Below are 55,100 nucleotides of genomic sequence, written 5' to 3' on the forward strand. Positions count from 1 at the left end.
GGCCAATTCGGTACTGTGACAACGACATGAGCGTCGATGGCCAGTCTCTGTTCCGGGAGCCGCCAGAAGTGTAGATGATGAATATCTTGCACCCCTTCTACGGAAATTATTTGTTGCACAACATCTGCCGCATCCAGGTTTGATGGCGCTCCAAGCAGCGACGATCTAAGCGCCTCCCCAATACCGCGGAGGGCGAACCAAAGAAGCGCGCCGGACAATAAAACTGCAATAATCGTGTCAGTTCGCCCGGAACCAAGCAACAAAATAGCTACGCCGCCAGCGAGAACTGGTAGCAAGAACGCTAAACGGTCTGACCATAGGGGCGGTGATGTGCCGATTTTACGTCGGCGCCACGATGTTGGTGCCGGTTTCGAGAACACCAGTAACTCAATCCCTATCAAGACAGAGACGAGCACCACTATGATCCAGCCTTGCGCCAGATGAGGGGAATTTAGGCGCATAACGCCGTGGTAAATGACCGAAGCGGATAGCAGTGCCACAGCAACACAACCCGCCAACTCTGTCGCAATTTCCAATCGCCCATATCCCAGGACAACGCGGTCCTCTTCCTGACGTTGTGTCAGTCTAGTGGCCACTGAACTCAACAACAACTCGACCACGTCCGAAGCGTAGAGCAATGCGATGGCAATAAGGGCAAGGCTTCCAGAAAAAAGGCTGCCGACTGACAACGCCAAGGCAATCGGCAAGTACAACCACTTGTTCCGTCGCGCTTGCCTCTGACAACTGGCGACGCCCGCCAACACTTCGATTTGCTTATCGCTCTTCATGTACCGGCCAAACCTTGTCTGGCCGGGCTCTCTGCTCAACCAGAATACTGCCGCTGATCTCCGTGCGTCGATGCACTTTTTGCAACGCAGCAGACGCTCTTCTTCCCTTGTCACTCTCTCTCAAGGACACGATCAGAAGATCTTTGAAACAGGCGAGATTGCCATCGCAAGTCTGGCTCCTCCACAGCTCAACATAAAGTCTACAACCTCTAGCAACTAGAAGTTCAAGCAAATTCGCTCCGATTAGGATCAATCACAGCCGATACCCAAAGTATGCAACATCTGTCACCGTTGGATCAGTTGCGGCATATCTGCGGTCCCAAGGGCCATCTCAGGCAGCCAAGTGATAAGCTGAGGAAACGAGATCAGCGCCGCGATCAATGCGATCTCAATGGCAACAAGCGGTACCGCACCGCGATAGATATCGGAAAGATTGATGCCCTTCGGTGCCGCCATCTTGGCAAAGAATAGAGCATAGCCGAAAGGCGGCGTCAGAAAGGATGTCTGCAAGGCCAGTGCAATCAGGCCAGCAATCCAGATTTGCGCAAAGTAGGCAGAGCCGACGTGATCTGCGAAATCGAGCTCTGAAATAATCGGCATCAGTACGGGTACAAAGACCAGCAGCACCTCGATCCAGTCAAAAACAAACCCAAGTATGATGATCACGCCAAGGAGGATCGCCAACAGTTCCCATTGGGTGAGATCGAATGCGGATATCCACTCGAAGATGACGTCCGGTCCACCGACCAGGTGGAAACTGAGCGAAAACACCGATGCGCCCAATACGATGAAGAAGACCATCGACGTCATCGTGCTTGTCTGCACCGTGACAGAGTTCAACGATGAGAAAGACAAGCGCTTTCGCGCCAGCGCGACCAATAGCGCGCCAAAAACCCCTACTCCAGCCGCCTCTGTTAGTGTCGCAAAGCCCAGAATGATGCTGAGCGGAATGGATGCGATAACCGCGACAGACGCGAGTACAAACAAGAGGTCTGACACAAGATTGGTCTTGGGTGCGTCCAGCGGGATTTCGACGGTTTTCCGCAAGGTGAAGGCAAAGTAGATCGCGAAGGCCATGACCATCAGAAGAACAGGCACGATGAGGGCCACATACATCAATCCGATGCGCAGGTAGAACACGTTCGAGATGAAGAACAGCATCACGGCAGGCGGGAACACGACACCCAGTGCTCCAGAAGCTGCGACAGCGCCTCCTGCGGTTCGCGGTGCGTAGCCCGACGCCATCATCGGGGCATAGGCCACCAACGCCACAGTGATGACCGATGCGCCGATCACCCCGGCGGCGGGCGCAAGAACAAGGCCGATCAGCAAAGTCGCAATGGCGTAGCGACCCGGAACGCCCGTCAGAAGACGGCCCAGCAAGCGAAACATGGTTTCGGCAACCCCGCTGGCATTGAGGATCAGGCCAAGAAAAATCAACATTGGAACGCTGGTGAATTGGACTGATTCATTGGTCAATACACCACGGGCCCGCAGGTAGATCAGCCCCAGATGCTGGAAATCAGTGATCCCCACCCAAACCGCAGCCACAAACCCCAAAAAGCCTGTCCCCGCGAGCACCAGAGCCACCGGAAAGCCGCTGAAGACCCCGATGGCCATCACGACAAGCATGGCAACCGTGAAGACCTCATTCACCATTGTGCAGGCCGCTTGCTTGTTCCGGTGCACCTTGCGCACGTCTCCCTGTCAGAAAGGCGATGTTGCGAAGGGCTACGATCATCCCGGCAAGAGCCAGCAAGATGGGGCCGATGACTCCGGCAATGCGTTGTGCCCACAACTGGGTTTCCGCGTATTTCGTGGTGCGCATCAAACCGTCCCATCCGTAGTAGGTCAGGATGGCGGCGAGCGGCAGAAGGACAAAAAGGCCGCCAATCAGTTCGATCCACGCAATGCGGCGGGCGGACCAATGTCTGCGAAGAACATCAACGCGCACGTGACCGTCGCGCAGATAGGTATACCCAAAGGTCAAGAAAATCAGGATGAACAGCAGTGACGTGGACAGGTCGGGCAAATAGCTCGACACGCCAAGTTGTAGCTTGCGATCCAGCATCTGAAGCGCGCCATAAGCAGCAATCGAAACAACTGTCAGCCACGCAGTCACGACGCCGATGCCGCGAATGCCACGGTCAATCCAATCCAAAAATCTCAAGCCGAATTCCCTCCCAAAGTTCTTTGCCTGTTAGCTGTTATCCCCCCGTGACATCTCCCTTGCGATTGTCTTTTTCCCGATTTTCCGGCCTGACTTTCGAGGCGCGAAAGCCGTCCCAGGACAGCAGTGCCGCCCCGCAGAAAATCGCCACGTCAGCGAGGTTGAAGGACGGCCAGTGGTATGTTCCGAAATGAAAATCCAGAAAGTCAGGGACCGCCTGATAACGCAGCCGGTCGATGACATTGCCGAGCGCACCGCCGATGATCAGACCGAGAGCAGCAGCCGTCAGCCTGTCCGGTGCGCGCCATAACCAGATCAGCAGCCCTGCCATGATCGCGGTAGCAAGCACGACGAGACCCCACCAAGGCACGATCCCGCCGAGCATGCCGAAGCTGACCCCATCGTTCAGGACACGAACGAGATTGAGAAAGGGCAGAACCTCGACCCCATGTTCAAGCGCCGGGGTGTTCAGGGCAAGCGCCTTGGTGCCCTGATCGAGACCGAATGCTGCAATCGCACAGAGCCCACCCAGAACGCGGTTGTTCATGCCGCCGCCTTCAAGTCGGAGCGTGCATCGCGGATGATCGACCAGGAAGAATGCAGGAATAACCCGGCGATGCCGAAGGCGACAATGAGGTCGGGCCACGCGCTACCCAGCCAAACCACCAGACCGGCCGCGACAACGACTGCCGCATTGCCAATGGCGTCGTTGCGCGAGAACAGCCAGACGGCACGCATGTTCGCGTCCCCCTTCCGGTACTGCAGCAACGGCAGCACGGAGATGACATTGATCACAAGAGCAATCAGGCCCAGAAGCCCCATCAGCATGGCGTCTGGGGTTGTCGGCTCGAATGCCCGCATGATGGTTGTCCCAAAGACGCCAAGGCCAAGCAGGCCGAGGAAGATGCCCTGGATCAGGGCCGACCGCGCTCGCCAAGCGAGGCTCCAGCCGATGGCCAACAGGCCGAGGAAGGTGATTGCGCCGTCGCCGATGAAATCGAGCGCATCGGCCTTCACAGCCTGTGACCCGGCGATGAACCCGCCAATCATTTCCAGAACGCCGTAACCGACATTCAGAATCACGACGATCCAGAGCGCGCGTCGGTAGGCCGGGTCCTGATGGGCCGCACCTTGCTGAATATCCTCGTCGCTCTCGATACGGTCAAACCCATAACCTGTTGTCTCAACGGCTTTTTCGATCTCCGGCAAGTGCGCTTCAGGGGCATTCAGAGTCATGATATGGGTCGCCGCTGATACTTTCACTGCGTCGGGCGCGACACCTGCAGATTGCGCCGCCCGCTCGATCTGGGCGGCATCCTTGGCGCAATCCATGCCGGAAACGCGGTAACGGAAGGATGGGATATCTGCTATCGCGCTTTCTGCGTTGGCCATGATCGCAGTCCTCCTGCTAAAGTGGGAAAAGAGATAATATATCAGTGAGTAATGATATGGATCAAATTGTCGCCTGCTGCAATAGTGGGACAACCGCTATTGAGCGAAGAGCGAAGCTGTTTCGCGGTTTTGCGGACCCAAGCCGCCTCGCGATTCTCGACGCCTTATGCGATGCGCCGTTGGCCGTTCATGAGATTGTGACTTGTACGAAGTTATCGCAACCAAATGTCTCCAACCATCTCCGGTGTCTTCTGGATTGTGGGCTTGTCGCCAGCGACCGAGACGGACGTTTCATCCGCTACCGTATCAGCAGCCCGCGCATCAAAGCTCTCTTGAATGACGTGGACACCCTTCTCGATGCGGTCGCGGAGGGTATAGAGGCCTGTGACAATTATCGCGGAACATAAGCGGTCGTTTCTGCTGCCATGCCCTGCTGATGCGAGATCAATTGCCTAATCTGGACAAAAACCCCGGCAACACTTTCGAGATCTTGGCAGGTTTTTGCCCTTGGCGATTGTGGTTACGACAAGGTCAGTGGTGTGGGGTCGAACGGTCTTTCGCTGTGGTTGGACCAATGGCCGTTTTGGTTGGTCAGCGCACCATTGACCGAGGGACAATAGTCGACACCTAGCGATCAATCAAATCGATAAGTCGCAAGCCGCCCCTCCCACAGGTTCTAGCCAGTCACATTGTTAGTGTCCGTGCGCCAGCGCGCCCTTGGCCATAGTGGTTCCAATTTGTTTTCCACCACGCGGCCCGGCGTCGTCCTCCCGCGCTTGCAGTAGCCTCAGAGCATTTGCAACGACAAGCAAGGATACGCCGACATCGGCCGCGATCGCGCCCCACATCGAGGCCATGCCGAAGGCGGTCGCGACCACAAAGACGGCTTTGGTCGCAAGGGACAGCCCGATGTTCTGTTTGATGATCGACATGGTTCGACGGGAATGGCCAATCAGCCATGGCACCTTGCCGATATCGTCGGTCATGAGCGCAATGTCAGCCGTTTCAATTGCGGCGTCCGATCCCACGGCCCCCATAGCGATCCCGTAATGCGCGCGCGCCATTGCCGGGGCGTCGTTCACGCCATCCCCGATCATTGCCACGGTGTCGTGGATTGCCACCAGCTCCTCGACCGCTGCGACCTTGTCTTCAGGCAGAAGTTCGGCACGCACCTCGTCTATGCCGACTTCAGCGGCCACCGCCCGTGCCGTAGCTGCGTTGTCGCCGGTGAGCATCACAATCTTCTTGACCCCCTGCGCATGTAGACGGGCAACGATCCCCTTGGCATCGGGCCGGATCCGGTCACGCAGTTCTAGCACTCCATTGACCCCAGTAGCATCGCCGATGGCCACCAATGTACTTCCGGACCCCTCGATCGCGTCGCGCAACTCTGCTGGAATCGCCGTACCAAGACCCTTTTCCTCCGCAAATCGATCCGAGCCCAACCAGATGGATTGACCGTCCAAATGGCCCTCAAGACCGCGCCCAGGCACCGTCCGCGTGTTTTCGGCGGCGACGATTTGCATTCCGTCCTGCTCCGCCCGGCTCAGGATCGCCCGTGCGAGCGGGTGTGATGACCGCGCTTCGAGCGCGGCCGCGCGCATTAGGAGATCGCGTTCGGAAGTCTCGCCAATTGGATAAACCGCAGCGACTTCCGGTTCTCCCATCGTAATCGTGCCGGTCTTGTCCATGGCCAATGCTGTGGTGCGACCGGGCGCTTCGACATATGCCCCGCCCTTGATCAGCACACCATTGCGCGCCGAGGCGGCAAGCGAGGCGACGATTGAGACTGGAGTCGAGATCACCAAGGCACAAGGACAGGCAATAACCAGAAGAACCAGTGCGTTGTAGAACCAGAAACCCCAATCGCCGCCCGCGAAAAGCGGGGGCACCAAGGCAATGACAATGGCGAGCACCATCACAACCGGTGTGTAGATTCGGGCAAACTTTGTCACCCACTGTTCGACCTCGGCACGGCGGGAATGTGCATCGCCCACCATGCGGATAATCTTGGACAATACCGTGTCGGAGGCGGCTTTCGTTGCCCGCACAGTCAAAGTGCCCTCGCCATTGATGCTGCCAGCATAAACATCGTCGCCTGTCTCCTTTGGCACCAATGCACTCTCGCCCGTGATTGGCGCCTGGTCGACGGCCCCTGCTCCATCAACAACTTCTCCATCCAGCGGAATTCGGTCGCCACCGCGCACGACGAACCGCGCGCCAACAGCTACGGCCGCAGCCGGAACATCGGCTTCAGAGCCATCATCATAGAGCACCCGGGCTGTTGGGGGTGCGAGATCGAGAAGTGCTGACACAGCGTTGCGCGCGCGCCCTACGCTCCAGCTTTCAAGATAGAGTGAGAGTGAAAAGAAGAACGCCACTGTTGCGGCCTCAAAAAACTCGCCAAGCCCGATAGCACCGGCCACGGCGACCACCATCAACAGGTTCATATCCGGAGAAAGCCGACGCGCCGACGACCACGCTTTGGGTGATACAAGCCAAACGCCAAACAGTATTGCAATTGCGAACAGCGCCGCTTCTGCCATGGGCATCGGCGCTTCACCATGGCCCGAGAACAATCCGATGGCACCACCGAACCCAGTCTCAATGATGTGGTAGATGAACCCCGCCGCCCAGAAGCCGCCACTGAGCATCGTGAACCATTTTTGTTTTTTCAGATGTGCGGCCTGATCCGCACTGGCATCTTCGGCATCCCAGGGTTTGGCCGTCATCCCGGTTGTCGCAACCAATTCAAGGATCCTGTCCGAAGACGAATTTGGTCCGCCATCCAGAACCGTCATGCGCGCATTGATAACGTCAAACGCAAGATACTCTTGGCCACCAACTTCGGGACCCACGACTCGGTTCAGGATCGAAACCTCTTCGGCGCAATCCAATCCGCTGACATGAAAACTGCGGCCATCCAAGGCTGCCACCTGCGTTGGCTTAATGGCCTCTCCTCCGCAGCAGCTTCCGCTGTCACCCTTTGTTGCATGTGAATGATTTTGAGCGGTTGGAATCCCGTCATGTGGCATGAATTGTCCTCAGATTCGCTATGGTGAAAAGTACATACGCCCTACAGCAACTAGAGGTTCAAGCGAAAAGTTCCCACTGTAAGACAGTCGCAACGTTCACGGTGCGAAGGGTGAAGATTTGGGTCGAAACTATTGAGTTTCAGCCACTTTTCTCAGGAGATTCGCCTATGAACCTGCCTTTGCATTGCACCACATGCCGCCAAATGCGAGAAAGATGCATCTAAGAATTCAAAGCAGTAGGACAGTCAGTTTATGTACAGGCGGAGCGCAATTCTTCTCTTTTTCGGTTTGGCGCTTGGGGCCTGCTCAGAGTCTTTGTCGAATTCACAAGGCTCGGGGTCCCTTCCGCCCCTCCCGGAACAGGTCGCAGCTCTAGCGGCTCCGAACCAGGATCTGGCAACCGCGCGTTTGCGCCCGGAAGACAACTGTTATTGGTACATGCATTCCGGGCCGGTCGAGGACACGCTCTTGCCGCTCAGAACAACTCGCGGCAATCCGATCTGCGTCAAGCCGGCCGCGTAGCCTTGGCGGCTGAACGGGCCTTACCGCTAAGCTGAGAACTAGCTGCGCGCTGTGACGCTGTCTTCAGCGGAGTACAAAAATGCGGTCGCGCCAATTGCGACCCTGGGATAAAGCTCGTTGATATGCGCCATGACCATTCGGACACATCCCGAGCTCGCACGTCCACCAATTGACCTCGCTTGCGGCGTACCGTGAATACGCAGATACGTGTCGCGCTGGCCGACAAAGAGATAGAGTGCGCGTGACCCAAGTGCATTCCTTGGACCTGGTTCCTGGCCGTTTTCGAACTCCGCGTATTCGGGATTTCGCTCAATCATCGATTTGGTTGGTGTCCAGTGCGGCCACTCGACTTTACGGCGGATCGTGTATGTCCCTGGCTCATAGAGGTTGCCACGGGCAATCGCGACGCCGTAACGCATCGCCGTTCCACCCTCTTCGATGTGGTAGAGGTATCGCGCCACTGCATCGACATGAATGTCACCGGGCGTCAAACCAGCCCTTGCTTCGACCCGTCGCGGCAGGAAACGCGGCTGAACGCCCCAAGGATTGGAAGTCTCAAGATCGAAACTCGCGGGCGTCACTTGCGCATCCCAAGCCGCCTTTTGCGATGCAGTCGGCCAAGAATTGGCAAAGACAGGATTTGAAATGGACGCTGAAAATAGGGCTGCTCCAGTTGCGATAAAATGCCGTCGTGTCAACATACTGAACTCGTCTCCATCTTAGTATTCAAGAGGCATCCACAAAGCCCCCTATAGTTCGTAATTCTTACAACCTACACCTCCTAGAGGTTCAAGGCAAAAACGTCAGCACACGAGCATGTGTATGGAACCTGGCTTGCTGTGCCGAAATGTACGACCTCGCCGCAACAACGGCGCGCGCCTGCCATGTGCTAGCTGCCTTCAAACAAAGAAATTGCCAATACAGTATTATTTTGCCAATAATGCGGTATTGTTGAGCTATTTTCAACGTGCCAACTCAGGAGGCTAAATGATGAAGAACCTCAGAAACTCTGCCTTGGTCGTGGCCGCGCTGACAGCCGCCACATTTACCTCTGCCCCGCAACGTGCCGCAGCTCAAACCTACCAAATCGACTGCGCAATCCTTCTCTGTCTTTCCGGGGGGTGGCCCGCATCCGTGCCATGCGCCAGGGCGAGAGCAGAATTCATCCGTCGTATCACACCCTGGCCCGTAGAGCCGCCGCTGCAAATCTGGCGTTGCCCCATGGGTGCCGCATATACGGTAGACCCGGACACGCTGACCAGTGAGCGGATTTACGAAATCCTTTTTGAGCTCGATCAGTCTGCACCGCTGCAATCCTTCTCTGTGGATGAGGCAGGCAATCCGGTCACCGGCTCAGATGGTCGGCTGGCCGGAGCCCCTGCCCCGACATTTCAAGCGCCGCCACTCGCGGACGCGATGGTGCCGCAACACGCTGTCGTTCGTATGACCGGCGGCAACGCGGCGCCATTGCCCGAGGGCTTCACAATGCAGCTTGTGCAAGATCGTGCTGACATTGACATCAGTGGGTCCGAGTTCAACTTCGTTCGTTCGATCCGTGTTTTCGATGCAACCTACGTGCGGCAACATGAATCCGGTCGCGATGGTGATTGTAACCGCACGCAGAACATCCGGCTTGGCACCTATGGCACCCAAGGTGACTTTCGTTGGACAAGAAGCTCAGTTGCCGCCCTACCCGCAGCCCATGTGGGCACAGCGGGGTTCGGCAGCACCTGCCCAAGCATTTTTCACCGGTCGGTATTCGTTGAGTGGCGCGACTATGAAGGCAACTACGGCTTCGAGCAGGTGAACTACTAGATATGGTGATGCGCGTCCGCGACAAAACCGTATTTACGGCAGGCACCTATAAATAGTATGCCTGTGGGACAAAACAAGAATCGAAAGGGGGCGGCAAGCGAGCAGCTGAAAAAGCAAACCCCCGCAAGGCGGCAACCATGCGGGGGGTTTGATAAGACCTAGGGACGGCAATCCCGAAGAGGCTCTATAACTTAAGCCCGGTTTTATCACCCAAGACAGCGATCAGACAAGTAAAAAACGCATCCGTGCGACCAGTCCCATTGCATCTTGGCCTAACTCTTGACGAAACCACAAGAATTAGCCCCAGACGCAAGACCTAGACAAACCTCTCACGCAGAGGCCGAGGTGTTGTATGCTGAGCAAAGATCGAAACAGAATCGAAGGAGATTCGAGACATCCAGAAAGCGAAACCCCCGCAAGGCGGTGACCTTAACGGGGGGGTTCAAGAACCAGGAAGCGCCAACTTCCCAGACAATCCAATATCTAATTGCGGTTCTAGCACCTCCCAATCAGCTCGATCAAGAAAAAACGCATTTGTGCGAACAGGTGAAGTGCATCTTGGATTGGCCCACCGAAACCACGTTGGACCAACCCTGGGTGCAAACCCAAACAACCCGGCAGCATCTTTCTGCCGATACTTCGAAGGAGAAACTGAACCCTAGAAAAGCAAAACCCCGCAAGGCGGTGAACCTTCCGGGGAGCTATGAAATCAGAGCGCCAACTCTGAGATCGCCTAGAACACGATCACCATAGCGCCCCCTGATTCATGCAGGCAAGAAAAAACGCATTTGTGCGAACAATGAAGTTTTGCCTGTCGCCGCCTTGTCCATCGAGCAGAGACAAGGAGTGACAACAATGAGGACACAACCTCACCCCGCCCTTCCACAGGGCTATTCCCGGCGTGATGTTATCGCGCTGGTCGCTGACGTGGGCCGTGACATCGGCCTCAGCACACGTTTGACTGACATCTTGACGCGTATGATCGGCAGCACTGATCAGGACGCTTGGGTCGATCCGGAGAAGGAGCCCATTTTCTATGGGCGCCAGGAGACCTTCGCACAGCGCCTAAGGATCTCGACACGCCAATTGCGATCACATGAAAAGAGCCTGCAAAAGCATGGGCTCATTCAGCGCCGCACGCTTGCCAATGGCAGTCGCTACGGCAGCGCCGGCTTAGGACTGGTTCTGACGCCTCTTATCGAGAGGTTCACAGAGTTTCTGGACATTCGAGAAGCCAGAAAGGCGCAGTTTGAACGCATGAAGCAGCTCAAGGCCCTGCGCAGCGTGCGTCTGGCAACCTTCCGCGATGAACTTGCGCGTCTCTCGGAAGACGATCAATCATCAGCCGACGTCCAAGCTATGATCCAAGAACGAACCACCTGGCCGCGCACAGATACGCTCCTCTCTTTGGGCGAAGCGCAATTGTCGCAGCACCTCGATGATGCCACTAGCCTGTGCACAACATTGGTGGAATGGATAGAAAACCATAGTGATTCCTCCTGTGAACCGGAAGAAACCTTCCGGTCCTATATACAAGAAGACATTCACCAGATTCATTCTGAAGAATGTAACGCAAGCGACAATAAGCGGAGCGCGGGCTTGCCCGCGCACTCTGATTCAATTATGTCGGAGCCTGACGGCCCCGACGATTGCAGAGAAAAACAGCTTCAGGCGGAAACCGAAGCACTTCAAGGGCTATTTTCAGGCTTCTATGGACTGTCGCATGCGATCTCCTTGGCAAGCGAAGAGTTCCAAATGGAGATGGAAGCACGCAGTGGCGAACGACCGGAATATGCTTTGGTCGAGGCCGCGGCGGCGCGGGTGCCGCATCTTGGGATCAACATCACCGCCTGGGCGGCGGCTTGCGATCGGATGGGGCGCACCAAAGCGGCGATCTGCATTCTGTTGCTCGATGCCAACCGGGATCATGCCGTCAATCCTGTCCGCAATCCTGGGGGCGCGCTGCGCGGTATGATCAAAGCGCACAATCGTGGCAAGCTCAACATTATCGGGAGCTTGATCGGGCTGCATCGGAGACGTGGCCTGTGACCTGTTTTGGCAAGCAAACACGATGTTTTCCGCGATTATTGGGTCTCTGTCGTCGAGCTCGTACCCAAATACCTGGGCTGATGGGCACCACATCGACCAGAGAAGCCCCGAAGACCACGGTCTTTTGGGTCCGCGGCTTTCGAACGGTCAAACACCGTGGCACTGTCGGGTTTCCAATGATCAGGAAGGTTCTGTTTTGAGTTGGGCTTTATTCATCGACGAGTCCGGACAAGATCAGCGCCAGTCTCCCTACGAAGTTCTCGCGGGCATCGCGATAGAAGATCGCGCACTCTGGCGATTGATCCGCGAGTTGTCTGACGCACAGGAGGAGATTTTTGGCCTTCGGCTCTTTGAAGCCTATGGCAGCGAGGCGAAAGCGCAAAAGCTACTCAAGAAAAAGGTCTTCACGCATGCCGCGCAGATGCCGCCTTTCCCACCAGATCAACGCAGAACGCTTGCCTGCGAGATTTTGCAGGACGGCACCGCGGTCAGCCGTGACCGGCTGACCGCGCTGGCCCAGGCGAAACTCGCCTATGTTGAACGCGCGTTGGATCTTTCGCAGAAAGCTGGCGCCAGAGCCTTTGCTTCAATTGTGCCGCAAGCGGCGCCCCGGCCCGCTGGCGGGATGTTGCGCAAGGATTACGCCTATCTCTTTGAACGGTTTTTCTACTTTCTGAACGGCTTCGATGAGGATCCGATGGGATACGTCGTTTTTGACGAGCTGGACAAAAGCGCGAGCCATATTCTTCTCAATCAGGTTGCCGAATACTTCTTGAAGACGAAGAAAGGTCAGACTCGATCGCGGCTTATCATTCCCGAGCCGTTTTTTGTTCACAGCGACCTTACGACAATGGTTCAGGTTGCCGACCTCATCGCCTATATTTTGAGTTGGGGGGTGCGGTTGAAGGGCATGAATGCGCCCCACCGTGCTGAGTTGGATGCCTTGTCCCGGAAAGTCATGCGGTTGCGATTCACGCAGCATACGCCCGGCGGGTACACAAATTATGGGTTCAAGATCATCAACGATCTCAGAGCCGCAGCCCACAAATAGAAAAAGGCAATGCCGTCGCCAGCAAAGCCTCCGATGTCTATGTAGCATCTGTGAGGTGTTTTGTCCAGATCGTCAGGTGAGAAAACCGATTTGGAGCGTGAGGTTTCGATCTTTGTTGTTACGATTTATTATCCCTTTTCAGGGTGCTAGGGGGCGCCGCCTGCGGCGATCAGCTCTAGTCGGCCGGGCCGACCGGAGCCCAAAGTCTCCGCCCATTCGGGTGACGATCTTCGCCCGGGCGGCCTGTCGGCCGCCGAAAGATCCTTCTCTAACAGCATTTCTTGGATGCTAGTCATCGTCATTTTTCTTGTGAAATCAGCGCATTTGGGCGACAAGTGACATCAGATCTGCATCATCAAAACATGACCAATGCAGACAGTTTAAAAGCAAAAGAGCCGGAAATGGCCCCATAGATTCGAGCACTGATGGACCCCGTGGCAACCGCTTTCTACGCGCAACACTTCAAGATCGCGTTTCTAGAGAAGAAAGGCACCGAGTTCCAGGATTGGGTCGCTCGTCTTGGAAGTCACGCGCTCGGAGCCGACTTCGAGATCGTACGGCCTTATGGCAAACAGGGCGACTGGAAATGCGACGGCCGACAGCTCAGCACCGGTGTCATTTTTCAATGTTATGGCCCCGAAACGCCGACGGACAAAAAGACCATCGCGAAGATCGATGCGGATTTCGTCGGCGCCTTGGCCAAATGGCCCGACTTCATCAAAAGATGGGTCTTTGTCCACAACATCCCGGGCGGCCAACCGCCAGCGGTCATCGCGCATCTCGATACGTTGCGCAAAGCGCATCCAGACGTTTCGTTCGATATCTGGGCTGAATCCAAGCTGTTTGGCTGGCATAACATGCTCGAAGATGCGCATGCGCTCCTTATGTATGGGGCCGTTCCCACGCAGCAGATAGCCAGCGGGCTTGAGTTGCAAGACCTGCAGCCGGTCATAGATGTGCTTGAACGACGCGAGCCCGACCCAAACGATCCTGTTCCCGCCCCGCCTTCAGCAAAAAAGCTCGAAAAGAACGCGCTCTCCACCGAGGCGGATGAACTCCTGCGCCTTGGCCGACGCAAAGTCCGGTTGGTTGAGACCTATTTCAAGAAAGCTGGCCCCGTAGAGCTTGGAGAGAAAATCGCAGAAGCCTTTCGCGATCATTACGTTAAACTACGTGCCATGGAACTGGAGCCCGATCAGATATTCTCCTATCTGCAGAAATTCGCAGGCGTCACCGGTGCACCCAAACGGCAAGTCGCAGCGATGGCTGTCATGGCCTATTTCTTTGACCGTTGTGACATCTTCGAAGACCCCGACGCAGAGGCTCCGAGCACATGATTTTGCCAACCAAACATGTCAAAGCAGAACGCGCGTTGATCGGTGTTGGGGGTGAGGTTTTGGGGCTTTTGACCGAGCCGATGACAGTCTCACGGCTTTGGGATGCGCTACGCGAGCGAAGATCAGCCGTCTCAGCGAAAGCGCCGGTCGATTACACCTGGTTCGTACTGGCATTGGATTTCCTGTTCATGATCGGGGCGATAGAGGCCAAACGCGGTATCATCGAGCGAGCAGCACCATGATCACCCGTTTGAGCAGCAGCTTAGAGAGCTTCAAGACGTTGGAGTTTTCGCATGGTCTCAATGTGCTCTTGGCCGACAAGAGCGAAGGCGCGACCGATCTGCAAACCCGCAACGGAGCCGGGAAGTCCAGCTTCATCGAGACTATTCACTTTCTCACTGGTGGCAACGCTGGCAAAGACAGCATCTTCCGTTCAAAGGCCCTGCTCGATGCCAGTTTCGAACTCCAAATTGACATCGCTGATGACGAGGTCACCGTTGAACGCTCGGGTGCCACACCCAGCAAGATTTTCCTGAACGGTCCCGTCGAGAACTGGCCGATCCCGCCAAAGTTCAAGAAGGACCGCGGTGATTTCGAGATTTCCAACACCAACTGGTGCCACACACTAGGTGCAAAGTGGTTTGGGCTGGAAGCCCCACCCGATTCAGATACGAAATACCAGCCAACGTTCCGCTCACTGTTTGCTTACTTCGCGAGGCGCCAGGCCAGCGACGCTTTTCAAAACCCAATGCAGCAAGCGGGTATGCAGCAAATCTGGGATCAACAAGTCGCCATCTCTTATCTGATTGGCTTGGATTGGCATGTCTCTCAGGAGTTTCAGGGCCTGCGAGAAAAAGAAAAGTTGGTGAAGTCGCTTGGCAAAGCGGCACGTTCCGGCGACCTGGGCCCCCATTTTGGTCGCGCGGCAGACTTGCGCACCAAGGTCGTCGTCGCCTCGAACCGTGTCGAACAGATACGTGAACAGATCGACGCATTCGAAGTTATCCCAGAGTACCGGGCCTTGGAGGCCGAGGCGAGTGACATTACCCGGTCGATCAACACCTTGAGCGAGGAGAATTTTGTCGACCTCCAGCTCATTAAGGAGTTGCAAGCTTCCCTCGCAGAAGAGGAAGCTCCGGGGACTGATGACATTGAGAAGCTATACGCTGAAGCCGGCGTTGTTTTGCCCGAGCGGCTGACGCGCCGCCTTGATGAAGTCCAGGCATTTCACAAAGCGATCATTGAAAACCGAGCGTCCCATCTCAGCGCTGAGCTGTCATCAGCCGAGGCCCGCATCGAGGCGCGCGAGACCGAGAAACTGGGTTTTGATGAGCGGCGGCGGCAAATCATGAGCGTGTTGCAATCTGGTGGCGCGCTTGAACAGTACACGGCCCTGCGCGAAGAACTTGGCCGTGCCGAAGCCGACGTTGAAACGCTTCGGCAGCGGCTTCAAACAGCAGAAATGCTGGAAAGCACAAAGACTGAGCTGGACGCAGATCGAAACCGCCTGTCGCAAGCCTTGCGAGACGACATCAAAGAACGCGCCAGCTTTCTCGATGATGCAATCCTGACCTTCGAAGAGCTGTCCCAATCACTCTATGAGCAAGCCGGAAGCCTGACGATCGATGCCAGCACGTCCGGGCCACGGTTCGAAGTAAAGATTGACAACCAACGCAGCAAAGGCATCACCAATATGCAGATCTTCTGCTTTGATCTGATGCTGATCGAACTTTGCACAAAGCGGCGCATTTCACCCGGTTTCCTGATCCACGACAGTCACCTATTCGATGGTGTTGACGAACGACAGGTTGCCAAAGCACTACAGCTTGGTGCCGATAAAGCTGAGAGCCTTGGCTTTCAATACATCGTCACCATGAATTCGGATGCCATTCCATCGGAAGGTTTCAGGCGGGGTTTCAACATCTACGATTACGTCTTGCCGACACGCATTACGGACGCCGTAGATGATGGAGGCCTTTTCGGACTTCGCTTCTGATCCATCAGTTTCCGACGAGCACAATCCCAGACCACAAATCTCGACGAAGTGCCGACCTAAAGGCACAGGAGATTTTCTGTCGCTTTGACTTAGAAGCGAAACCCTCTTGGATTTCGGCCAATCCCTAGCCCGAACCATGACACACCGTCGCGGTGCTGCAAGCGCTGCGCGCTTCTCCATGTTGTTACGACCCTCCGGGTGCTGCCCCTCTCCTTGGTGCGTCACTTGGGCTGCGTCATTACCCGTAACCAAAAGGAGATCACGATGACAAAATTGTTGAAGAAAATCCGCACTGTCCTTCGGAATATGGCGCACAAAGCCAAGGTGAAACTAAGCGTTGCCCTATCCGTTCCGGGTTTCTTGAAGGTCGAGGTTGAGTTTGAAAAAACGCTAATCCCACCCGATAAGCCCGATGCGGCCTAACCTGCCGGGCCCGCGCATCTGCGCGGGCCTTCTCGACGTCACTCTAACTAGTTTGTCGCAGTCGAGCTGGATGAGCGCAAAGCATTGCAGGCATACATGCCGATCTCGCCACCCTCTGCGCCGTAAGCGATCATCGTGCCTACAAGCATCTCCTGACCTTCAGGAATGTCCATTGCTCGGATTTCGGCATGTTCATCGACCTCTTGGAACGACGTCAAAGCAGCAGCATGGCACTCCGCTTCGTTGTCAAAACTGAGGTTCGTTTCCAACTCCGATCCGGTCTCGAAATTGAACACAACAATGATCAGTAAAACCTTCATATGCGGCCTCTTTCTATGAGAAAACCGGAGCCACAGGGCCCCGGCTTTCAAGTGAAACTTGCGTTTTCACCTTGCAGGATCATCGGCTTCCCAGCCTGTTTCCTACCTTACAATAATATGGTATTGTATCACTAACAAGTGTTTTGTCTGCTTATCATCTTGCCTGAAATATCCTCGGGGGAGGTGCGACGCGCCGGGGGCAGACAGCCCCCTCTGCGCACGGTGTTTAGAGCTGCAGAACGGTCCGTACCAGCTCGCAAATTAGCGGCCGCGTGCGAACCGGGGCGTCCAACTGTCAATGAGTGCCTCTTCTTCGGCCTGATCCTCGTCATCGGGATCTTCTGCAAGCTCCTCGCTGGACAGCACCGTCAAAGTGAACCCGTAACTGCCTAGACCAATCACTTCTTCATCTAAACGTAAGCGCCTGGTGCAGGAAAACCAATCTGCAAGTGTTGTCTGTCCGCAGACAGTGCGAGCAGCCGAGACGTTATCAGAGTTCCGATTGAAATCGCGAGTGTAGCTCGCTGGCAAAGGCCCGCCTTTGCGCAGGAATGTGAGCTTGTCTAGCTTTTTGAAACTTTCAGATAGAAAGGCATACGCGACTTCGTCGCCAGAGCTGACAATGACAGCCATTGGGTAGTCGCAGCATTCGGCTGCCCTGATTGCAGAGGCTGTTAGCGAGCACTCGGCACGGTCGCCCAGAGTTTCGATCGCATCTAGGCCGACGCGGCTTGTACCGATGACTTCCGAGACCAGCTTTGACGGCATCAAGAGGCCAGAAGCGAAGTGGTCGGCTTCCAATTCAATTGAGTTTGATCCCTGTGAGAACCCGGCTTTTGAGATGTGAATTGGTGCCGACTTGAGGATTTCCTCAGGGTGCCCTTCCAGAAAATAGTGCCCAAGCTCGTGAGATACTGTAAATCTGCGAAACCCTTCGCTGACGATATTGGTCGCATAGAAGATGCCGACATAGTCGTCATGAAAGATGATTCCACCGCTAACACCAGGGCGATCGGCTGGTTTGGGCTCGACCATAATGTCCTCAGACGCAGCGATCTCAAAAGGGTCGACAGGAAACGTGTGATACCCCATCTCCTTTGCCTTGAGCTCACCTTGCCGCCGGGCCATGTTCAAGCGAAACTTGCTCACTTTCCGGCCTTCTTCTGGTTCATCAGATCGATCATCATCTGAATGTGCTCCCTGTCTCCGTCGGTCAGGTTTTCCTCACCCCGAAAGGCTGTCGTTGCGCCACTCATCTCAATTGTTCGGCCGAGCAGATAGTCCGAGGTCACATTCAACGCTTTCGCAAGGGACCGTATGTTGGCAAAGGATGGCTTTCTTCTATCCTTCTCGAAATGACCTATGGCTGATGGTTGCAGCTTGGCTTTCGCAGCAAGCTCAGTCTGGTTCATACTTCTGTTCTCTCTGGCCCGGCGTAGTCTTTCGCCGAATCCTCCCGTTTCGTCCGTTGAGTTTGACATGACGCCCTTGGTTGTGTTACTATGACGAAATCGTAGGATTGCCGCCGCTTGCTCGCGGCTTTTTCTTTCACCTAAAGTCCTACGAAAACGTCAATAACTGTAAGACAGATCGTAGAATCCGTCAAGCCTGAGGGGGCAGAAGAATATGAATGTAAGAACAAACTTTGAAGACTACGCGCGCAGCCTGGACATCGATCCAATTGAAGCTGCGCTCATGGATGTTGCGCGGGCAATCCAGATTACACAATCCATGCATAGTGAAGCGGAGGCGCATTATCGTGGGCTGGCCAGCCATGTTGACCGCCCCGGTAGCCCATTTGAAGATCTTGTCGCCGAGATCTATGCATCAGGAAGCTTTGCGATCCATGCGCCAACCCGTTCGCGCATTAAGCGTGACCAGCACGACGTCGATGCGGTCATCGAGCTGAGCATTCCGCCGGGAAGTGATCCCCAATGGGTTCTTCAAACCCTCTACAAGGCGATCAAGGGTGATCCGGGCAGCAAATACCACGGCTATCTGATTGAAAAAAACAGTCGCTGTGTGACCGTCACTTACCCTGATGGCGTCACGGTTGATCTCATGCCTGTTGTCCGGTTGCTTGGGACACCGGAACGGGTCGCAAGCCTCTTTCACTATAAGCCGGAAACCGGCGATCAGTATCATAAAGAGATAAACCCCAAGGGCTTTGCTGACCACTTCAATGAAAACGTCGAAACCAACGCGGTATTCCAGGATCGATTTGATGCGCGGCGCTTCCTGGTGGACGGTGAAACATACGAAACGATGGCAAAACGCATGGCGTCTGAGGCCTCAAGCCGCACAGCAATCAAGGCAGATACCCAGCCGATGCCAGTGCATGTGCCCCTTGACCAAAAATCGCCGCGGGTTGTTGCTCTTCAACTGATCAAACGCTTCCGCGACAAGCGTTTCCGTAAACATGACGATCACAGTGGGAAGCGGAAGCCTCCATCGATCATCATGGCGGCAATCGCCTTGGAAGCAGGCCCGGTCCAAGACAATCTTGTCGATGAAGTCGTGGCTTTGGCCACATGCATGCGCCGCCGCATCCAGAATGCTGAGCGTAGCCTGAGACTGCTCGACATTCGCAATCCAGCGCATACACCGGATGTGTTCACGGATCGCTGGCCCGAGCAGCGCAGCGATCAACAATTATGGGCACGCGACCTTCAGACGCTCATTGACCGCTTGCAAAACCTTCAACACGTGGGCTTTGACCCCGCAGTGATCTTATCGACCTTCGATGATCTGTTCGGTGAAAAAGCGGGTGAGGCCGCATTGCGGGCGTACCACGACGCTCGAACCGCGCAGCTCGAATACGGCGCACTCGGAATGAAGCCGAGTGGAGAGTTCAAACCCGCAACACCGGCCCTAAGTGCCGGTGTTGCTGCAGCCAGTGGTCTTATCACTCCGGCGCGCGCCAACACGAACATGGGGGGCACCGTTCCCGATGATAACTGTTGGTAACCAGGTAGCAGATATGAAATCGGTGTTTCCGGCTTGGTCGTGTGATCAGCCAGACAAACGACGCGCAGTGTGGCACGGCTTGCTCAAGCCACACAAAATCGCCTACCGGATGCGCGTGGAATACACTGAGCCCCTGCTGCCAGAGGGACGGTCCCCTCTGTTCCTGCAACCTCTCGTCGAAGTCTTGGACCCGCCACTCAAGCCGCGATTTGGAAATTCAGAGGGCTCGCTGCCTCATGTCTATATCGCGCATCCCAGAACGGATAGGGCCGGGCCCTTCCTTTGTCTGTTCGATGACGACGCCAACGAATGGACACCGGATGATCGCTTGAGTGACACCACGATTCCATGGGCGTCGAACTGGCTAAGCTGCTATGAGAGCTGGCAGTTGACCGGCAAGTGGTTCGGCACGGGCAAGCACATAAGATCAGAAACAGACAGCCGCGACCCCGATGCGGCGGCATTGGAACGCTACCATGGAACAACCTCAATCGCGGCGCTCACACGGTACGATTTTTCGTCGCCGTGAACAGCTTGAATGGAACGCAGAAACCTTTCGCATCCTGTCTATTGATGGAGGCGGAATAAAAGGCATCTTGCCTGCCGCCGTTCTGTCGGAATGCGAACGGCGTTTCTTGAATGGCGGATCGGCAGCCTCCTACTTTGATATGGTGGCAGGTACGTCCACCGGTGGCATAGTTGCCCTCGGATTGAGTACCGGCATGCGCGCCGCCGAAGTCTTGGACATCTATCTTTCCCACGGAGCGACGATCTTTCCTAAAGGCTGGACCCCGCCCTTCGCCATCGGTCGCGCCGCAAAAACGTTTTATGGGTTTGCCAGAGACCTGTCCGTATACCGTTATGATCGGGAGCCCCTGGAGCGTGCACTGAGGGATTGTTTTGGAAACCGGACCTTGGGCGACGTCGACCTCCGGCTGAACATTCCAACATTTGACGGGTTCAACGAGGTGAACGTTCTAAAGACGCCGCACCACCCCGACTTTCGGCTCGACTGGCGAGAGGAGCTCGTTACGGTCGCGCTTGCGACGTCAGCCGCTCCGACATTCTTTTTAACCTATCGAAATGGCACACGACACTTTGCCGATGGTGGTGTCTGGGCGAACAATCCAGCCATGCTGGCACTCGTTGATGCGCTGTCTTGTTTTGATCTCGATCGGCATTCCGTCGACATGCTCTCCCTTGGGTGTGGCGAACAGGACCTTCGCATGTCAGATGGTCAAATCAAGTGGGGCGGGATGTTCCATTGGAGAACCATCATCGAAACAGCCATGCATCTTCAAAGCCAAAATGCACTTGGCCAAGCAGGTCTACTTATTGGAAGAGATAGACTGCTGCGTGTGACGACGGCGCCGTCACTCGTCCCGATTGCCATGGACGATTTCGAACGCGCACGTAATGAGCTTCCTGGTCAAGCTCAGCGGCTCGTTGAGGAGAATGCCGAGCGGCTGGAGGCCTTCTTTGATACGGAAAGGCCAAAGGTGACCTTCTATCATGGTCAACGGTCACCTAAATCTGCTTGAACGGACCCAGTTAGGAAGAACGAATGAGCCGTCTTCTGGGGGCCCCGTGGCGTCTTGCGACGTTGATGGGTCGGCACCATTCGAAACGCCCTTTGTTCAAATGCCTTTCATCTTGCCTGAAATGTCCTCGGGGGAGCGCCCTTCGGGCGCGGGGGCGGACAGCCCCAGACGGGCTGTTTTGACAGATTTCGGCGTGTGCCTTTGTCGAGCGACCAAAAAATCAGGGGTTACGATGATTTGTTATACTCGTGATACGTTTTGCGGATTGGATAGTTGAAAACCAAATTTTTGGAGGAAATTTATGCGATTAATGTCTTACAATATCGAGTGGTTCGATGAGTGCTTTGAGGATGACAACTCTTTGAAGACCACGTCTGAGGCGACAACGAAATTGGATGCTGTCGCCGGGGTCATCACTGCGACTGATCCGGATCTCATCGGCATCACAGAAGGCCCCAACACAACGACGACAACTGGTGCACGGGACACAGTTGCTGCGCTGAAGAACTTTGCCGCCGCCAAAGGGCTCCGACAAGCAGATGCGATGATCGGATTCCCATCTGCGGGTCGTCAGGAAATCGCCGCTATGTTCGATCCGAATGTTTGTTCGTTGCAGCATGACCCTGGAGGCCGAGCAGGGCACAAGACAAACCCACCGTTCAATGAGGCATTCCAAGCTGACAGTGATGCAGATGGGATTAAGGAGCTCTACAAGCACTATCGTCCGCCGTTAGAAGCCAAAGTGTCCCGCGCTGATGGTGGCGCGGATTTCTGGATCCTTGTTGCCCACGCCAAATCCAAGGGCATTTTCAGTGCAATGGACCGCGTTCACTTTGAACGTACCTCGGACCGCAACAGGCGAAAGTTGTTCGCCGAGTGCTCATCGATCCGTTTGCGCGTCGAGGAGTGGTTGGAAGAAGACCGCCCATTGGTTGTCATGGGCGATATCAACGATGGCCCAGGGTTTGACTACTATGAAAGCCGATTTGGCCGCAGTGCCGTCGAACTCATCCTCGGGGATGTTTTCGATGTTGATGCAATGCTTCGGTACCCGATTGGACGACCAAAGTTTGGCAGGTATGGATGGGAGCCATCGACGGCGCGCTTCACGGACAGCTTTACCAACGACCAAGTCAATGCTCTCATCGACCACATCATGACCTCGACGAAGATCGAGCCTGCAGGTACCGAAGGGGCGCTCGTCTGGAATCCTTTTCAGCTGGACGACGCAAAACCTCACAAACAGGCACTTTTGGACGCGTCTGACCATTTTCCAGTGACATACGAAATCGCCTAGAGCGTCATGTTTTGAAGCGGCGGTTGGCCGAAGGGCCGCGCGCGCAACGTATAGAGGGAAGGGCCGCCAATTGGCGGCCCTTCTGGCTTCATTCTGTCACGTCGCCTTTGGCTGACGGCTGGAAGGCGACCAGCTCGGTGACACCAACGGGAAAATCGAGCTTGAGCGTCAGGAAGGTTTCGCCTGTGTCTCGCTTGGTGTTTTCGAACACCGCGCCAACCCGGCGATAGGTGGTCTTCTCGGTGCCATTGTCGTCGTATTTCACAGGGACGGTCAGAGTGTAATGTGTCATTTGGGTTTCTCCTTGTTTCGATGAAGGTGGCCCAACGGATCGAACGAGGGTGCGGCGCAGGCCGAAAATCGGAGGCTCCCCCGGAAACCGTTTTTCTGCTTGCCGGGGCTTTGCCACGGGAACGCCAAACCCGCGATCCGTCACCTCTCATCTTTCCAGAAACAAGGCAGGAGTAACCCAGATGCGGTTGCACGGCCGTCCCGGCCTCATACGCGATTGGCAGCGATAGAAGACAACGGAGATCCCGCTTAATGCGCGGGATCGAGACCACAGCAGACGCCGGCCCTTCCGCTTCGCTCTAGGCCCGTCGACATTTTCCCAATTGGTGTGTCCGCCTGCCATCCCCTGGCGCCGGCGTAAACAGGCAAGCGCCGCGGTGCCCGCGTCGGCTCCGCAGGGGCCGTGTCCTCGTTTCACTGCGGGCCGCACCACCCCCTGCTCCGCCCAGTTGACGCCAACTCCATGGGCCGCAGATCGGGCTGCGCCCTCACCTGCTCTGTCCAGCCGAATGGGAGGCCCATTCGGTCTGAAAAGATCAGCCGAGGCTTCGCCACTGGCGGAAAGAGGTCACAAGACCCGACCGCATCACCACAAGGAGGCCGGTAATGGTCATGACTGATGAAGATCGGACGCGGGAGTGCGCCCGCATTGCTGAACAAAATGATGCCTTTCGCAATAAACAGGCGGGCGGTGGACAAGGGAAATGGGTCTGGACCCAAGCCGTTGACGCCGAAGGGATGGACTTTGTTCTGACCTGCATTGCCGCAGTCGCGGCATATGAGGATTTCACCGAAGAAAACGACCCGTTCGGAACCCATGAGATGGGGTTCATGGACGTGTTGGGCAAAAAGGTTTGGTGGAAAATCGACCTTTACGACCGTGCCTATGAAGGTGGGTCAGAAAACCCCACCTCGCTCGCAGAAACGCGCCGCGTTCTGACGATCCTTTTCCCAAGCGACTACTGAGATTGGCCACCCCGAAAGGGGTGGGCCATAGGCGCTGCCTGCGTCGGGAAGGAGGTGAATACATGACCAGAGCAGTTATCGAGCAGCGCAAGCGGGAAGCTATCGCGCTTGTGAGAAAGGGAGGTCTCTCCGCCAAAATCGGCCTCGCCTTTCTGAAACAACACGCCGCCTAAGCGGCCTCGCCTCACCCCGTCAGGGGTGGGGCATCCTTACCAAAACTCACCCTAAAACACAAGGAATGTCCTATGACAAAGCAAACCAAGATCATTGCAACAGAGGCCCGCTTTCCACTGGAAAAGCTGTCTCTTTCGCCGATGAACCCACGCCAAGATGTGCCCGAAACGGACGTGATTGAACTGGCAGAAAGCATCTGGGCCGCTGGCCTGATCCAATCCATCGCCGGATTGGCAGGCAAGAAGGATACAGCACAAATTGTGGCAGGCGGACGGCGTTTGCGCGCGCTTCAATACTTGGCCGGGCAACACCCAGACATGGCTAAGACACGACCTGAACTGGCCAACCCGATGGTGATGCTTGCCCCTGATGCTGACACAGCCGAGGCGTGGGCCAACATGGAGAACGTGGCCCGCCGCGATCTGCACCCCGCCGAAGAAATCCGGGCCTACGGAAAAATGGAAGCCAAAGGCGGCACTGTCGGGGCCATCGCCCGAGCCTTTGCGGTCAACGAAAAGCATGTCTACCGCCGTCTTGCATTGGCGCACCTGCCGGATGCGGTTCTGGATGCGCTGCATGCAAATGAAATCAGCCTGTCCAATGCAGCCGCCTTCACGGTCAGCAATGACGAGAAAATGACCCTTGAGGTTTTGGAGACGGTGCGTGGCGAAGGCTATAGCGATCATCAGATCAAGCAGATGATCAAACCTGACAGCGTACGCGGGTCCGACCGGCGGGTGATCTATGTAACCGAGGCTGGTTATGACGAAGCCGGAGGCCGCAAGACCGCTGATCTGTTCAAGGAACAGACCTTCTTTGACGATGTGGCGTTGCTGGACGAACTCTTTGACGCGAAGCTGTCCGAGGCTGTCGAGACATTGCGGGCCGAAGGCTGGAAATGGGTCGAGGTGCATCATGAAAGCTACCTGTCACCCTACACGCACGGGCTGGAAAAGTTCGGGTCGGTCTATGCCGAAGGCGGCGATCTGTCCGAAGAAGAAGGCGAACGTTATGATGCGTTGGCCGAACTCGCCGAAGCGGAAGTCTTGGACGAGAAGGGCGAGGCTGAATTGGCCGCTTTGCAGGCGATCCTTGACGGGACATATTCAGATGGTCAACGCGCCCACGCGGGTCTTTATGTCTACGTCGATGGGCAGGGCAATCAATGCGTCAGCGGCGCGCTAGTCAAACCGGAGGATAAGAAGGCCGCGATTGAGGCGGGTGTCCTGCGCAAGTCGATGCACAGCAGCAGCGGCAGCGATGGTCCGAAATCGCCAATTTCGCAAAAGCTGCGCGATGATCTGGGCCGTGTGAGCCGTGGTGCACGCCAACATGCTGCCTTGCGCGATCCAGACCTTATAATCGACCTTTTGGCCTATCAGTTGAGCCACAACCTGTTTTGGAATGACGTGTTCGGGATCACGACCACCGAAGTGCCAAACTGGCCGTCCACCGAGGCCGAGGGCTATGTGTTGGACGCGCGGCTGACTGAGAACCCACCCCGCAACATGATGGATGCCAAAGACCTTGCCGCATCCTTCCGTGCGTTTCGCAAGAAAGGCGCAGAGCATGTGCGGGGCGAGTTGGTCCGGTTCCTTGCGGCGCAATTCAAAGGTGGTGACGAGACGCTGGACGCGTTGGTGTCCAAGATCACGAAACCCGACACCCGCGAAGTCTGGACGCCCACGGCTGCGAACTTCTTTGGCCGCGTGGGCGGTCCCTACATGGTCGCGGTCTGGCGCGATCTTCTGGAACTGGCCGAGGATCATCCCACGGTCACCACCTTTGCCAAGCTGAAAAAGGTCGAGAAGGCCGCGAAGCTGGAAGCCTTGTTCACGCAATCTGATTTGCGCAGCGCCCTAGGTGTCACCGAGGCGCAGGCCGCGCGGATCGACGCATGGTTGCCCGAAGGCATGGAGTGAGAGCGGCGGCAGGGCGTTCGCGCCCTGCCCCTTTCCTGACAGGAGGAAGCCCAATGGCGTTCAAGAACAATACCAATACCGGCAGAGTTGCGAAAATGGTCGAGACCTTTGCCCTGATTCAGAAATCGGCCAAGTCCAATCGAGCGGACGCAGACACCTTGGGGGTGATGATGCGCCCGCTGATTGCAGCGCTGACAAATGCGGGGGTGATGGGTGCCTCTGTCGATGCCCCAATGGGGCAGGACGCGCCCACACTCACCCTTACAGCAGGCCAGCGGGCCGCTCGGCACCTTGCCGACCGCGCGTCCCTGCGCGACCTCACCGCCGCCCTGTTGGGACGGCTTGAGGCACACGAGGCCCGCCTTGCCGAAGGCCGCACGGGTTCAGATGACGGGAGCCGATGACATGCGGTTCAAGAAGACGCCCACATTCGAGTTTACCGATACACCGCGTAAACGGGCGGCACTCCGGCGCAAACAGCGGCGGGAGCGCGATGCCCTGCCGCTCTTCGCCGAGCAGATTGCGGCGGCGCAGCCGAGCGAGGACGAGGAAATGTCACGTCGTTCCGACTTGTCCCACGCACAGGAAATCCGGTGGCGATCAGATCGCGCCGCAAAGTGGCGCAAAGCCCGCCGAATGATTGACAGTCTGCCCGCCGAGGACAGCCTTGCGATCCGGCGTATATGGGACTGCGCCCCATACCCCGCCGACCCAAGCCGCCTCTTGAGCGTGTTGCACAGCTACAGCCTTGGCAAGATCGACCTGAGACGCCCGCCTTTTCCGCTTTCCAAGACGGATGCAGGCGGGGCGCGGATTGCCAACCTGTTTGCCACACCTGACCTGTTTGTCACGGTCCTGAAGGCCCGCGACATTGCTGAAGACCCTGACAGTTACCCGCTGGCCGAACGACATGCGGCCTATCACCACCTGCAAGCCGCTGCATCGAAGAACAAGGACCGCAAACGGGCCATGGCTGACCGCGTGTTGGCGTCCGACCTGTTCTTGCGTCTTGGTGAATTGGAGGACTCTCATGCCTGACTGTACATCCCGTAGTCATCCAGTCCCAAACGCTCGCCGCCAGGACCAAGCCGGTGCGCGGGAGGGAAATCGAAAGATCGAGGCAAAAGCAGTGGCTCGCATTCTCGATGCCAAAACACGCGCCGTCGTTGGACATCTTTTTGAATGGAACACAGGGCAAATCGAGCCAAAGTGGACGGACGATATTGAGCGTGAGGACGTGATTTACGACTATGCCTGACTTTATCGCTCATGCACCCACAGACTGACAGTTTCGTATCCTTGTGGTGAGGATCAACTTGGCCCCGCCTGCATCCATGCAGCGGGGTCTTTTTTTTGCGGCCTTGTTGAAAACCGGCCTTGTATCCTTCAACGGAACCGCCCGAAAATGACGCGTTTTCAGAAATCGAACAAGGGAAGCACTATGATGACTAATGCCTTACATCACCGCATTTACCTTTGGGGCTATGCGGGTAATGCACTGCCTAAGTGGGTGAGACGGGCATTGGCGGGAAACGGCCTGCATCGCGCATGGTTTCTAGGATACAGCGGTTTTTTCGAGCAAGATGGGATCAGATATGGATTGGCGAGACCTTATGAAATGAAATTTGCGCCCAAGTAACGAGGAGAACGACCATGGCCCAACTATCCAATATCAAGAGATACAACGACTGGGTTGAGAAAGTCCGCGACACTGGTGGTGTTCATAACGATGTTGCGAGCGTCGTAGAGGCCCATACATCTGCGTCGGACGTTGTTTGGCAGGCTTTTGAAGACACGAGTTTGGGCGAAAGAACGTCCTTCGCGCGTGAAGGCGTGAAATACATCGCGGCTTACATGGTCCACTGCGCAGAAACAGAAGACAAAGACCTTTGGGACCTCGCGATACCGAATTCAAACCGTCAGGTTTTGTTTGAACAAGCGGCAAAGAGTGAAGATCGGCAATTGGTAAAAGACATCTTGGCAGGCGCAGCCGAAATAGCCCCTTCGCTGATGACGTCTTATCTGAACTGTACGGGTTGCTTCCTTCAAGTGAACCCGAACGGTTCAGGAAAACAGGTTGGGACCGTCAGAGGTTAGACGCCATCGAGAACGTCTAACACCATGACTGGCGCTGTCCGCCGCTATAACGCCGAGCCAGCCCTTCGCCCACCATGACGTCGGCCACGTCCTGGCCATCCAGCATTAGCTGCGCCAGATCGCGTCCGTATTGGTCGCGGCGCGGCAGATAGGCCAGTCGTGCCGATGATGCCCGGGCCAGCAATTCGCGAAGCCGTTCTGTCGCCGCATCGCCCCGCGCACGTTCTGCGTTGCATTGCGCACGGTAGGTTTCCGGTGTGTCGAAGCCAACCAGGCGGATGGTTTCACCAGCGAGGCGCACCGTGTCTCCGTCTACCACCGTCATGCGGTTTGGATCGACGCTTTGCACCGTGGACGTTTGTACCCGCGCCGTCGCTTGTTTGAGCGTGTCAGGATCATAAAGCCACAGCCCAAGAAGGACGAGCAGAAAGGCCGGAAGCACCGTGTCGCGTGGTATTCGCCATCGCCGTCCTTTCCATGGTCGGGAGCGGCTTGGTCTCTTTCTAGGCCGTCTCAGCATAGCAGGATCACGAACCTCCAAATGGGTCTTCGCTGGCAAGAGTTTGGGCGCGTCCAGTATGGCCGTTTATGACCATAATTCCAAGGCAAGTACCCCGTCAGGTCTGCCGTGCCGATCCTTTGAAGCGAGGCGGAATCGACGGGATTGGGTGCTGATCCGTTTGGGCGCTTATCCTTGGCTTTGCGGGTGCGTGAAGAGAATATCCACAAGAGGAAGCCGCTCAGGCGATCACCGAAAATTGCGATATGTCGTCAGAGTGATTTGGTCGATCACCACCGGTCATCCCCTTTGTTTCTCTATTGATGGGGATGAAGGCAACGCCTGAAGAATGTTCCTTCAGCTCGTGTTCGAAGATCTTTGCCTGCGGCTACGATCACGACACCCTGTTGAGCTTCAGCAAGCAGAAAAACCGCCTTCGGCTCGGCTTTCACCCTGCGGGCGAACCTTCCGTTTTTCCACCTGCATCCTTCATTCGATCCCTTCTTGTTTATCCCCATCGAAACAAAGGAGAAGACCAATGGCAATCGACGGAAAAATCACCCGCACTGACGACGACGCAATCACCGGCTGGATCGCGTCGCTGACCTTCGACGTGGATATCACGCTCACGAAGAACCCCCACAAGACCAAAGAAACGCACCCGGACTTCGAAATCACCACCCGCACCCCGCGCAACCGTATCATCCGTATCGGATCGGCTTGGGAGCAGACCAGCCAAGCGGGCAACGACTACCTCTCCCTCTCGGTCATGGTGAACGGCCAGCAGGTCCGCGTGAACGCTCTGCGCACCGAAGAAGACCCTGAAGGTGAATACCGCCTGGTCCCACTGGCTGCCTGAGCCAGCCAAGGGGCGGCCCAGGCCGCCCCCAACACCCAGAGATCGAGCAGAGGGCAAAAAGACCCGAATGCCACTCACGGCAAACTCCGTCGCCTCCCTCCCGGGCGGCGGCTTTTTCGGGCGACAAACACGCCAAATCTGCGAGGATAGCGGCATGAAAGACAAACCCGATCCACGGCACAACCTGCCCAAGAGACGCCTGACAGAGACGCGGCGCATCGAGACGCCAGACGGCCACACGATCCATTTATCCGTGGGCTACGATCCCAACGAGGACGGACGGCCCCGCGAGGTTTTCTACTCCGCTGGTTTCAAATCGGGATCAGCCCTTGAGTTCCAGATTCAAGACGCCTGCGTCCTCATCTCGATTTTGCTTCAGCACGGGCACCGGCCAGACGAGATTGCGAAATCCTTGGCCCGCACCGAGCGGCCAGACGGTGCTATCGCTTATGCGAGTATCACCGGCCTTATCGCCGACGAGCTGGTCAAAGCGCAGCACTCATCTGCCTGACATCAAAGGCCAGCTTCATCGCGCTTCTCCCCGACGCCCTGCAGGACGATCCGCATTTCATCAGAAGGATAGGGCCTCAACAACGCCGCGGCCTCGTCCAGCGATCCCGTCAACCAAGTCTCATAGTCATCTGGTCTGAGGATCACCGGCATTCGGCCTTTCGCATGTATGGGCCTGATAAGATCATTTGCTTCTGTCGTGACCATCGTATGAACACGTCGCGGATGCTCCGGTTCAAGTAGATCTTCTCTTTCAACCCGCCAAAGCCCGGCTATCGCGAAGGGTGCGCGATCGTCACCCTCACCCGCGAGAGCAAACCAATAGTCCGTCGCCGGTTTTTGTCCCTTTGTCTCGTTAAAACTCGACACCGGGACCAAACACCGCCGATCTGCAAAGCTGCCTTTCCAGAGACCTGACTTCATCAGCTTGTCATCGCGCGCATTGTTCCATGCCGCCGGTTTGATGGGCTTGCCCGTGACTTTTGACACCTTCGGCGTCCGAAAACCCCACGACATTTCCACTAGCTCTCGCTTGCCCTCATCATCGAGCGCGACCACCGGGGCGGTCCCTTTCGGATGAATGCCCGGACGCGGCTGCGCATTGCCCAAATGGTCGCGTGTCGCATCCACTTTGAACAGCTGGCGCATGGCTTCGCTGGCCGTCGTATTCGAGTAGAGATTGCACATCTTTCCGCATCAAACCTTGATTTACAGCGTAACCTTATCGCGATTCAGCTTGTCTTTCATCTTGCCAGAAATTTCCTCGGGGGAGGCGCATTGCGCCGAGGGCAGACAGCCCCTTTTTCCTTTCGCTCACAACTCTTGCCTTGCGAGAACATAGAAAGAACATCTATGGCTTGGCACATGGGCCGCATTTTCGATCATCCCTACCGCGTCGTGCGGTATGACCAGCATGGCGATATGATCGACGAGCTGGCGCAGCGCATCCATTTCGATCTTGCGCGCGCGTGTCAGCGTAAAGCAGCAAAAATCTGTCCGGACGATGAGGTTGCGGTGCAGCATGGAATCCGCGTGATGGTGAAAATGAAGGGCACCGAGCAGCTTTGGGGCCCCTGCCCCGTCTTTCAGACGTGTCACCGCGCTGTTCAGGCTTCAGCCGGCAGACCGGCTTACGCCCGGAACACCGTGCCCTGCTTTCCCTGTGAACTCTGGCGCCAGGGCGTGTCTCTCTGAGCCACATCCTTCCGCGTTCACATGGTCACGCATACCACGGCGATCCGCCCTTGCGGGTTTCAATCGCATGGGGCATCGGATCTTTGATCCTCGTCGTGTTGCGCGTTTAACCGCTCATGTGCTCGACCGCACTCATTGCCAGTCGCGCGTGTAGGGCGCTATTTGGTTCGGCTCGGATCGTAATTCCGAACATCAAACAATGCTGTCGCTGGCGCAGGAGGTAAAATATGAAGAAGTTTGAGAATGCAGCCCGTAGCCTATTAGAAGGAAAACCAATCCTTCTTTATGACTTTGATGATCGAGAAGCCGAAACCGATCTTATTTATCTTGCCGAGAAAATTGACGCAAAGGCGGTAGCGGATTTGCGTCTCAATGCTGGAGCGCCATTAACTGTCTACATCAGTTGGCAGATGGGTCAGACTTTGGGTTTGGACACATATTTGGACTTTGTTTCCAAGTATGCAGACCCCAACTCGATCTACAGGGCGTTGTCGGAGCCAACACCCGGTTTTGACCCTCGTTTTTCCATCACCTTGGATTTCAGGGAAAACAAGACCGGCTGTTCTCATGTTGAGACTGCGCGTACAGTTCGCGAGCTTTGTGATTTGTTAAAGGAAGGCGAGGCCAAGGACTTTGCGCGACTGTTTCGTGCGCCCGGGCATATTCCTCTAATCGTCGGCACAAAAGGTCTTCTCAAAGAGAGAAACGGGCACACCGAACTCATTCTGGCCCTCGCATTAAATCAGGGTTTGTTCCCGATGGTCGTCGCCTCCGAGATGATCGACGCGGAAACCGGCCATTCGACAACGTATGGCAACGCGCGAAAATACGGCGAGCAACGTGGTCTTGATTTCATAGGCGGGAACGAACTCATGGAGGCTTACGGATGAGCGAGACAACCGCGACGAAAATGCCCGATGTGACCGCCGCAGAGCCAATTCCAGCGTCTGCCATGTCCGAAGTGAACCGGATTTTGGGCAATGGCGACCTGTACCGCTACACAACGGCAGAGTCGCCCGTTACCCTACTAGAAAGAGACTTCGCCGAGAAAATTGGCAGTCGCTATGCTTTGGCCGTCTCATCTTGTTCAGCAGCGTTGTTTCTCTCGCTAATGGCTTTGGACTTGCAGCCCGGTGCGAAGGTTCTGATCCCTGCTTTTACTTTCGTTGCAGTGCCTTCAGCAGTGGTCCACGCAGATTGTGTTCCCGTCTTGTGCGAATGCGGGTCGAACTATCGAATTGATTTGGACGACTTTCGGCACAAACTGCCGGGGGTTGATGCCGTTCTGATAAGCCACATGCGGGGCCATACCTCCGATATGGACGCCATCATGGCCGCATGTGATGCAGCCGGTGTTCCTGTGGTTGAGGATGCTGCGCATTCGCTAGGGACCACATGGGATGGCCGCAAGATCGGTACTCTCGGAAAAATCGGCTGTTTTTCCTTCCAGTCCTACAAACTTCTGAATTCTGGTGAGGGCGGGATCATGGTCACGGACGATCCAGACCTGATGGCCCGCGCCATCATGATGCACGGTTCCTATGAGGATAAGTGGCAGCATCACGATATCCCGGCCGATGTGATGGCCCGTGTCCAAAACAACATGCCCATGTTCGGTTTGCGCCTGAATACACTCTCAGCAGTTCTGATCCGGGCACAGCTGGAGCATTTGGATCAGCGGGTGCTTGATGGCCGCCGCAACCACGATCATGTCGCCAACAGGTTGCGTGCGATCAACTCTGTGCAAGTACCAGCCGCCTATCCAGCGGAGATGCGCGCACCAGATTCATTGCAGTTCAACCTGCCTCACCTTTCAGATGACGAGGTGGATGCTTTTGTCGGTGACGCCAAGCGACGCGGTTTGCATATTCAGGTTTTTGGCCGTTCAAAGAACAACTCGCGGGCCTACTGGAATTGGGGTTTTCTGGACGATGTGCCAGACCTTCCGCAGACCCGCGCAATGTTGATGCGTGCATGTGATCTGCGCCTCCCAGCTCGCCTAACACTGGCCGAATGCGATCTCATTGCAGATACGCTGATTGCCGCGTTGGGGGAGTAGGGTCAGCTCCTCACAATGGTTGATTGGATCATCTTTCTGCCTGCCTGCTTTGCGCTCAATATGGCCTGTGGGCCAAGCAACCTGTTGGCGATGACGCATGGCGCAAAGTGTGGCGTTCCTTTCGCACAAAAAGCTGCAATCGCCAGATTGATCGTCTTTGTTCCTATGATTGCAGCGAGCGCCTTGGGTCTTGGTCTTCTTCTGACTGCATCTCCGTTCGTCTTTGGCATCGCCAAAGCTATCGGCGCTGCTTATCTCATATGGCTTGGCATCGCGCTTTGGCGGAGCGCAAAAACGCTTAAATCGGAAGAGTTTCTGGATAAGTCTGTTTCTATGAAAATCGCTTTCAGGACTGAAGCCTTGTTGGCTATCAGTAACCCGAAAGCAATTTTGACGTTCGCTGCATTCTTCCCACAGTTCGTCATCTTGGACGCCTACTGGCAAAGCTACGCGATGCTCGGAGCGGCCTTTCTCATCATGGAAGCTATTGCGATCTTCGCATATGCGCTTGGTGGCAGTGTTGCCTCAACATTTGCAGCAGACAAGATCCCGGTGTTTCAGCGCATTTCAGGTGCTATGATGTGCGTGTTCGGCACCTTACTTCTGATGGCGTCGTAGCGCTCGCGAAACCTGTTAGCGGGTCCATCCTTCATTGAGTTTTTCCATGACCTTCTCAAGCCATCCATCATACCAATACCATTGGCCAGCAACATCGACGCCATACCCCTTCCCAGGGTTCCGTGCGTCGAGCTGGTTCACCAGCTGAGTATGATCAAAGATTGCAAACTCTGGAAAACCAGCTGCCTTTACCTTGGCAACCACCTCCATAGGGCGGTGTTTTGGGCGCTCTGTTTCTTTCAGAAGCACTCTCTCAACATGTTCTGCCTCCGGTGTACCAGCTTTGACAAATTCGACAGCCAAGTCAGCTTTTGAAGCCTTGCCTGCTACCTTTGGTACAAAGGCTACGCGATAGCGAAACTTGGGGTCGGCTTGTTCTGCATCGGTCAATCCATTGTGGAAGTCATCCATTGCAGCCGCCAGGTTTGGCGGCAAGTCCTGACCGACTAAACCGGCCCTCTGCGCTCCATCGAAGGTGACGAATTGAAGTGCTATCGGCAACCGTTTTTCTAACGCAAACTCTTTGCCAAAGAGGGTCTTGATTGCGTCGTTGAAGTTGATGCAACACGCTTGCAGCTTGGCGCTTAGAGCATCGTCAATGCGGTCAGTTGATTGATGTTCAATCTCATGTCGAATTTCTGTCAGAAAGTTGAGATTATCAATGACGCCTTTTTCAACCGGACACCCGCCGTGAGCGAGGCATTGACCGAGTTCCCAAAATTTATCGGCACCATGTTTTGTTTTCTGTACCACCCCAGCCTTCTTGTACCGATAATCGACCCCTTCCCTCTTGTAGTAGGCGTGCATCAGGTACGTCCAAGCTATTTCGCTTGTGACGATGAACAGTTCCGCGCGGAAAAACAGTCCGGCGCTGTTAAAAGTATGAACAGCCGCAATCATCGCCTCCCGCGCCTTAATGAGTAACTCATCACCCCTTAGATGAAGCCCCGTTACAGGGTCTATGTCCGGCCATGCACTCAGAAAAGCATCCAGTTCCAAGTCGCTCGCCGGTTTGATCCCAGCGTGCATCTTGCCATCTTTGATTTGGGATATCCGAGCTTGGTTGACTGAGCGAGTTGGTCTTGAAAAATAGGCGTGAACGTCTTGCGGGACATAGTTCTTTTGCAGCATCGCTTTCACGATAGCCACTTCCCACTTTTTCAGGGTTTTCCCGGTTCTACGTGCCAAAACCCAATGAGCTTTCTGTTATTCCCGGCCACGACTATCAACGATAGCCGATCATGATTTCGAGAATTAGGTCAGTTTTCGACGGAAAGGTCAAAGTTATCTGACGTTCGAGATGATCCGTTCTTTCCTGGTCCCTTGGGGTTCGGTCAAGCCGAACGCCACAGCGGGACGTGAGCGGCAGGGATGCCGCCGCGCGCAAGTGAAATAGACGGGGCCGTGTCCTCGCCTTCGGCTGCGGGCCGCACCACCCCCGGTCGATTTCCCTCGCGCGCTCCTAATCCTTCCTTTCATCGCATTCGAGGTTTCAGGAGAGGGCGCATCCGCGCTGTCCCTCAACCCCGATCCATTGGGCGACAGACCCAAGCGACACCACGAAGGAGAACCGTTATGGGAAACGTCCCCTGCCCGCCCCAACAGATCACCATTCACTGCAAAATCTGCGGATGCGAAAACGTCCGGCGCGACGCCAGCGTTGAATGGAGCCCAGAACTGCAGATGTGGGAAGTCGTAGTCGTTTATGACGCCGCCGATTGTGAAGACTGCGGCGGCGAAACCAACCTTATTGAAAAGCCTATCGCAGTAGGTGTGTCATGAAAGGCACCGTCCGACTGATTGAAGGTCTGCACATCACAGCCGCCGACAAGCGCAACATTCTCGAATGTATCGAATACCTGCGCGGCGAAGAGAACCACGCGCAATGGTTGGGCCGAAAAGGTTCAGCGAAGCGCTATTGCCTGACTAGCGATCCAGAGCAGGCGAACCGCTTTCACGTCCTTATCGGTGAGACCTACCGCACGGATTCAGGCGGCAAGCGTGAACGACAGTCAAAAGTCACCATTGAAACAACAGGGGTGGAACCCCTGCCCGCCGCGTCATGGCAGATCGACCAAGGCGATCTTTTTGATGGGCTGGACAACAACGAGGCCCAAGGGCCTATTGCTTAAGACACCTTCGGGGGCCGCGCGACGCGCCGGGGGCCGAAAGCCCCTCCCCCCCTATATCAAAGAGGCATTCGCTATGCTCGTGAACTTTTACACGCCACGAGGGGACGACTACGAGTTGATCCATGCAACTCGTCTCGACATTCTGGAGGCATTGCCAAGGGTGGGAGATGAAATTCACATCGACGACTTTCAGGGCATCGTTAGCGTGGTTCGGTGGCGGATCAAGGATGATAAGCAGATTGTGGCCGTCATGGTCGAAGAAATCGCCCTAGACACCACCAACCTCTCTCAGCCCCGATAAAATGCTTCGTTTTGATCGAGCCACTGGCGCATTTTTTCGAGGTGCGATCTGACATGGTGCATAGTCTCGCGCACCGTCCAAAAGGTGCCGAAGGCGCACACGGCTAACATCAAATAGAACGCCTGATTTGTGAGCCATGAAATGTCCCACATCACATAGGCCACCATGTCAACGACCACGAAACAGCCAATCAGCAACGACAAAAGAACCGCGCGAGTGCGGTGTCGATATGCTTCTGTCAGCAGTTGATCGTGGCCGCTGGCTAGGATTGGTTCAACAACACGCCCCTGCCAGTCTTCATGCGCGTTTTTTTGAGCGATTACCCGATGGCGAAGCTCAAGCAAAGATCGAAGGGGATTCCGCATAGGTCCAGTGTATCATGGCCGTATCGAATTCACACCGTCTGTCTTTGTTTCGGCGCGATCACGGCGAGCTTCGCCGATGATCGCGCTCTTGCACCAATGCTTGAGATGCTCCGGACAATTCAAACTAAGCGCCCAGGTACCCCTTTCACGTCTGGGCCTTCAATTTCCCGAACGGTCATGATGATTGCCAATGCAACATCGCCTGAGCTTGGGTGATCGTGAGTCATCCTCAAATTTCCTTTTCATCTTGCCGAAAATATCCTCGGGGGAGGCGCGCAGCGCCGGGGGCAGACAGCCCCCTCCTACTTATAAGGCCCGCGATACGGCTCCCCAACAAGTTGAATGTGCGGACATCCCAAGACGAAACTGGTCGCGGCGTGCAGCGAGCGGAAGTAGATGCAATGCGCTTTTTGCGATGACCACAGTGTGTGGGGCTTGCTGGCATAATTGCCGGTCCCGACATGACGTTGCAGCCATTGTCTGGTCAGCTCGTTTGTCATCGGATCTGCTCGCACGCTTATGCGGACCGGGAATTCCCTGTCCATGATGTCATAACGATGTGGTGCCTTGCTCCCCATGGTGGGGAACATAAGCAGAACATATAAAGGTGATCCAGTGGGCAATGCGATCTGCGATCACGCTAATCCTGGTCCCTTGGGATTCGGGCAAGCCGAACGCCTCTGCGGGACGTTAGCGGCAGGGATGCCGCCGGATTTAAGCGAAATAGACAGACCCGTGTTGTCGGCTGCACCTCCTGCCCGCGCCAGTCCGTCGATTTCGCTCAAATCCTCCCAATCCTTCCTTTCATCGCATTCAGGTTTTCAGGAGCAGGCGCATTCTGCGCTGTCCAAAAAACCCGATCCATTGGGCGACAGACCCAAGCGACACCACAAAGGAGAACTGTCATGGCGAAATTTGATGTTTATGCGGAGGTCACAAACCAGATAATTGAGGCACTGGAACAAGGTGTGAAACCGTGGGAATGCCCTTGGCAGACGAATGCCGCTGCCTTGCCCTTTCGCGTTACCGGAGACAGATATCGCGGGATCAATCATGTCTTGTTGAGCCTCAAGGCATGGGCGCAGGGCTATCGCAATCCTGTTTGGATGACGTTCAAGCAGGCAAAGGATTTGGGCGGTATGGTCCGCAAGGGCGAGAAGTCATCCCTTGTTGTGAAATACGGCACTTTCGAAGCGAAGGAGGGAGCGCCCGAGGGTGACGCGGATGCCAAGATGCGAGGTTATTTGAAAGCCTATCGGGTGTTCAATGTTCAGCAGATCGACGGGCTAGAGGATCAATTCCCGACACCTGATGAAGCTGAACCACTGAATACCCGGCCCATCGAGCAGCTTTCGCACTTTGCCGCGAACATGATCGAGAATATGGGTGTGGGCTTTGAGGAAGGCGGGGACCGCGCTTGCTATGTGCCGTCCTTGGATAAGGTTCACATGCCGGAGTTGTCAAAGTTCAAAGCGGCAGAGCTTTTTTATTCAACCCTTTTTCACGAATTGTCCCATGCAACAGGTCACAAGCGCCGGTGCGATCGGACGAACGAAAAGGCAGGGTCCAAGTTTGGGAATGCGGTCTATGCGATGGAAGAACTCGTTGCCGAAATTTCGTCGGCGATGATGGGCGCGCAGCTTGGTTTTCAGCCGGGCCACATCGAGGACAGTGCGGCTTACGTTCAGTCGTGGTTGAAAGTGTTGCGCGACGACAAGCGTGCGATTGTCAAAGCAGCAGCGGCGGCGCAGCGATCCGCTGACTACCTGATGGAACAAGCCGGAGAGATTGCAGAGGCCGCTTAGCCCCCTGCCCCATCATGGCAATATGAATTCATCGTGAAAAACGCCGCCATGCTGCTAGGATGAAGATACTCCCTGTTGGCCGGTGTCGGCCGGAGCCCCCGTTTTCCGCCGCGAAAGCGGGGGCTCTGCTATTCAGATGCAGGTGAAGGCGGGCGCGTCGCCTAGGTTCATTGTAACCGACGCCGTGCCAACGGTCAGCTCAACGCTTTCGGTGTTGCGGAGGCCGTCCAAGAGTGGTTGCCAGATATGTTCCGCAAGGTCGCGTTTTGAAAGCCTGCCATGAACGAGCGAGGCGGTGATTGTTTGGCCGTCTGGAAAAGTCAGTGTTGCCGTGGTGTTCAGGTCTGAGTTGCCTCCAAAGACGATCAAGACCATGCTTTCCGTGCCGCCATAGACACGGTTGGGATCACAGACGAGGCGAATTGTTGCCCCGTTATCCGTGGTGGAATACAGATCGAGTCCGCGCGTGAAATCGTGGTCCCATGCTATCGCGGGAGACGCCGCAAGTGCAGCGATCAGCAGTGAAAAAAGGCGATTGTTGAAACGCATAGGCAGGCTTCCTTTCGGAGCCAGCCTAGCATTTTTTGGGTCAAATTGGAAGATCACGCCTCCATTTCGGCGGTGAGAACCCACTTACTTTGCCAGACATCAAACGTAGCAAATGTTGCGCCCTTCGGATCGAGGATCTTTAGGGAGCCAGAGGTTTCCTTGTCTTGCATGTAAGACGCACCGAATACTCGGAGCGTTTCTGGTGATGGCGAGTAGACAATACCGACATCTACCGTGTCATCGTCGCTGCGCATGGAGAACATATCAGGCATAATCGTAAATCACGTCCTCCCGCACTACGTCGTCAAACCATTTCGGTGTTCGCGCCCCTGTGTTCCATTCATAGAGATATCCGACGATATCTCGCGTTTTGGCATCGAGAATGCGGGCGACGGCTTTTCCTTCAATCTTCCGTTTTCGCACCATGTTCAAATCCTTTTGCGGTGCGGTTGGGGTTTGAGCCCCCTTCCGCCGGTGGCGAAGCCTCGGCTGAACTGACCAGCCGAATGGCCCCATGCCATTCGACTGGACAGAGCAGAGAGGGCGTAGCCCGACCTGCGTCCGGAGACGGTTCGAAGACAGGGGGCCGTAGGGCGGAAAATTGGGGGGACCGCGCAGTGCGTGGGGGTGCCGATTTTTTGCCCGGAGGCTGGCGCGCTCGCGCGACATCACAACCCCTGTTGAGAGCCGGGGCCGGATGGCAGGCGGATTAAGGCTAAGATAGATGCCGACGCGCCTAGAGCGAAGCGGAGGGCGTGTTGTCTCTTGTTCTATGCAATGCCGCGCTTCACGCGGTATTTCTTTGGCTACTTCTGTGCCAGCTCTTGCAGAACCTCATCAAGGCACTTCCAAAACAGCGGTTCGAACTGCCCGCGCAGCATGGCGGTATCAGATGATAAGCCGTAAGGATCATTTTCGGTGCGCAGATGGTCGATCAGTTCGGCGTTGACGCGCTTCGTGGTCTGATAACCATCGCGGATAGGCAGGCGATCCGCCTCCGGTTTTTCAATGAATTCGCGTTTAGGATCGAAGAGCTGGACGGCCTTGCGCCCTGCTAAGCGGATTGGAACCTTGCGGTCGATGCCCTTAGCAACAAGATTGTCTATGGCCGCACCGTGCACACGGGTGATTGCAGCAGTTAGATGAACTTCACGGGTAGCGTCAGACGGCGCCGGAGATGCTGTTACTTGAGGTTTTGTCTTTGGCTTCGGCGTGGCTTTTGGCCTAGGTGCGGGAGCGACGGGTTTGTCACGCCGTTTGGGCCCGGAGTCGCTCGCGATCTTTCTTGGAGCGGCTTCGGAGGCAATGGGTTCCAGTGCTGGCTGCAGCGTCTGATCTGACTTTCTTGGTAGGTTTGAATGATACTTCGGGTCACTGCCCTTGATAGCGGTTCTCTGTTTGCGGGGCATTATGCGGCCTCCGTAACTTCTTTGAGGATTGCAGCAGCTTCGTCCAAGGCCTCATCAAAATATTTGGCGTGTACTCGTCCAAGCGGATTGATGCCGGAGCGTTTCGCTTGGGCTATGGTGTGTAGCAATCCTTCTTTCGATGCTTCGCGATGCTGTTTGCGGGACATGAAGAAATGGGAAACAACCGGGAATTCATCAAAGGCCCGGTCTTCGAATTCGAGCTCGGTCTTGCTCTGCTTGGCCGGTACATCAGAAAGGACGACGTGAAAGGAAGGAAGAGCTTCTGGATTTTCGGCGCGGTCGGCGAGGCCCTTATACCATTCGAATGTGTCGTTAGTGCTCTTCCAGTCGTCCATACTTAGTTTCATGGGGAGGATGATAACGTCGCTGGCAGCTGCCAGATCATCGGCCCAAGCGCCCGCCGCGCCCATCGTGTCCACAAAAATGTAATCAACGTCACCGGATTCATAGGCTTCGTCCGTTTTGGTGCCAAGCTCGTCTGAAAATTCCAAATGTTCGACTGTCAAAAGAGGATCATTGATCCCGAGCGACGTGGCCCAGTTCATCATTCCTTGTTGTGGGTCGGTGTCAAAGATGATGCATCGCTTTTTGTCGCGCATTGCCGCACTTGCGAGTGCGCGGATCAGTGTCGTTTTGCCGGCACCGCCTTTTCGACTCATAACGGCGACGACCTTCATGTCTTCATTTGCCATCTGCTTCGCCTCAATGTTGGTTGTTTAGTGTACGTTGTCGGCGGAACGCTGTGCAGTGTCAAGTGTGCAGTGATGCAGGTGTAGTGCATAAGAACTAAGGCGCAGTGATGGTGGAAGGTGGTATAAGGCTCAGTGTTCGATGCCTAGTGAATAGTGCCGGTGGTCGGGTGGTAGGTGTCGGCGGTACAGTGATCAGTGTCGCTGGTTCAGTGTCAGCGGTCTGCGGCGCAGTGCTGTATGTAGGTTGCACAGTGATCGCGGCACAGTGTTCAAGGTATAGGGTTGCAGGTAAGATGTCCAGTGTATAGTGCGGAAGAAGTAGTGCGCAGTGAATAGTGCACAGTGTATAGTGCGCAGTGGATGGCGGAGATGGAGACGAAATAGCGACCATTGTAGCCCACTCCGAAAACTCGGGAGACGGTTGGGAGCAAAATCGGCTCACAGGGCGGCGCTGAGGGGCCGCACAGGCTTGCTTTTGGATTTTATAGGGTAGGGCGGCTGAAAGCAAATTGCGGCCCTCAGCGAGCCGTTTTCTCCAATGGGGCCGTCACCTTCGGTTTTTGGGCCGGTCTCGCCATCGGCTCGACAGCCTCGATTCCGTGAATCTCGGCGAGAAACGGAATAACTGATAACACTACAATAATAGGGTATGGTCTCAACGACTGCATTATTGTAATGACATCAGTTATGATGATGGCAGGAAATAGGGGTTCTTTGTTCTAATGCCCAAAGGTCGCATCCTCACTCAATCTGAACGCCTCGTGATTGTCCGCGAAGCGGCAAAAGGCGTAGGAAAGCCGAGGCTTGCACAGCGGTTTGGTGTGACTAGGCGAACAATCGACTACACCATCAAACGAGAAAAAGACCGACGCCGTGACACGGGCATTCGAACCGCTGCGGCCAGCGTCACTGTGACCCCAGATGAAATGGAAGCGTTCGACGCCGAGCTTGCAAAGCATGGTTTCGATAGTCGTGCAGACGGTTTGCGGGCCTTGATGCAAGCGACAAACGGCATCTTCGTGCCAGATGAACATCTTTCCGGCGAGCTTGCGAGCTTCCGTGCAGCGCTCAATCGCGTCGGCAACAACATCACGCAGATTGCCCGCCGAATGAATGAGGCGAAGAAAAGAGGACTGCCTCCGCCTTGGTCTAACCGGCAGTATGAGGAAATCCGCGCGCTAGCGGGCACGATTTTGGAGATGGGTGATCAGATCGACCTTTTGGTCAGGCGTCGAAACTCGGCAATGGCAGTGACTGTTGATGATGTATTGAGGGAGTTTGCCCTTGGCACGAAATAGCGCAGTCGAGGCCGTTACCGGCGAGGTTTTCCGCGAGGGTTGGGACCGTGTGCGCGGCTCCATGCAGGGATTGAACAGCAAGAGAGCGGGCCAGCTCTACCGTGCTGCACGGGGCCATCGAGCTGCGGTGTTCAAGGCGATCAAGAATGGCGGCACCCACACAAAGGGCCAACTCAGTAATCAGCTATCCTACATCACGCGTGACAATAAGCTTTCTCACTTCGTTGACAGTCGGGGCACGTTCGACGGGAAGACCAAGTTCGATGAGAAGGACATCAAGAAACTCACGGATCGTTTTGCAGAACGGTGGGATAGCGGTTTCCGCCCCAAAATGGGCAACACAACGCACATGCTCATGTCTTTTCCGAAAGGCACTAGGTCTGAGGACGTCCGCGATATCGCTTCGGATGTTTGCGAGCGGTTCTTTGAAACCGACGAGGGACATTTTGACTACGTAATCGCAGTCCATAAGGACCGGGATCACCCCCACGCTCACATCGTCCTTAATAGACGTTCCCAAGAGGGGGAGTTTTTCTACTTGGGCCGGGATCACCGCTTTAACTACGACGATTTTCGCCTCGCAATGGTGGAAGAGGCCGAAAAGTATGGCGTCAAGCTAGAGGCGACACGTCGAATAGACCGTGGTGTGGTGCATTACGCACCCCGAACGAGAGAAGTCTACGCGGTCAAAGAGGATGCAGCAAAAGGTATCATCCGTGAGCCAGCTCCGCGCGAGCGTGTCGGCAAGGATTTGGCCCGTACCCTCGCTGAGATTGCAAGCACCAGGATTGTGTATCACTCGCTTGCTGCCGAGGCGTCTCAAGACAGTCGAGAAGAAATTGCTCAAGCCCTCCAAAGAGCCGCCGAGCTTTTGGGTAACGGATCACAAGTCGAACAAGATGGAGATGTGTACATGGGAGTTGTTGAAGACTTTGATGAACTGAAAAGCCGCTATGCTGATACAGTTGAAGAAGTTCAGGCGCGGATCGCTGGCTTGCCAGAAGGTCAGCGGGCACAAAAGCAGCGCGACTTGAACCAGCTTCAGGCGGGTGTGCGACGAATGCAGCCTCTTGGCCTTCGGTCTGCAACACTTGAACAGAGGCCGTCCGATGGCGGCATTTACTCGGAGTTGAATATCAACAGCGAGCTTACAGGCCGTTTAAATGATGGAACTACGCGGGCACAGATCGACAATGCGCTGCGCGGCACGGGGATCAATACTGAAACCGTTGTGAACCGGATCGAAACAGGCGCACCAAACGCTGCACTTGAGCAGCAGTGGGTAGCAGATGATCTTTCCAAGGTTGCACAGGCTCAGGGGCTGAACCTTGAGCGCAAAGATGACCTCGAAGCGGCACGAGAGTGGTTGAACCAAGTGCATGTTGAATTAGGCGTGACGCTGGAACGTGCAGAGGTGCTGCGTGATGATGGTGTGATTGAGGAAGCGCGGGAAATTCGTTTTCACTTCGATCAAGAGCAGTTTGACGAGACGACGCGTGCGATCCGGCAGGAGTTGCGAGGGCAGGGGGTCAACGAAGCACAGCTTGAGGCTCGTGCCGTCGAAATTGAAAACCGCGCGTTCGACCGGATCGAGGCAGAGCAACAATCCTATCTCGAAACGCGGCCCGAAATCCTCTCTGATCCTGGCGCGGTCTATCGCACCGACGAAGAGGGCAGGGGCCGGATCACGGATCAGGAGCTTGCAGATCGGCTTGATCGGGAGATTGAGATCATTCTTGACCGTGCGCCTGCCAATCAGTCGATCTCCGAAGCCGTCGCGTCTGATTTCAAGGATCGCTACCCCGACATGCCGGATCATGTCACCCGAGGCTTGGGCGATACCTATGAGACCAGCTTCCGTTTGAACAATGAGCAGGAGTTGCGGGAAGCGGAGCTTGAAGCCGCTGACATCGCAACGGTGCGAGAGCATGCGCTTGAAGCGACCAGGTTGGCCAACGGAATCGCGCAGGCAGAAGCCGATGGTATGTCCGTCGCAGAGCGTCGGGAGCTGGTGTCAGAGATAGAGACGAATGTTCGAGAGGGTTGGAGTGAGGATGACCGTGCTTATACCGATGATCGGTTTGAGCAACTGGTGATCGAGCGCGACCGGCTTGAAGCCAAAGAGGGAAGTGTTCAACGTCGCGTGTCCCTTGCGACCGAGTTTTCCGCATTATCCGCCGCCCGACAGAGCGGCCAGCTTACTGCCGATGAGGCGCAGCGCGCGGATGTGTTGTTGCGTGACACAGCGGATCGCTATGGCATCCAGATGCGTGACGGGTTGGTGCGTGAGGACACCCGTGAATTCCAAGACTGGCAAACAAACGACCCAGAGGGCGAGCGTGCAATGGCAGATCGGTTTGAGGCCGAGCGCTTGGAGCGGTTCGATGCAGACCTTGCCCGTGTTCGGGGTGATGTCACGGCGGAGCGTGATCTACGTGCAATGGAGATAGATCAGACCAGCCTTGACCGTATGAGTTCGCGGGTCCGCGACGAAATCATGTCTGAGAACGCCGACACGCAGAGTTTCGATCAACGGTATGAGCGGGCTGAAGCTATGGCTGCGAGCGGAGCCATCGAGCAAACCTCCCGCGCCCGCATTCTGCAAGAGCGTGAGGAATACCTCAGTCAAAGACCGGAGCTGGCAGCGGAACGAGTTCTTCCATATTCCGACGTTCCCTTTGGCGCGAAGATCGAGGACCGCGAGCGTGTTGATCAGATCAGCCGCGAAGTGGACAGGGTTATGGCTGATCGTGACAACCGTGGCGACATTTCAAGAGCCGTCGCCGATGACTTTCGCGCACGCTACCCCGACATGCCGGACCATTTGGCCCGTGGTCTTGGTCGGACGTATGAAATCGCGAATGAGGCGAGGGATAGGGAGGCTATCCGTGACGTTGCGGGGACACGCATTGAGAATGAGGAAATTCGGCGCGTTGTCGAGCATGAGAGGTCCGATGATGTGTCGCCGTCGCTGGCAACAGACGAACAGGGTCTCATCTATCGTGAGCAGATCGAGCAAGAGCTTGATGACGAGCAGATCGAGCGCCTGCGTGGCGGCGACAGCGACACCTTGGAGAACGTGTCCGACGACCGGCTAGACAGGCTCTACGCGGCGAAAGCCTATCTTCAATCAGACTCTGCAACGGCGAATTCGGAAGCCTATCGAGAGGTCGTACAGGAGATTGCAGAGGAGCAATACGAATTGCAGAAAGACCGGTTGGTCGACTCTGAGCGCGAAGGAGGGCCAGTCCATGGGTAAGGGTCGCATTGCATTTGGAGTGTTTCTGTTGACGCTGTTGGCTATCGCCATTGGCTATGTTGTTTCGTCTGCTGTCCTGACCTTCAAGGATTTGGGCTTTCAGGCGGATATCGACTTTTTCTATCTAGCTGAAAACTACTTTTACCTGCGCGACTATCGGCCTGATGACTTCCGCCTAGTGAATCTTATCATGGTAGGTTTCGGCATCGCTGGCCTGTTGATGAGCATTGCAGTGTCCGGATCGGCGTTGACGAAGTTCGGCCTTACGCATTGGCAAAAAACCGGCGAGCTTTCGAAGAGCGGTTTTTTCGGCAAGCCGGGTACAGGGTTTATCCTGGGAAAGATGTCGAAGCCAAAGCGCAACGGTAAGTACCTTGTCGCGAAGAAGTTCCCACACGCTCTGATCGTCGCGCCCACAGGCCGAGGTAAGACTACGGGTTTCGTGATCCCGAACCTTTTAACATGGGAAGGTTCAGCCGTTGTGCTGGACGTGAAGGGCGAGAATTTCGAAGCGACGGCCCGGCACAGGCGCAAGCAAGGGGATAAGATCTTCCGCTTTGCGCCAACCGACTTCGAGGACCGCAGAACGCATCGTTACAATCCGTTGTTGCGGATTTCCGAGCTGAAGGACCAGGCACAGCAACAGATGGAGTTGCAGCTACTCGCTTCGCTCTTCCTACAGAACGAGAACGAGCGCGTTCAGGGCCTCTTGAAAGGTGGTATCGACTTGTTCGTTGCAGCCGGTCTTTTGGCATTCCAGCGCAAGAAGCCGACACTTGGCGAAATCTACCGCATCGCTGCATCGGGTGGGAACAAGCAGAAGGAATACATGGCGCGAGGCGTCGAGGTCCAGAATGAGGCTGCAAAGCTAATTTTCACGCGGTTGGCATCAACCAACAACGACACCCTGACATCTTATGTGTCCCTCTTAATGACTTCGGGCTTGGACCAATGGCAAAACCCGGCCATCGACGCGGCGACACAAGCGTCTGACTTCGATTTTCGGAACATCCGAAAAGAGCCGTTCAGTGTCTATCTGATCGTGCAGCCGCTCATGGTTGAACCAATGGCACCACTGATCCGGTTGTTCTTTTCCGACCTTCTGGCGTCGATGCAGGACAAGGAGCCAGGTCCTGATGAACCGTGGCCCGTCATGATTATGCTCGATGAGTTTAACAAGCTTGGAAAAATGCCCATCGTTTCCAAGAGCATTGAGACGCTGCGTTCGTATCGCGGGCATCTTGCAATCGTCACCCAGACAATCCCGGCGCTTGATGAAATCTATGGTGAGAACACCCGACGCGCCTTGCAGGGGAACGCCGGAGTGAAGCTCTACCTTACACCATCGGATGAAAAGACCGTCGAGGAATTGAGCAAGGCCGTTGGTAAGACGACCAAGAAGGTGGTCACACGGTCGCGTGCAATCGGCAAGAACCCGTTTGAAGGTCGCAGCCAATCGGTGAGGACGGAGGAAGTTTCATTGCTTCCGGAGGACGAAGCCAGGCGTTTGCCGCTTGAAGATATCGTCATGGTGATCGACGCGCAAATGCCTATTCGTGCAAAACGTATCGAGTATTTCAACGATCCGTATTTCAAGCGCATCCATGGGGAGCAAGCGGGGGATCTACCTTTCCCAGAAAAAGAGGTGGCGACTTCGCTGTCTGCCTCGGACGAAAACGAAGCAATCAAAAAACCGGAAGTTGGTGCAGCAGTTGAAGCGTCCGAACCAGTTGCCGAACCTGCTGCGATGCAACCATCACCGTCGCCAGCTGCAATGCCGGCGCGACCGAAAAAGCAAGGTAAGTTGCCTATCGAGCCAGTTGACCGGGCTGTCGTAAAACGTGAATCTATCCAAAGGGCGGCAATGGAAGATACGCAACGCCCCACAATCGTCACGCCGAAGCGCAAACGGGCAAAAGCAGTTGTTTCGGTTGATGCGGAGCAGCAACGGCAGATCGAAATGGACCTCGCCACGCAAGTGGAGCTTAGCCTAGAGACGCCAACGGAAGCTGATGTTGTCGAGCTAAACGGTATGATGGAGGGCTTGGAACAGTTGAAGAAGAGTATGCCAGAGGTGGCCGAGAAAGACGGCGAGCTTGATCCCGTCCCGCCATTTGCTGCTGAGCAGGAGCGCCAATTTGCAGAGGACCTTGCCAACGGTCCCGCACTTGTCCGGCGCGGCGAAGACGGAGAGTTGGAACGCGCAACTGGGGAGGGCACAGAGAATTTGGGCTATCGCGATGAGGGCTCGGCCGTCAAAGCATGAATGACCTGCGCCCGTCGCTTCTTGTTGGCGCTGGCCCAAACGGGTCCAGCAAAAGCAGTCTCGCGTCTTATGACGGAAGACGATCTACATGAGCTGTGCGAGTTCAACGACACCCGTAATGTTGATTCCGATGGGGAAGGGGGCGTGCGCGAATAAGCGCAGCCATTTCAATGCAGCGTGTGAGGCGGGTGATCGACCAGGATCACGCGGAATCCTTCAGGCGAAGATGGCGACTCAACCAAGACAAAGATTTCGTGCGTTCCTTCTCTTTCGTATAGGCAGCGAAATTTTCCATAGTTGTCGCCTTCGTCAAGGATCTGATCATAGCGGAATGTGAAGCTGATGCCATCTTGTTCCCACTGAGCTAAGCCGGACCGAGTGACGAGGGCTAAGGGCTTTCCATCAAGCAGAATAAGGTTTTGATCAACGATGATCTGGTGCATGGGGTGCGGCTCTATATGGAAAGACGGCCCGAATTGCGGGCCGTCTGTTTGTAAGTGATCAAACTATCGACCGATGCGCTTGTTCCGGTCCAACTGGGCTTGGTAGTCGGGTGGCGAGCTGTTCGCTGGCTGTTGCGGCCCTCCAGGGCGCGTGGGCATAGGTGCAACCCCGACCGCCGCCCGTGCGCGAAGACCAGCATATTCAGCGCCACTGGCAGAGCCCATTAGATATCGGTTTTGAGCTTGCTGTGACCCGAATGCGGCGCGACCAAAGGCGTAGGAGCCGCCAATGCCTGCACTCATGGCGGGCATCATTATATTGCCTGAGATTGCTCTTACGATGAACGGTGTCGCGAGAATGAACCCTTTCGCCATCAAAATCATCATGAAGAAGGGTAGCAGTGCGCCAATATTTGGAGCAGCGGCGGGATCACCTAATTCTGTCAAGAGCGATTGAGAAACACCAGTAATGATGGAAAACACCCCGGCCAGAATGATCGGATACATTGCGAATGAGACAAGAGCCGACAGCCATCGGGCGAAGTAGTCTTTCGTGACTTCAAAGAGGGTTAGGAAGATCATTATTGGCGCTAGGCCAAGAAGCAGGGCAATGAGTATCTTTGAGAAAATGACTAAGAAAGCAGCAATGCCGCCTAAAATGGCAAGGATCAAAACTCCTACAACGGACAGCATTGCGCCTGCGAACCAACTCATTTCTTCCCCGGCTGCGTTTAGGTACTCGCCCATTGCAGCAAGCATTATATCGAACTCTTCTGCATAGGTACCGGAGGGGCCTGGCGCCCCGCCGCCAACGGAAGCGATCAGAGAACCCGCAATGCTGTCAATTCCATTTAGAACGGCGGTCGCGAAAGAGTTAAACTGCACCCAGTTTTGCGCGAATAACCCGATGAGCGCGATCTTTACTCCAAGCCAGAACGCGGTTCGCCCGTCCATTGAGCGATATTGGAATACCATGTTGATAGCGATCAGGATGAGAACAAGCGTAACACCCAGAGTTGTGATGGTCCCGACAGTTGCCGCAACAGCACCGAATTGAGTTTCAGCGGTGTCCTCAAGGAAGCCTTCCGCAGTCTCGACCAGATATCTTGTGACGCTCATCAATCAGCCCTTTCTACCAGTGCCCCTCACGTTCGCAGATGTCACGAGCCTGTGGGCGCAATTCGTTGTATCGTCTCTGAAAATCGGCGGTTGCTTCGCGAAGATCATTCCGATCACCGCCAAGGTAGTTGTCGTTGAAATGCTGAACTGCTGTTTCCCATTCGGGAAAGCGTGTTGAGCACGCGCATTCACCAGCTTCAATCACACGCTCGGCGCTTTGAAAGCGATAGATGTATTGAACCGTGAGGCGTTTCTGAGCTTCGCGGACATGCAGGTTTTGCATCCATTCAGGTTCAGCGGGCCTTTCCTCGCAGAACTCAAACTCGCGTTCCATAGTGGGCACTAAGCCTTGCGACCAAGAGTTGGTTGGAAGACTCAGAGCTAAGGTCGCAAGGCAGGTTTTCGCTATTTTCATGCTCGTTTCTCCAAAAGCTCTTCGGCTTCATCTTCCGGCATTTCGCGTTGAAGCAGGACCGTGTAGAAGGCTTGCATACCTTGAAGATGTGTCATTGAGACAATCTGCCAGCCCTCGACGGTATAGGAAGCAATTGTGTCCTCCATTTCCTGATAGCTGAATTTCTTGTCTGGCGTGAACGTCAGTATTTTTGGCTCATAGCTCTTCATGTGTCGGCCTCCTTTCCTAATTCTGTGCCGGGCAAATAAAATTCCGTGATCCCACGCTTGCCGTCTTCACGGCCCGCCTGGATAATCACGTCGATAGAGCTTTCGATGTAGTCTATCATATCTCTGTAAGGTATTGGCACTTCAGTCTTAAGTGCCGCGATTGCTAAGCGCTGGACCGCCAGTTGAGGCGTTTCAGCGTGCAGAGTTGTCATCGAGCCGCCATGGCCGGTGTTGATGGCTTCAAGGAAGGTCATGGCCTCTTTCCCACGCACCTCGCCCAGGATGATGCGGTCAGGCCGCATTCGCAGGGTCGCGGTCAACAGGATGTCTGCCGTTTGGTGGGCGGCATCCCGGTTCGAAATCAGCGTGACAGCATTCGGCTGTGTTGGGAGCAGTTCCGACGCCTCTTCAATGGTGAGGATCCTTTCTTCGTCGCTGACATAGGAAAGGATCTTGCGAGCGGCGACGGTCTTGCCGGTGGACGTCCCGCCGGAGACGATCATGTTGAGCTTGTTTTCCACGCAGTGTCGGATGGAGGCGTCAATATCGCCACTGGCGACGACCTCACGGAGTTGGCGGTTTTTTTCCTGCCTTAGTTCTTCAAGCTTGCGTTCTTTCCCATACAGAAAGCCCAACTCGATTGAATCGAGCGGAAGGCTTGAGAAGAAGCGCAGGCTGATCGACATGCCCCGGTTCACAGCAGGCGGAGTGATGACCTGCGCCCGGATCGGCCGGTTTCGATACATGATTGAGACCGACACGATGGGCCTGTCCTTTGACAGAGGTGTGGAGGCGTCCGATGCGATCTGATTGCCTAGGTCCTTAATCTGATCCTCAGTTAGAGTTTGGTTTAAGCGCGACATGAAATGGTCGCCCTGAAACTCACCCCAGCATGTGCCGTCCGGGTTGATGCAAATTTCAATGACATCATCCCGTTTGGCGTCTTCTAGGCCGTCGATAGAGTTTTGGAGGTAGCTGAGGGACATAAGTTCAGAAAATCTCCAAATCCCGATCCACCATGACGGTGATCCGCGCACCCTGATCCACATAGATAACCGGCCCGATCGACAGGTATTCCCCAATCACGCTGCCGGTGGCATCGGCCAGATCATCACCGATGTCTTCAAGGACATCCTCTGCAATCTCATCGTCTGTTTCATTGGCGGCAACAGTTGGCGCAGCCGAAATCAGCGAAATGAGAGCAGCCGAACCGAAGCGCTCTGCAAAGCGAGTGTCTACGAAGCCAGTGGTTCCAGATCGGCCAAGTTCGTCAGCACCAAAAGAGCTGATTTGAACTGTCTGGTTGGTCGGCAAGATGATCCGGTCCCATGCGACTGTGATGCGACTTTGGGCGATTTCCACACCTGAGCGGTATCGACCAATGAGCCGAGACCCGGCTGGTATCAGCAGCCGTGAGCCATCATAGCTATAGACGTTCTCGGATGTGATTGCGCGGACCTGTCCCGCCAGTTCGCTTGAAATTGCGGTTTCAAGCGCCGCCTGGATGACGGTGCCTTGAATGACCGTATTCGCAGGGTTCGCGATCACTTCGGATTGCGTTACGGTAGACGGCAATGCGCCATTCAATACGAAGTCGGTGACATCACCAAATGTGCGTTCAGCCAGCTCCGCGCCTTCTCCACCTAGCCCACCAGAAGAACCACCAAAAGCGATGGTAGGCGACTGAATACGACGCTCTTGAAACGCGCGCTCTTCTTCGGCCCGCTGTTGTAATTCAGCGAGGCGTCGGGCTTCCTCTTCGCGGCGCAATCGCTCTTCTTCCTGCAGACGCAATTCTTCATCAGACGGACCTGCCGGGGCAGGGGAGGGCGTTTGAGCTTCCAGACGCGCAAGATCGAGGTCCATGCGAAGTTCCTGAAGCTCACGGTCGCGCGCCGCCAAGTCGTCGGCAAATTTCTGTTGTGCCGCCTCAGAGGCCCTTTGTAATTCGGCAAGCTGCGCTGTCAGTGCATTCATTGCCTCAGCCGCCGCCGTATCCTCTTCTACGGCCGGGGCAGGCGCGTTCTGGATGGCTTCGATCTGCGCTTGGAGCGCCGCGATTTGTTCAAGCAACTCGGCGTTCGGTTCTACAGATGCCGGGACTTCGATCACCTCCGGTTCGGGCGTGGCCGGTGGAACAAACGGCTCGATTGTTCCAAACCCATCACCCTCCGGCTGGAATTCGTCCGGAGTTGCTGTCGGGAGAACGATTTCCTCTTCGGGCTGGTTGAGAAGGTAGAAAACAAAGCCCACCAGACCAATGAGTGCGACAATAAGCAGGGCCATGAGCGGCGAGCGACGTGAGGCCAGTACAGGGCTTCCTTCGTTGCCAGCTTCGAGGCGGGCCAGTCTTTCACTGACATCTGCTTGATTTGGATCATCGGTCATGACGTGCCCCCTGTGGTCAGAGTGTTTTCTTGGATGCAGACCACGGTTTCACCAAGGCGCAGCACCCATTGGGCGTTGATGCCGGAAACACGGATCACGCTCGGTTCGGTTTGCTGGGCGTTGACGGTCCGCTCACGCCCATTCGAATATCGGAAGATTGCTGGGATCGGCGCATTTCGCGCGAACTGGAAATATGTGAATGTCCCGTCGTCCCACACGCGCGTAGGTGTGATTTCTCCGCGTGAGCTGGCCCCGTAGTTGTAGTTTGGCGCTTGGGATGCGACCGCGTTTTCCGGGCGTCTGTTGTCTTCAGGGTAACGGAACTGCACCACATAAAAGGTGGGCGATGAGACTTCCTGCACGTTGAAATAATAGCTGCGCCGATTTGTGTAGACCGTGACGTTGGTATGAACACCACGCGCCAGAGGTTTAATGGCAAAGGCTTGGCCTCCAGGCACACCATCAAGCTCAAACCCTTCCGTGTCACCGGCAAGGATCGAGCGGATGGTTTCGCCTTCGCCAAATTCAACAGTCGTCACATGGGTCAGTGACACGTTCAGGCGATAGACTTGTTGATCGACATAAGTGGCAATACGGACACGGCTATCATTCGGGCCGCGTCGAGGGGTATTCTCTGCAAATGCCGTGGATGCTGTGAAAACCAGACATAGCAATGCCAGTCCAAATTGATGCATCTCAATTCTCCAATCTGTCTGAACGGATCGAATATTCGATCACGGTGAAGCCAAAAGGGTTCGTCCACACCTGATCAATTGTGCGCGCTTCTTCGGGCCGAAACTCGAAGAGCATGGTTGCAGTGAACAGACCACCTTGGACGCCTTGAATGGAGGTAAGCCGCTTGCGTAACCGGACGGTCGCGCGGTTCTCACCGATCAGGTTCACACTCAGGATTTCAACATCCAGATTGGAATTGCTGCCATAGACAGTTGGAGGATATTGCGGATTTGCGCTGTTCCATTGGGCTCGTACGGATGCTTCCGCCCGTTCGTCGGACCGTTGCAAAACGCTATTTATGCGTACATCGTTGTCCAGCTGATTATAGACCTCTCGATCCGTTACGTAGCGATAGATTTCCGCCTCGATCACAGCCTGATTGCCAGTGATCGCACTTGCGCCAACAGAGACTTCGGGCAACGCGAAACCCGTCTCGGGATCGTAGGGCACGACCACCGGTGCCGGGTCTACATCGAGGATGGCAACCGCCACGGCGCCTAGACAACCAAGCACGCCAAATGCCAGACCGGTTAAACCGAGTTTCTGCCACAACCGTTCGCGGCGCAGCGCACCATAAACCAGTTCTTCCTCAATGATTTCTTTTTCGTTGTCCAAAATCTCTACCCCTAAGTTGTTAATCGCCGAGGTCAGGAATGGTGAACTCCATAAAGTTCTGTTCTTCGGCGATGGTGGCTGCGTCGATGACACCGCCTGTGCCGTCACCCACGGTTTGCACGGCTTCGAGCTGCCACATTGCAACCAATGCAATGGCCAGTTCAGCCGTCACGCGGGTGTTCAGATCGACGCTTTCTTTCAGCTCGTCCATGTCATCAATCAGGCCGACGAGTCGGTCCACGCGCTCAAGAGACTGGCCCGCGTCGTCATAGCTGTTTTGAGCAGCGGCCGAGACGAGGGCACCAGTGGTGGCTTGTGTCGCGATGCGTTCAGCCCCGGCGTTGCCGCTAGATGCCATTTCGCTGAGCGTGTCTTCATCAAAGCCCAGGTCCGCGAGAACGCGGTCCATCTGGGTTTCAATTTCGCTTGCGCCGGAGCCGCTGAGACCAGAGAAGTCGCCGGTGCGGATCGCTGCGATGGTGGATTGGATATCGCCAAACTCCTGGTCGAGGATCCCGTTGAGTTCGTCTTCCATTTCTGTGGCGATGACCTCAGGCAATTCAGCAAGCCGGGTAAGGGCTGCATAGGTTTCCTGAAGCTGCGCTAGTTGATCGGTCAGCGTGGTGAGCTGTTCACGAAGCTGCACGAGCTGTTCGTTTTGCAAAAGCTCATCTTCGATCATCTGGCGCAGCTGTTGGATGTTTTGGGCAATGTTCTGCGTGTCCACCACGGGAACACCCTGCGCGAGGGCAGGTGATGTAATAATGGTGACCGGTGCGGCGACGCCGAGCGGCAGAAGCAGTGCGAATGCGGAAGTCCGAAGGGTCTTGCGGACGTAGGTGGTGAGAAGCGTTGAAGTGCGCATTAATCTAAGTCCTCAATGGTGAAGTTCAGGAATTCGTGTTCTTGCATCCGAGCAGCCGCGAGACGCAGTTGCTCAGCGCTTAGGGGTTGGGTCCGTGCGGCTTGCAGTCTTGTTCGCGCTGCAATGAGACGGACGAGTTCGGCGCGGGCGTATGTGTTTAATGCCATGGCCTCTTGCACATCGGTGGTAGAGCCAATGCGGTTGACGATATCGCGAATACGGAGTGCCGCCTGTCGGATCGCAGTCGGGGAGTTGCTGCCGTAGAAAGCGGCACCGGCACCCATCATCGACAGGTTTGAGTTTGCCAGCAGGGCAGGGTCGA

The 55,100-nt window shown here is 55.6% G+C and carries 62 protein-coding genes (2 of these 62 cut by a window edge); 32 read left to right on the forward strand and 30 right to left on the reverse strand.

What is annotated here, in order from left to right; genetic code table 11:
• The 5 genes from BCF46_RS18130 to BCF46_RS18150 form a co-directional block, all read right to left on the reverse strand.
• A protein-coding gene (locus tag BCF46_RS18130; protein WP_121027814.1) for a cation diffusion facilitator family transporter crosses the window boundary here: on the reverse strand, positions 1-788 show its 5' portion. It extends 127 nt beyond the left edge of the window; 788 of the gene's 915 nt are visible here — the first part of the coding sequence; the start codon lies at positions 786-788; its stop codon lies off the left edge, out of view.
• Positions 789-1,073: 285 nt separating this feature from the next.
• Positions 1,074-2,447, reverse strand: coding sequence for a TRAP transporter large permease (locus BCF46_RS18135; RefSeq protein ID WP_245990251.1), 1,374 nt, complete (start codon positions 2,445-2,447; stop codon positions 1,074-1,076).
• Complete coding sequence (locus tag BCF46_RS18140) at positions 2,437-2,958, reverse strand: TRAP transporter small permease subunit (RefSeq protein ID WP_232279250.1); 522 nt, start codon at positions 2,956-2,958, stop codon at positions 2,437-2,439. The genes BCF46_RS18135 and BCF46_RS18140 overlap by 11 nt, the downstream gene beginning before the upstream one ends.
• Before the next feature lie 37 nt (positions 2,959-2,995).
• Entirely contained in the window at positions 2,996-3,505 is a 510-nt protein-coding gene (gene lspA, locus BCF46_RS18145) for a signal peptidase II (RefSeq protein ID WP_121027817.1), read from the reverse strand.
• Positions 3,502-4,350, reverse strand: a complete 849-nt coding sequence (locus BCF46_RS18150; RefSeq protein ID WP_121027820.1) for a cation efflux transmembrane domain-containing protein — start codon at positions 4,348-4,350, stop codon at positions 3,502-3,504. The genes lspA and BCF46_RS18150 overlap by 4 nt, the downstream gene beginning before the upstream one ends.
• Positions 4,351-4,406: 56 nt before the next feature.
• Here BCF46_RS18150 and BCF46_RS18155 point away from each other — a divergent pair, with 56 nt between their 5' ends.
• Positions 4,407-4,757 carry an ArsR/SmtB family transcription factor gene (locus BCF46_RS18155; RefSeq protein ID WP_121027823.1) on the forward strand — a complete coding sequence of 117 codons (351 nt, stop codon included), beginning with the start codon at positions 4,407-4,409 and terminating at the stop codon, positions 4,755-4,757.
• A 285-nt stretch (positions 4,758-5,042) separates the two neighbouring features.
• On the opposite strand, the gene BCF46_RS18160 is transcribed toward BCF46_RS18155, so the two are convergent.
• Entirely contained in the window at positions 5,043-7,385 is a 2,343-nt protein-coding gene (locus BCF46_RS18160) for a heavy metal translocating P-type ATPase (protein ID WP_121027826.1), read from the reverse strand.
• A 252-nt stretch (positions 7,386-7,637) separates the two neighbouring features.
• On the opposite strand from BCF46_RS18160, the gene BCF46_RS20035 reads away from it, so the two are divergent.
• Positions 7,638-7,907 (forward strand): hypothetical protein, encoded by a 270-nt coding sequence (locus tag BCF46_RS20035; RefSeq protein ID WP_121027829.1) that lies wholly within the window; start codon positions 7,638-7,640, stop codon positions 7,905-7,907.
• Between the two features lie 38 nt (positions 7,908-7,945).
• On the opposite strand, the gene BCF46_RS18170 is transcribed toward BCF46_RS20035, so the two are convergent.
• Entirely contained in the window at positions 7,946-8,608 is a 663-nt protein-coding gene (locus BCF46_RS18170) for a L,D-transpeptidase (RefSeq protein WP_121027832.1), read from the reverse strand.
• Positions 8,609-8,897: 289 nt separating this feature from the next.
• Between BCF46_RS18170 and BCF46_RS18175 the strand changes: the two genes are divergently transcribed.
• The 7 genes from BCF46_RS18175 to BCF46_RS19830 all read left to right on the forward strand — a co-directional run bounded on the left by BCF46_RS18175 (position 8,898) and on the right by BCF46_RS19830 (position 16,578).
• On the forward strand, positions 8,898-9,722 hold the full coding sequence (locus BCF46_RS18175; protein WP_121028009.1) for a hypothetical protein: 825 nt from the start codon (positions 8,898-8,900) through the stop codon (positions 9,720-9,722).
• A gap of 855 nt (positions 9,723-10,577) precedes the next feature.
• Complete coding sequence (gene repC, locus BCF46_RS18180) at positions 10,578-11,771, forward strand: replication initiation protein RepC (protein ID WP_121027835.1); 1,194 nt, start codon at positions 10,578-10,580, stop codon at positions 11,769-11,771.
• A 22-nt stretch (positions 11,772-11,793) separates the two neighbouring features.
• Positions 11,794-12,822 (forward strand): DUF3800 domain-containing protein, encoded by a 1,029-nt coding sequence (locus BCF46_RS18185; RefSeq protein WP_245990253.1) that lies wholly within the window; start codon positions 11,794-11,796, stop codon positions 12,820-12,822.
• A 425-nt stretch (positions 12,823-13,247) separates the two neighbouring features.
• The gene (locus BCF46_RS18190; RefSeq protein ID WP_121027840.1) at positions 13,248-14,159 is read left to right on the forward strand and encodes an ABC-three component system protein; all 912 of its coding nucleotides are present in this window, start codon (positions 13,248-13,250) and stop codon (positions 14,157-14,159) included.
• Positions 14,156-14,401: an ABC-three component system middle component 6 gene (locus tag BCF46_RS18195; protein WP_121027843.1), complete on the forward strand. Its 246-nt coding sequence runs from the start codon at positions 14,156-14,158 to the stop codon at positions 14,399-14,401. The genes BCF46_RS18190 and BCF46_RS18195 overlap by 4 nt, the downstream gene beginning before the upstream one ends.
• Positions 14,398-16,155: an ABC-three component system protein gene (locus tag BCF46_RS18200; RefSeq protein ID WP_121027846.1), complete on the forward strand. Its 1,758-nt coding sequence runs from the start codon at positions 14,398-14,400 to the stop codon at positions 16,153-16,155. Before BCF46_RS18195 ends, BCF46_RS18200 begins: the two co-directional genes overlap by 4 nt.
• Before the next feature lie 264 nt (positions 16,156-16,419).
• A complete protein-coding gene (locus BCF46_RS19830; RefSeq protein ID WP_170157977.1) occupies positions 16,420-16,578 on the forward strand; it encodes a hypothetical protein in 159 nt (52 codons plus the stop codon).
• 47 nt (positions 16,579-16,625) lie between these two features.
• On the opposite strand, the gene BCF46_RS18205 is transcribed toward BCF46_RS19830, so the two are convergent.
• The 3 genes from BCF46_RS18205 to BCF46_RS18215 form a co-directional block, all read right to left on the reverse strand.
• The gene (locus tag BCF46_RS18205) at positions 16,626-16,898 is read right to left on the reverse strand and encodes a hypothetical protein (RefSeq protein ID WP_121027849.1); all 273 of its coding nucleotides are present in this window, start codon (positions 16,896-16,898) and stop codon (positions 16,626-16,628) included.
• A 261-nt stretch (positions 16,899-17,159) separates the two neighbouring features.
• Positions 17,160-18,047, reverse strand: coding sequence for an ImmA/IrrE family metallo-endopeptidase (locus BCF46_RS18210; protein WP_121027852.1), 888 nt, complete (start codon positions 18,045-18,047; stop codon positions 17,160-17,162).
• Positions 18,044-18,379: a helix-turn-helix domain-containing protein gene (locus BCF46_RS18215; RefSeq protein ID WP_121027855.1), complete on the reverse strand. Its 336-nt coding sequence runs from the start codon at positions 18,377-18,379 to the stop codon at positions 18,044-18,046. The genes BCF46_RS18210 and BCF46_RS18215 overlap by 4 nt, the downstream gene beginning before the upstream one ends.
• 145 nt (positions 18,380-18,524) lie before the next feature.
• Here BCF46_RS18215 and BCF46_RS18220 point away from each other — a divergent pair, with 145 nt between their 5' ends.
• The 4 genes from BCF46_RS18220 (at position 18,525) to BCF46_RS18235 (ending at position 22,703) form a co-directional block, all read left to right on the forward strand.
• Positions 18,525-19,865 (forward strand): nucleotidyltransferase domain-containing protein, encoded by a 1,341-nt coding sequence (locus BCF46_RS18220; RefSeq protein ID WP_121027858.1) that lies wholly within the window; start codon positions 18,525-18,527, stop codon positions 19,863-19,865.
• A 13-nt stretch (positions 19,866-19,878) separates the two neighbouring features.
• Positions 19,879-20,394 (forward strand): type II CBASS E2 protein, encoded by a 516-nt coding sequence (locus BCF46_RS18225; protein ID WP_121027861.1) that lies wholly within the window; start codon positions 19,879-19,881, stop codon positions 20,392-20,394.
• Positions 20,342-21,406 carry a CBASS cGAMP-activated phospholipase gene (locus BCF46_RS18230; RefSeq protein ID WP_121027864.1) on the forward strand — a complete coding sequence of 355 codons (1,065 nt, stop codon included), beginning with the start codon at positions 20,342-20,344 and terminating at the stop codon, positions 21,404-21,406. Before BCF46_RS18225 ends, BCF46_RS18230 begins: the two co-directional genes overlap by 53 nt.
• Positions 21,407-21,716: 310 nt before the next feature.
• Positions 21,717-22,703, forward strand: coding sequence for an endonuclease/exonuclease/phosphatase family protein (locus BCF46_RS18235; RefSeq protein WP_121027867.1), 987 nt, complete (start codon positions 21,717-21,719; stop codon positions 22,701-22,703).
• Between the two features lie 88 nt (positions 22,704-22,791).
• On the opposite strand, the gene BCF46_RS18240 is transcribed toward BCF46_RS18235, so the two are convergent.
• Complete coding sequence (locus tag BCF46_RS18240; RefSeq protein ID WP_121027870.1) at positions 22,792-22,995, reverse strand: hypothetical protein; 204 nt, start codon at positions 22,993-22,995, stop codon at positions 22,792-22,794.
• Between the two features lie 605 nt (positions 22,996-23,600).
• On the opposite strand from BCF46_RS18240, the gene BCF46_RS18245 reads away from it, so the two are divergent.
• The 6 genes from BCF46_RS18245 (at position 23,601) to BCF46_RS18275 (ending at position 28,153) form a co-directional block, all read left to right on the forward strand.
• Positions 23,601-23,960, forward strand: a complete 360-nt coding sequence (locus BCF46_RS18245; protein WP_121027873.1) for a DUF3768 domain-containing protein — start codon at positions 23,601-23,603, stop codon at positions 23,958-23,960.
• Positions 23,961-24,205: 245 nt separating this feature from the next.
• A complete protein-coding gene (locus BCF46_RS18250; protein WP_121027876.1) occupies positions 24,206-26,056 on the forward strand; it encodes a ParB/RepB/Spo0J family partition protein in 1,851 nt (616 codons plus the stop codon).
• A gap of 53 nt (positions 26,057-26,109) precedes the next feature.
• Entirely contained in the window at positions 26,110-26,460 is a 351-nt protein-coding gene (locus BCF46_RS19835; RefSeq protein WP_170157978.1) for a hypothetical protein, read from the forward strand.
• A 1-nt stretch (position 26,461) separates the two neighbouring features.
• Entirely contained in the window at positions 26,462-27,094 is a 633-nt protein-coding gene (locus BCF46_RS18260; RefSeq protein ID WP_147436018.1) for a hypothetical protein, read from the forward strand.
• Positions 27,087-27,314, forward strand: a complete 228-nt coding sequence (locus tag BCF46_RS18265) for a hypothetical protein (protein WP_121027885.1) — start codon at positions 27,087-27,089, stop codon at positions 27,312-27,314. The genes BCF46_RS18260 and BCF46_RS18265 overlap by 8 nt, the downstream gene beginning before the upstream one ends.
• Before the next feature lie 395 nt (positions 27,315-27,709).
• Positions 27,710-28,153 (forward strand): hypothetical protein, encoded by a 444-nt coding sequence (locus BCF46_RS18275; protein WP_121027891.1) that lies wholly within the window; start codon positions 27,710-27,712, stop codon positions 28,151-28,153.
• Positions 28,154-28,169: 16 nt separating this feature from the next.
• Here the strand turns inward: BCF46_RS18275 and BCF46_RS18280 are convergent, their stop codons facing one another.
• Positions 28,170-28,595: a thermonuclease family protein gene (locus BCF46_RS18280; protein WP_170157979.1), complete on the reverse strand. Its 426-nt coding sequence runs from the start codon at positions 28,593-28,595 to the stop codon at positions 28,170-28,172.
• Positions 28,596-29,190: 595 nt separating this feature from the next.
• On the opposite strand from BCF46_RS18280, the gene BCF46_RS20040 reads away from it, so the two are divergent.
• Positions 29,191-29,511 carry a DUF736 domain-containing protein gene (locus BCF46_RS20040; RefSeq protein WP_245990259.1) on the forward strand — a complete coding sequence of 107 codons (321 nt, stop codon included), beginning with the start codon at positions 29,191-29,193 and terminating at the stop codon, positions 29,509-29,511.
• Between the two features lie 154 nt (positions 29,512-29,665).
• Positions 29,666-30,022, forward strand: coding sequence for a TSCPD domain-containing protein (locus tag BCF46_RS18290; protein ID WP_121027900.1), 357 nt, complete (start codon positions 29,666-29,668; stop codon positions 30,020-30,022).
• A 2-nt stretch (positions 30,023-30,024) separates the two neighbouring features.
• On the opposite strand, the gene BCF46_RS18295 is transcribed toward BCF46_RS18290, so the two are convergent.
• Positions 30,025-30,708 (reverse strand): SOS response-associated peptidase, encoded by a 684-nt coding sequence (locus tag BCF46_RS18295; RefSeq protein WP_121027903.1) that lies wholly within the window; start codon positions 30,706-30,708, stop codon positions 30,025-30,027.
• Positions 30,709-30,885: 177 nt separating this feature from the next.
• Between BCF46_RS18295 and BCF46_RS18300 the strand changes: the two genes are divergently transcribed.
• From BCF46_RS18300 to BCF46_RS18315, 4 genes are all read left to right on the forward strand, one after another.
• Entirely contained in the window at positions 30,886-31,215 is a 330-nt protein-coding gene (locus BCF46_RS18300) for a hypothetical protein (RefSeq protein ID WP_147436019.1), read from the forward strand.
• A gap of 227 nt (positions 31,216-31,442) precedes the next feature.
• The gene (locus BCF46_RS18305) at positions 31,443-32,105 is read left to right on the forward strand and encodes a 3,4-dihydroxy-2-butanone-4-phosphate synthase (RefSeq protein ID WP_121027909.1); all 663 of its coding nucleotides are present in this window, start codon (positions 31,443-31,445) and stop codon (positions 32,103-32,105) included.
• On the forward strand, positions 32,102-33,274 hold the full coding sequence (locus tag BCF46_RS18310; protein WP_211332844.1) for a DegT/DnrJ/EryC1/StrS family aminotransferase: 1,173 nt from the start codon (positions 32,102-32,104) through the stop codon (positions 33,272-33,274). The genes BCF46_RS18305 and BCF46_RS18310 overlap by 4 nt, the downstream gene beginning before the upstream one ends.
• Positions 33,275-33,289: 15 nt before the next feature.
• Complete coding sequence (locus BCF46_RS18315; protein WP_121027912.1) at positions 33,290-33,892, forward strand: LysE family translocator; 603 nt, start codon at positions 33,290-33,292, stop codon at positions 33,890-33,892.
• 15 nt (positions 33,893-33,907) lie between these two features.
• Here the strand turns inward: BCF46_RS18315 and BCF46_RS18320 are convergent, their stop codons facing one another.
• On the reverse strand, positions 33,908-35,080 hold the full coding sequence (locus tag BCF46_RS18320; protein ID WP_121027915.1) for a DUF3644 domain-containing protein: 1,173 nt from the start codon (positions 35,078-35,080) through the stop codon (positions 33,908-33,910).
• A 387-nt stretch (positions 35,081-35,467) separates the two neighbouring features.
• On the opposite strand from BCF46_RS18320, the gene BCF46_RS18325 reads away from it, so the two are divergent.
• The 3 genes from BCF46_RS18325 to BCF46_RS18335 all read left to right on the forward strand — a co-directional run bounded on the left by BCF46_RS18325 (position 35,468) and on the right by BCF46_RS18335 (position 36,325).
• On the forward strand, positions 35,468-35,674 hold the full coding sequence (locus BCF46_RS18325) for a hypothetical protein (protein WP_121027918.1): 207 nt from the start codon (positions 35,468-35,470) through the stop codon (positions 35,672-35,674).
• Positions 35,671-36,024 (forward strand): hypothetical protein, encoded by a 354-nt coding sequence (locus tag BCF46_RS18330; RefSeq protein ID WP_121027921.1) that lies wholly within the window; start codon positions 35,671-35,673, stop codon positions 36,022-36,024. The genes BCF46_RS18325 and BCF46_RS18330 overlap by 4 nt, the downstream gene beginning before the upstream one ends.
• Positions 36,025-36,097: 73 nt before the next feature.
• Positions 36,098-36,325: a hypothetical protein gene (locus tag BCF46_RS18335; RefSeq protein ID WP_121027924.1), complete on the forward strand. Its 228-nt coding sequence runs from the start codon at positions 36,098-36,100 to the stop codon at positions 36,323-36,325.
• On the opposite strand, the gene BCF46_RS18340 is transcribed toward BCF46_RS18335, so the two are convergent.
• Positions 36,313-36,669, reverse strand: a complete 357-nt coding sequence (locus BCF46_RS18340) for a hypothetical protein (protein WP_147436020.1) — start codon at positions 36,667-36,669, stop codon at positions 36,313-36,315. The genes BCF46_RS18335 and BCF46_RS18340 overlap by 13 nt on opposite strands.
• Positions 36,670-37,595: 926 nt before the next feature.
• On the opposite strand from BCF46_RS18340, the gene BCF46_RS18345 reads away from it, so the two are divergent.
• Positions 37,596-38,495 carry an ArdC family protein gene (locus BCF46_RS18345; protein WP_121027930.1) on the forward strand — a complete coding sequence of 300 codons (900 nt, stop codon included), beginning with the start codon at positions 37,596-37,598 and terminating at the stop codon, positions 38,493-38,495.
• A 132-nt stretch (positions 38,496-38,627) separates the two neighbouring features.
• On the opposite strand, the gene BCF46_RS18350 is transcribed toward BCF46_RS18345, so the two are convergent.
• From BCF46_RS18350 to BCF46_RS18365, 5 genes are all read right to left on the reverse strand, one after another.
• Complete coding sequence (locus BCF46_RS18350; protein WP_121027933.1) at positions 38,628-39,044, reverse strand: hypothetical protein; 417 nt, start codon at positions 39,042-39,044, stop codon at positions 38,628-38,630.
• Between the two features lie 53 nt (positions 39,045-39,097).
• On the reverse strand, positions 39,098-39,316 hold the full coding sequence (locus tag BCF46_RS18355; protein ID WP_121027936.1) for a hypothetical protein: 219 nt from the start codon (positions 39,314-39,316) through the stop codon (positions 39,098-39,100).
• Positions 39,309-39,470 carry a hypothetical protein gene (locus BCF46_RS19840; RefSeq protein WP_170157980.1) on the reverse strand — a complete coding sequence of 54 codons (162 nt, stop codon included), beginning with the start codon at positions 39,468-39,470 and terminating at the stop codon, positions 39,309-39,311. Before BCF46_RS19840 ends, BCF46_RS18355 begins: the two co-directional genes overlap by 8 nt.
• A gap of 380 nt (positions 39,471-39,850) precedes the next feature.
• Positions 39,851-40,453, reverse strand: a complete 603-nt coding sequence (locus tag BCF46_RS18360) for a hypothetical protein (RefSeq protein ID WP_121027939.1) — start codon at positions 40,451-40,453, stop codon at positions 39,851-39,853.
• A complete protein-coding gene (locus BCF46_RS18365) occupies positions 40,453-41,166 on the reverse strand; it encodes a ParA family protein (RefSeq protein ID WP_121027942.1) in 714 nt (237 codons plus the stop codon). Before BCF46_RS18365 ends, BCF46_RS18360 begins: the two co-directional genes overlap by 1 nt.
• 722 nt (positions 41,167-41,888) lie before the next feature.
• Between BCF46_RS18365 and BCF46_RS18370 the strand changes: the two genes are divergently transcribed.
• From BCF46_RS18370 to BCF46_RS18380, 3 genes are read left to right on the forward strand one after another with little or no spacing between them, the layout of a single operon-like run.
• Positions 41,889-42,464: a helix-turn-helix domain-containing protein gene (locus tag BCF46_RS18370; RefSeq protein ID WP_121027946.1), complete on the forward strand. Its 576-nt coding sequence runs from the start codon at positions 41,889-41,891 to the stop codon at positions 42,462-42,464.
• Positions 42,451-45,723, forward strand: coding sequence for a relaxase/mobilization nuclease domain-containing protein (locus BCF46_RS18375; RefSeq protein ID WP_121027949.1), 3,273 nt, complete (start codon positions 42,451-42,453; stop codon positions 45,721-45,723). Before BCF46_RS18370 ends, BCF46_RS18375 begins: the two co-directional genes overlap by 14 nt.
• The gene (locus BCF46_RS18380; RefSeq protein ID WP_121027952.1) at positions 45,716-47,989 is read left to right on the forward strand and encodes a type IV secretory system conjugative DNA transfer family protein; all 2,274 of its coding nucleotides are present in this window, start codon (positions 45,716-45,718) and stop codon (positions 47,987-47,989) included. Before BCF46_RS18375 ends, BCF46_RS18380 begins: the two co-directional genes overlap by 8 nt.
• Positions 47,990-48,156: 167 nt before the next feature.
• Here the strand turns inward: BCF46_RS18380 and BCF46_RS18385 are convergent, their stop codons facing one another.
• From BCF46_RS18385 to BCF46_RS18430, 10 genes are all read right to left on the reverse strand, one after another.
• Positions 48,157-48,432, reverse strand: coding sequence for a hypothetical protein (locus BCF46_RS18385; protein WP_121027955.1), 276 nt, complete (start codon positions 48,430-48,432; stop codon positions 48,157-48,159).
• Positions 48,433-48,495: 63 nt separating this feature from the next.
• A complete protein-coding gene (locus tag BCF46_RS18390; RefSeq protein WP_121027958.1) occupies positions 48,496-49,551 on the reverse strand; it encodes a TrbL/VirB6 family protein in 1,056 nt (351 codons plus the stop codon).
• Positions 49,552-49,564: 13 nt separating this feature from the next.
• Entirely contained in the window at positions 49,565-49,966 is a 402-nt protein-coding gene (locus tag BCF46_RS18395; RefSeq protein ID WP_121027961.1) for a hypothetical protein, read from the reverse strand.
• The gene (locus BCF46_RS18400) at positions 49,963-50,175 is read right to left on the reverse strand and encodes a hypothetical protein (protein WP_121027964.1); all 213 of its coding nucleotides are present in this window, start codon (positions 50,173-50,175) and stop codon (positions 49,963-49,965) included. The genes BCF46_RS18395 and BCF46_RS18400 overlap by 4 nt, the downstream gene beginning before the upstream one ends.
• The gene (locus BCF46_RS18405) at positions 50,172-51,161 is read right to left on the reverse strand and encodes an ATPase, T2SS/T4P/T4SS family (RefSeq protein WP_121027967.1); all 990 of its coding nucleotides are present in this window, start codon (positions 51,159-51,161) and stop codon (positions 50,172-50,174) included. The genes BCF46_RS18400 and BCF46_RS18405 overlap by 4 nt, the downstream gene beginning before the upstream one ends.
• Before the next feature lie 4 nt (positions 51,162-51,165).
• Positions 51,166-52,563 (reverse strand): TraB/TrbI/VirB10 family type IV secretion system protein, encoded by a 1,398-nt coding sequence (locus BCF46_RS18410; protein ID WP_121027970.1) that lies wholly within the window; start codon positions 52,561-52,563, stop codon positions 51,166-51,168.
• Complete coding sequence (locus tag BCF46_RS18415; protein ID WP_121027973.1) at positions 52,560-53,258, reverse strand: TrbG/VirB9 family P-type conjugative transfer protein; 699 nt, start codon at positions 53,256-53,258, stop codon at positions 52,560-52,562. The genes BCF46_RS18410 and BCF46_RS18415 overlap by 4 nt, the downstream gene beginning before the upstream one ends.
• Position 53,259: 1 nt before the next feature.
• Positions 53,260-53,913, reverse strand: a complete 654-nt coding sequence (locus BCF46_RS18420) for a VirB8 family type IV secretion system protein (RefSeq protein ID WP_121027976.1) — start codon at positions 53,911-53,913, stop codon at positions 53,260-53,262.
• A gap of 19 nt (positions 53,914-53,932) precedes the next feature.
• Positions 53,933-54,778 carry a type IV secretion system protein gene (locus BCF46_RS18425; RefSeq protein ID WP_245990262.1) on the reverse strand — a complete coding sequence of 282 codons (846 nt, stop codon included), beginning with the start codon at positions 54,776-54,778 and terminating at the stop codon, positions 53,933-53,935.
• On the reverse strand, positions 54,778-55,100 hold the 3' portion of the coding sequence (locus BCF46_RS18430; RefSeq protein ID WP_121028018.1) for a lytic transglycosylase domain-containing protein. The gene runs 772 nt beyond the window's last position; the window shows 323 of its 1,095 coding nt (coding positions 773-1,095); its start codon lies beyond the right edge, outside the window — the gene reads right to left on this strand; its stop codon occupies positions 54,778-54,780. Before BCF46_RS18430 ends, BCF46_RS18425 begins: the two co-directional genes overlap by 1 nt.

This window comes from Litoreibacter meonggei, assembly GCF_003663885.1.
GTDB classification, from domain to species: domain Bacteria; phylum Pseudomonadota; class Alphaproteobacteria; order Rhodobacterales; family Rhodobacteraceae; genus Litoreibacter; species Litoreibacter meonggei.

Bases quoted from the DNA above. Each gene is read 5' to 3' on its own strand.
- BCF46_RS18160 (WP_121027826.1), bottom strand. From the start codon at position 7,385: ATGCCACATGACGGGATTCCAACCGCTCAAAATCATTCACATGCAACA.
- BCF46_RS18215 (WP_121027855.1), bottom strand. From the start codon at position 18,379: ATGTCAAACTCAACGGACGAAACGGGAGGATTCGGCGAAAGACTACGC.
- lspA (WP_121027817.1), bottom strand. From the start codon at position 3,505: ATGAACAACCGCGTTCTGGGTGGGCTCTGTGCGATTGCAGCATTCGGT.
- BCF46_RS18225 (WP_121027861.1), top strand. From the start codon at position 19,879: ATGAAATCGGTGTTTCCGGCTTGGTCGTGTGATCAGCCAGACAAACGA.
- BCF46_RS18265 (WP_121027885.1), top strand. From the start codon at position 27,087: ATGCCTGACTGTACATCCCGTAGTCATCCAGTCCCAAACGCTCGCCGC.
- BCF46_RS18380 (WP_121027952.1), top strand. From the start codon at position 45,716: ATGGGTAAGGGTCGCATTGCATTTGGAGTGTTTCTGTTGACGCTGTTG.
- BCF46_RS18385 (WP_121027955.1), bottom strand. From the start codon at position 48,432: ATGCACCAGATCATCGTTGATCAAAACCTTATTCTGCTTGATGGAAAG.
- BCF46_RS19835 (WP_170157978.1), top strand. From the start codon at position 26,110: ATGGCGTTCAAGAACAATACCAATACCGGCAGAGTTGCGAAAATGGTC.
- BCF46_RS18345 (WP_121027930.1), top strand. From the start codon at position 37,596: ATGGCGAAATTTGATGTTTATGCGGAGGTCACAAACCAGATAATTGAG.
- BCF46_RS18170 (WP_121027832.1), bottom strand. From the start codon at position 8,608: ATGTTGACACGACGGCATTTTATCGCAACTGGAGCAGCCCTATTTTCA.
- BCF46_RS18235 (WP_121027867.1), top strand. From the start codon at position 21,717: ATGTCTTACAATATCGAGTGGTTCGATGAGTGCTTTGAGGATGACAAC.
- BCF46_RS18190 (WP_121027840.1), top strand. From the start codon at position 13,248: ATGGACCCCGTGGCAACCGCTTTCTACGCGCAACACTTCAAGATCGCG.
- BCF46_RS18135 (WP_245990251.1), bottom strand. From the start codon at position 2,447: ATGGTGAATGAGGTCTTCACGGTTGCCATGCTTGTCGTGATGGCCATC.
- BCF46_RS18275 (WP_121027891.1), top strand. From the start codon at position 27,710: ATGGCCCAACTATCCAATATCAAGAGATACAACGACTGGGTTGAGAAA.
- BCF46_RS18185 (WP_245990253.1), top strand. From the start codon at position 11,794: ATGTTTTCCGCGATTATTGGGTCTCTGTCGTCGAGCTCGTACCCAAAT.
- BCF46_RS18410 (WP_121027970.1), bottom strand. From the start codon at position 52,563: ATGACCGATGATCCAAATCAAGCAGATGTCAGTGAAAGACTGGCCCGC.
- BCF46_RS18220 (WP_121027858.1), top strand. From the start codon at position 18,525: ATGAATGTAAGAACAAACTTTGAAGACTACGCGCGCAGCCTGGACATC.
- BCF46_RS18175 (WP_121028009.1), top strand. From the start codon at position 8,898: ATGAAGAACCTCAGAAACTCTGCCTTGGTCGTGGCCGCGCTGACAGCC.
- BCF46_RS18330 (WP_121027921.1), top strand. From the start codon at position 35,671: ATGAAAGGCACCGTCCGACTGATTGAAGGTCTGCACATCACAGCCGCC.
- BCF46_RS18195 (WP_121027843.1), top strand. From the start codon at position 14,156: ATGATTTTGCCAACCAAACATGTCAAAGCAGAACGCGCGTTGATCGGT.
- BCF46_RS18350 (WP_121027933.1), bottom strand. From the start codon at position 39,044: ATGCGTTTCAACAATCGCCTTTTTTCACTGCTGATCGCTGCACTTGCG.
- BCF46_RS18365 (WP_121027942.1), bottom strand. From the start codon at position 41,166: ATGGCAAATGAAGACATGAAGGTCGTCGCCGTTATGAGTCGAAAAGGC.
- BCF46_RS18425 (WP_245990262.1), bottom strand. From the start codon at position 54,778: ATGCGCACTTCAACGCTTCTCACCACCTACGTCCGCAAGACCCTTCGG.
- BCF46_RS18405 (WP_121027967.1), bottom strand. From the start codon at position 51,161: ATGTCCCTCAGCTACCTCCAAAACTCTATCGACGGCCTAGAAGACGCC.
- BCF46_RS18230 (WP_121027864.1), top strand. From the start codon at position 20,342: ATGGAACAACCTCAATCGCGGCGCTCACACGGTACGATTTTTCGTCGC.
- BCF46_RS18250 (WP_121027876.1), top strand. From the start codon at position 24,206: ATGACAAAGCAAACCAAGATCATTGCAACAGAGGCCCGCTTTCCACTG.
- BCF46_RS18390 (WP_121027958.1), bottom strand. From the start codon at position 49,551: ATGAGCGTCACAAGATATCTGGTCGAGACTGCGGAAGGCTTCCTTGAG.
- BCF46_RS18325 (WP_121027918.1), top strand. From the start codon at position 35,468: ATGGGAAACGTCCCCTGCCCGCCCCAACAGATCACCATTCACTGCAAA.
- BCF46_RS18395 (WP_121027961.1), bottom strand. From the start codon at position 49,966: ATGAAAATAGCGAAAACCTGCCTTGCGACCTTAGCTCTGAGTCTTCCA.
- BCF46_RS18315 (WP_121027912.1), top strand. From the start codon at position 33,290: ATGGTTGATTGGATCATCTTTCTGCCTGCCTGCTTTGCGCTCAATATG.
- repC (WP_121027835.1), top strand. From the start codon at position 10,578: ATGAGGACACAACCTCACCCCGCCCTTCCACAGGGCTATTCCCGGCGT.
- BCF46_RS18295 (WP_121027903.1), bottom strand. From the start codon at position 30,708: ATGTGCAATCTCTACTCGAATACGACGGCCAGCGAAGCCATGCGCCAG.
- BCF46_RS20040 (WP_245990259.1), top strand. From the start codon at position 29,191: ATGGCAATCGACGGAAAAATCACCCGCACTGACGACGACGCAATCACC.
- BCF46_RS20035 (WP_121027829.1), top strand. From the start codon at position 7,638: ATGTACAGGCGGAGCGCAATTCTTCTCTTTTTCGGTTTGGCGCTTGGG.
- BCF46_RS18415 (WP_121027973.1), bottom strand. From the start codon at position 53,258: ATGCATCAATTTGGACTGGCATTGCTATGTCTGGTTTTCACAGCATCC.
- BCF46_RS18150 (WP_121027820.1), bottom strand. From the start codon at position 4,350: ATGGCCAACGCAGAAAGCGCGATAGCAGATATCCCATCCTTCCGTTAC.
- BCF46_RS18400 (WP_121027964.1), bottom strand. From the start codon at position 50,175: ATGAAGAGCTATGAGCCAAAAATACTGACGTTCACGCCAGACAAGAAA.
- BCF46_RS18240 (WP_121027870.1), bottom strand. From the start codon at position 22,995: ATGACACATTACACTCTGACCGTCCCTGTGAAATACGACGACAATGGC.
- BCF46_RS18290 (WP_121027900.1), top strand. From the start codon at position 29,666: ATGAAAGACAAACCCGATCCACGGCACAACCTGCCCAAGAGACGCCTG.
- BCF46_RS18360 (WP_121027939.1), bottom strand. From the start codon at position 40,453: ATGCCCCGCAAACAGAGAACCGCTATCAAGGGCAGTGACCCGAAGTAT.
- BCF46_RS18155 (WP_121027823.1), top strand. From the start codon at position 4,407: ATGGATCAAATTGTCGCCTGCTGCAATAGTGGGACAACCGCTATTGAG.
- BCF46_RS18260 (WP_147436018.1), top strand. From the start codon at position 26,462: ATGCGGTTCAAGAAGACGCCCACATTCGAGTTTACCGATACACCGCGT.
- BCF46_RS18355 (WP_121027936.1), bottom strand. From the start codon at position 39,316: ATGCCTGATATGTTCTCCATGCGCAGCGACGATGACACGGTAGATGTC.
- BCF46_RS19830 (WP_170157977.1), top strand. From the start codon at position 16,420: ATGACAAAATTGTTGAAGAAAATCCGCACTGTCCTTCGGAATATGGCG.
- BCF46_RS18335 (WP_121027924.1), top strand. From the start codon at position 36,098: ATGCTCGTGAACTTTTACACGCCACGAGGGGACGACTACGAGTTGATC.
- BCF46_RS18245 (WP_121027873.1), top strand. From the start codon at position 23,601: ATGGTCATGACTGATGAAGATCGGACGCGGGAGTGCGCCCGCATTGCT.
- BCF46_RS18300 (WP_147436019.1), top strand. From the start codon at position 30,886: ATGGGCCGCATTTTCGATCATCCCTACCGCGTCGTGCGGTATGACCAG.
- BCF46_RS18305 (WP_121027909.1), top strand. From the start codon at position 31,443: ATGAAGAAGTTTGAGAATGCAGCCCGTAGCCTATTAGAAGGAAAACCA.
- BCF46_RS18310 (WP_211332844.1), top strand. From the start codon at position 32,102: ATGAGCGAGACAACCGCGACGAAAATGCCCGATGTGACCGCCGCAGAG.
- BCF46_RS18370 (WP_121027946.1), top strand. From the start codon at position 41,889: ATGCCCAAAGGTCGCATCCTCACTCAATCTGAACGCCTCGTGATTGTC.
- BCF46_RS18200 (WP_121027846.1), top strand. From the start codon at position 14,398: ATGATCACCCGTTTGAGCAGCAGCTTAGAGAGCTTCAAGACGTTGGAG.
- BCF46_RS18205 (WP_121027849.1), bottom strand. From the start codon at position 16,898: ATGAAGGTTTTACTGATCATTGTTGTGTTCAATTTCGAGACCGGATCG.
- BCF46_RS19840 (WP_170157980.1), bottom strand. From the start codon at position 39,470: ATGGTGCGAAAACGGAAGATTGAAGGAAAAGCCGTCGCCCGCATTCTC.